Origin of the sequence: Tsukamurella conjunctivitidis (assembly GCF_007858475.1) — a bacterium.
Lineage (GTDB): Bacteria > Actinomycetota > Actinomycetes > Mycobacteriales > Mycobacteriaceae > Tsukamurella > Tsukamurella conjunctivitidis.
This window is the reverse complement of record NZ_VIGX01000006.1, coordinates 222,667-278,070: the sequence shown is the minus strand read 5'-3', so window position 1 is coordinate 278,070 and position 55,404 is coordinate 222,667. Positions and strand designations below refer to the sequence as shown.

At 72.1% G+C, this 55,404-nt stretch carries 55 protein-coding genes (2 of these 55 cut by a window edge); 20 read left to right on the top strand and 35 right to left on the bottom strand.

What is annotated here, in order from left to right; translation table 11 throughout:
• Positions 1-295, bottom strand: the beginning of a protein-coding gene (locus FK530_RS13575; protein ID WP_146487553.1) for a TIGR03619 family F420-dependent LLM class oxidoreductase. Its footprint begins 569 nt before the window's first position; the window shows 295 of its 864 coding nt (coding positions 1-295); the start codon lies at positions 293-295; the stop codon falls past the left edge of the window.
• Positions 296-355: 60 nt separating this feature from the next.
• Here FK530_RS13575 and FK530_RS13570 point away from each other — a divergent pair, with 60 nt between their 5' ends.
• On the top strand, positions 356-766 hold the full coding sequence (locus tag FK530_RS13570) for an MmcQ/YjbR family DNA-binding protein (RefSeq protein ID WP_146487552.1): 411 nt from the start codon (positions 356-358) through the stop codon (positions 764-766).
• A gap of 9 nt (positions 767-775) precedes the next feature.
• On the opposite strand, the gene abmR is transcribed toward FK530_RS13570, so the two are convergent.
• The 10 genes from abmR to FK530_RS13520 form a co-directional block, all read right to left on the bottom strand.
• On the bottom strand, positions 776-1,297 hold the full coding sequence (abmR, locus tag FK530_RS13565; RefSeq protein ID WP_146487551.1) for an ATP-binding transcription factor AbmR: 522 nt from the start codon (positions 1,295-1,297) through the stop codon (positions 776-778).
• A 91-nt stretch (positions 1,298-1,388) separates the two neighbouring features.
• Complete coding sequence (locus tag FK530_RS13560; protein ID WP_146487550.1) at positions 1,389-1,769, bottom strand: hypothetical protein; 381 nt, start codon at positions 1,767-1,769, stop codon at positions 1,389-1,391.
• Positions 1,770-1,795: 26 nt separating this feature from the next.
• Positions 1,796-3,124, bottom strand: a complete 1,329-nt coding sequence (locus FK530_RS13555; protein WP_146487549.1) for an ammonium transporter — start codon at positions 3,122-3,124, stop codon at positions 1,796-1,798.
• A gap of 17 nt (positions 3,125-3,141) precedes the next feature.
• Positions 3,142-4,155 carry a uroporphyrinogen decarboxylase/cobalamine-independent methonine synthase family protein gene (locus FK530_RS13550; protein ID WP_146487548.1) on the bottom strand — a complete coding sequence of 338 codons (1,014 nt, stop codon included), beginning with the start codon at positions 4,153-4,155 and terminating at the stop codon, positions 3,142-3,144.
• Complete coding sequence (gene mnmA, locus FK530_RS13545) at positions 4,148-5,242, bottom strand: tRNA 2-thiouridine(34) synthase MnmA (protein WP_146487547.1); 1,095 nt, start codon at positions 5,240-5,242, stop codon at positions 4,148-4,150. Before mnmA ends, FK530_RS13550 begins: the two co-directional genes overlap by 8 nt.
• Positions 5,242-6,447 carry a cysteine desulfurase family protein gene (locus FK530_RS13540; RefSeq protein WP_146487546.1) on the bottom strand — a complete coding sequence of 402 codons (1,206 nt, stop codon included), beginning with the start codon at positions 6,445-6,447 and terminating at the stop codon, positions 5,242-5,244. Before FK530_RS13540 ends, mnmA begins: the two co-directional genes overlap by 1 nt.
• A 65-nt stretch (positions 6,448-6,512) precedes the next feature.
• Positions 6,513-7,385 (bottom strand): lysophospholipid acyltransferase family protein, encoded by an 873-nt coding sequence (locus FK530_RS13535; RefSeq protein WP_146487545.1) that lies wholly within the window; start codon positions 7,383-7,385, stop codon positions 6,513-6,515.
• A gap of 2 nt (positions 7,386-7,387) precedes the next feature.
• Positions 7,388-8,179, bottom strand: coding sequence for a GNAT family N-acetyltransferase (locus FK530_RS13530; protein ID WP_146487544.1), 792 nt, complete (start codon positions 8,177-8,179; stop codon positions 7,388-7,390).
• A 112-nt stretch (positions 8,180-8,291) separates the two neighbouring features.
• Positions 8,292-9,110 (bottom strand): NUDIX hydrolase, encoded by an 819-nt coding sequence (locus FK530_RS13525; protein ID WP_146487543.1) that lies wholly within the window; start codon positions 9,108-9,110, stop codon positions 8,292-8,294.
• A 66-nt stretch (positions 9,111-9,176) separates the two neighbouring features.
• On the bottom strand, positions 9,177-9,542 hold the full coding sequence (locus FK530_RS13520) for a hypothetical protein (RefSeq protein WP_146487542.1): 366 nt from the start codon (positions 9,540-9,542) through the stop codon (positions 9,177-9,179).
• A gap of 95 nt (positions 9,543-9,637) precedes the next feature.
• Between FK530_RS13520 and FK530_RS13515 the strand changes: the two genes are divergently transcribed.
• Positions 9,638-10,072, top strand: a complete 435-nt coding sequence (locus FK530_RS13515; protein ID WP_158645097.1) for a MarR family winged helix-turn-helix transcriptional regulator — start codon at positions 9,638-9,640, stop codon at positions 10,070-10,072.
• Here FK530_RS13515 and FK530_RS13510 read toward each other — a convergent pair.
• Positions 10,069-10,662, bottom strand: coding sequence for a TetR/AcrR family transcriptional regulator (locus FK530_RS13510; protein WP_146487540.1), 594 nt, complete (start codon positions 10,660-10,662; stop codon positions 10,069-10,071). The two genes, FK530_RS13515 and FK530_RS13510, sit on opposite strands and share 4 nt — an antisense overlap.
• An 80-nt stretch (positions 10,663-10,742) precedes the next feature.
• Here FK530_RS13510 and FK530_RS13505 point away from each other — a divergent pair, with 80 nt between their 5' ends.
• Complete coding sequence (locus FK530_RS13505; protein ID WP_146487539.1) at positions 10,743-12,056, top strand: oxygenase MpaB family protein; 1,314 nt, start codon at positions 10,743-10,745, stop codon at positions 12,054-12,056.
• On the opposite strand, the gene FK530_RS13500 is transcribed toward FK530_RS13505, so the two are convergent.
• Complete coding sequence (locus FK530_RS13500; protein ID WP_205124206.1) at positions 12,041-13,462, bottom strand: MFS transporter; 1,422 nt, start codon at positions 13,460-13,462, stop codon at positions 12,041-12,043. The genes FK530_RS13505 and FK530_RS13500 overlap by 16 nt on opposite strands.
• A gap of 146 nt (positions 13,463-13,608) precedes the next feature.
• A complete protein-coding gene (locus FK530_RS13495) occupies positions 13,609-14,100 on the bottom strand; it encodes an HXXEE domain-containing protein (RefSeq protein WP_146487538.1) in 492 nt (163 codons plus the stop codon).
• 22 nt (positions 14,101-14,122) lie between these two features.
• Between FK530_RS13495 and FK530_RS13490 the strand changes: the two genes are divergently transcribed.
• Entirely contained in the window at positions 14,123-14,698 is a 576-nt protein-coding gene (locus tag FK530_RS13490) for a TetR/AcrR family transcriptional regulator (protein WP_146487537.1), read from the top strand.
• Here the strand turns inward: FK530_RS13490 and FK530_RS13485 are convergent.
• The 3 genes from FK530_RS13485 to FK530_RS13475 form a co-directional block, all read right to left on the bottom strand.
• Positions 14,693-16,150, bottom strand: coding sequence for a catalase (locus FK530_RS13485; protein ID WP_146487536.1), 1,458 nt, complete (start codon positions 16,148-16,150; stop codon positions 14,693-14,695). The genes FK530_RS13490 and FK530_RS13485 overlap by 6 nt on opposite strands.
• Positions 16,151-16,273: 123 nt before the next feature.
• Entirely contained in the window at positions 16,274-17,476 is a 1,203-nt protein-coding gene (locus FK530_RS13480) for a DUF418 domain-containing protein (RefSeq protein ID WP_146487535.1), read from the bottom strand.
• A gap of 65 nt (positions 17,477-17,541) precedes the next feature.
• A complete protein-coding gene (locus FK530_RS13475; RefSeq protein ID WP_146487534.1) occupies positions 17,542-19,167 on the bottom strand; it encodes a multicopper oxidase family protein in 1,626 nt (541 codons plus the stop codon).
• A gap of 160 nt (positions 19,168-19,327) precedes the next feature.
• On the opposite strand from FK530_RS13475, the gene FK530_RS13470 reads away from it, so the two are divergent.
• The gene (locus FK530_RS13470; protein ID WP_158645096.1) at positions 19,328-20,443 is read left to right on the top strand and encodes a sensor histidine kinase; all 1,116 of its coding nucleotides are present in this window, start codon (positions 19,328-19,330) and stop codon (positions 20,441-20,443) included.
• 1 nt (position 20,444) lies between these two features.
• On the opposite strand, the gene FK530_RS13465 is transcribed toward FK530_RS13470, so the two are convergent.
• The 4 genes from FK530_RS13465 to FK530_RS13450 form a co-directional block, all read right to left on the bottom strand.
• The gene (locus tag FK530_RS13465) at positions 20,445-21,086 is read right to left on the bottom strand and encodes a response regulator (RefSeq protein WP_146487532.1); all 642 of its coding nucleotides are present in this window, start codon (positions 21,084-21,086) and stop codon (positions 20,445-20,447) included.
• Between the two features lie 19 nt (positions 21,087-21,105).
• A complete protein-coding gene (locus FK530_RS13460; protein ID WP_146487531.1) occupies positions 21,106-23,301 on the bottom strand; it encodes a M13 family metallopeptidase in 2,196 nt (731 codons plus the stop codon).
• A gap of 152 nt (positions 23,302-23,453) precedes the next feature.
• Entirely contained in the window at positions 23,454-24,410 is a 957-nt protein-coding gene (locus FK530_RS13455) for an electron transfer flavoprotein subunit alpha/FixB family protein (RefSeq protein ID WP_146487530.1), read from the bottom strand.
• Positions 24,411-24,445: 35 nt separating this feature from the next.
• Positions 24,446-25,225, bottom strand: coding sequence for an electron transfer flavoprotein subunit beta/FixA family protein (locus FK530_RS13450; protein ID WP_146487529.1), 780 nt, complete (start codon positions 25,223-25,225; stop codon positions 24,446-24,448).
• A 206-nt stretch (positions 25,226-25,431) separates the two neighbouring features.
• On the opposite strand from FK530_RS13450, the gene FK530_RS13445 reads away from it, so the two are divergent.
• From FK530_RS13445 to FK530_RS13430, 4 genes are all read left to right on the top strand, one after another.
• Positions 25,432-26,172 (top strand): class I SAM-dependent methyltransferase, encoded by a 741-nt coding sequence (locus tag FK530_RS13445; RefSeq protein WP_146487528.1) that lies wholly within the window; start codon positions 25,432-25,434, stop codon positions 26,170-26,172.
• 20 nt (positions 26,173-26,192) lie between these two features.
• Positions 26,193-27,704 carry a 1,4-alpha-glucan branching protein domain-containing protein gene (locus FK530_RS13440; protein ID WP_146487592.1) on the top strand — a complete coding sequence of 504 codons (1,512 nt, stop codon included), beginning with the start codon at positions 26,193-26,195 and terminating at the stop codon, positions 27,702-27,704.
• A gap of 1 nt (position 27,705) precedes the next feature.
• Complete coding sequence (locus FK530_RS13435; protein ID WP_146487527.1) at positions 27,706-29,013, top strand: glycosyltransferase family 4 protein; 1,308 nt, start codon at positions 27,706-27,708, stop codon at positions 29,011-29,013.
• A 116-nt stretch (positions 29,014-29,129) separates the two neighbouring features.
• Complete coding sequence (locus FK530_RS13430; RefSeq protein WP_146487526.1) at positions 29,130-29,657, top strand: GNAT family N-acetyltransferase; 528 nt, start codon at positions 29,130-29,132, stop codon at positions 29,655-29,657.
• A 201-nt stretch (positions 29,658-29,858) separates the two neighbouring features.
• Here the strand turns inward: FK530_RS13430 and FK530_RS13425 are convergent, their stop codons facing one another.
• A complete protein-coding gene (locus FK530_RS13425) occupies positions 29,859-30,614 on the bottom strand; it encodes an acyltransferase (protein ID WP_146487525.1) in 756 nt (251 codons plus the stop codon).
• A 99-nt stretch (positions 30,615-30,713) separates the two neighbouring features.
• Between FK530_RS13425 and FK530_RS13420 the strand changes: the two genes are divergently transcribed.
• On the top strand, positions 30,714-32,045 hold the full coding sequence (locus FK530_RS13420) for a PQQ-binding-like beta-propeller repeat protein (RefSeq protein WP_146487524.1): 1,332 nt from the start codon (positions 30,714-30,716) through the stop codon (positions 32,043-32,045).
• 46 nt (positions 32,046-32,091) lie between these two features.
• Here the strand turns inward: FK530_RS13420 and FK530_RS13415 are convergent, their stop codons facing one another.
• Genes FK530_RS13415 through FK530_RS13405 form a run of 3 tightly spaced genes read right to left on the bottom strand, consistent with a single transcriptional unit; the run spans position 32,092 to position 34,600 of the window.
• Positions 32,092-32,727, bottom strand: coding sequence for a 3-oxoacid CoA-transferase subunit B (locus FK530_RS13415; protein WP_146487523.1), 636 nt, complete (start codon positions 32,725-32,727; stop codon positions 32,092-32,094).
• Positions 32,724-33,419 carry a 3-oxoacid CoA-transferase subunit A gene (locus FK530_RS13410; RefSeq protein ID WP_146487522.1) on the bottom strand — a complete coding sequence of 232 codons (696 nt, stop codon included), beginning with the start codon at positions 33,417-33,419 and terminating at the stop codon, positions 32,724-32,726. Before FK530_RS13410 ends, FK530_RS13415 begins: the two co-directional genes overlap by 4 nt.
• Positions 33,416-34,600, bottom strand: a complete 1,185-nt coding sequence (locus FK530_RS13405; protein WP_146487521.1) for a thiolase family protein — start codon at positions 34,598-34,600, stop codon at positions 33,416-33,418. Before FK530_RS13405 ends, FK530_RS13410 begins: the two co-directional genes overlap by 4 nt.
• A gap of 71 nt (positions 34,601-34,671) precedes the next feature.
• Between FK530_RS13405 and FK530_RS13400 the strand changes: the two genes are divergently transcribed.
• The gene (locus FK530_RS13400) at positions 34,672-35,562 is read left to right on the top strand and encodes a LysR substrate-binding domain-containing protein (protein WP_146487520.1); all 891 of its coding nucleotides are present in this window, start codon (positions 34,672-34,674) and stop codon (positions 35,560-35,562) included.
• Between the two features lie 15 nt (positions 35,563-35,577).
• Here FK530_RS13400 and FK530_RS13395 read toward each other — a convergent pair whose 3' ends face one another.
• A complete protein-coding gene (locus FK530_RS13395; protein ID WP_231706624.1) occupies positions 35,578-36,609 on the bottom strand; it encodes a helix-turn-helix transcriptional regulator in 1,032 nt (343 codons plus the stop codon).
• Positions 36,610-36,800: 191 nt separating this feature from the next.
• On the opposite strand from FK530_RS13395, the gene mhpA reads away from it, so the two are divergent.
• The 7 genes from mhpA to map all read left to right on the top strand — a co-directional run bounded on the left by mhpA (position 36,801) and on the right by map (position 43,601).
• Positions 36,801-38,405 carry a bifunctional 3-(3-hydroxy-phenyl)propionate/3-hydroxycinnamic acid hydroxylase MhpA gene (gene mhpA, locus FK530_RS13390; protein WP_146487519.1) on the top strand — a complete coding sequence of 535 codons (1,605 nt, stop codon included), beginning with the start codon at positions 36,801-36,803 and terminating at the stop codon, positions 38,403-38,405.
• An 8-nt stretch (positions 38,406-38,413) separates the two neighbouring features.
• Positions 38,414-39,457, top strand: a complete 1,044-nt coding sequence (locus FK530_RS13385) for an alpha/beta hydrolase (protein ID WP_231706623.1) — start codon at positions 38,414-38,416, stop codon at positions 39,455-39,457.
• A complete protein-coding gene (locus FK530_RS13380) occupies positions 39,454-40,509 on the top strand; it encodes a maleylacetate reductase (protein WP_146487517.1) in 1,056 nt (351 codons plus the stop codon). The genes FK530_RS13385 and FK530_RS13380 overlap by 4 nt, the downstream gene beginning before the upstream one ends.
• Before the next feature lie 8 nt (positions 40,510-40,517).
• Positions 40,518-41,417 carry a dioxygenase family protein gene (locus tag FK530_RS13375; RefSeq protein WP_146487516.1) on the top strand — a complete coding sequence of 300 codons (900 nt, stop codon included), beginning with the start codon at positions 40,518-40,520 and terminating at the stop codon, positions 41,415-41,417.
• Between the two features lie 150 nt (positions 41,418-41,567).
• Positions 41,568-42,530, top strand: coding sequence for an acyl-CoA thioesterase (locus FK530_RS13370; RefSeq protein WP_146487515.1), 963 nt, complete (start codon positions 41,568-41,570; stop codon positions 42,528-42,530).
• Positions 42,531-42,547: 17 nt separating this feature from the next.
• Positions 42,548-42,814, top strand: coding sequence for a helix-turn-helix domain-containing protein (locus FK530_RS13365; protein WP_146487514.1), 267 nt, complete (start codon positions 42,548-42,550; stop codon positions 42,812-42,814).
• 19 nt (positions 42,815-42,833) lie between these two features.
• A complete protein-coding gene (map, locus tag FK530_RS13360) occupies positions 42,834-43,601 on the top strand; it encodes a type I methionyl aminopeptidase (RefSeq protein WP_146487513.1) in 768 nt (255 codons plus the stop codon).
• 24 nt (positions 43,602-43,625) lie between these two features.
• Here map and FK530_RS13355 read toward each other — a convergent pair whose 3' ends face one another.
• A complete protein-coding gene (locus FK530_RS13355) occupies positions 43,626-44,180 on the bottom strand; it encodes a TetR/AcrR family transcriptional regulator (RefSeq protein WP_146487512.1) in 555 nt (184 codons plus the stop codon).
• Positions 44,181-44,275: 95 nt separating this feature from the next.
• Between FK530_RS13355 and FK530_RS13350 the strand changes: the two genes are divergently transcribed.
• Positions 44,276-45,226: an alpha/beta hydrolase gene (locus tag FK530_RS13350; RefSeq protein ID WP_146487511.1), complete on the top strand. Its 951-nt coding sequence runs from the start codon at positions 44,276-44,278 to the stop codon at positions 45,224-45,226.
• Between the two features lie 64 nt (positions 45,227-45,290).
• On the opposite strand, the gene FK530_RS13345 is transcribed toward FK530_RS13350, so the two are convergent.
• The 4 genes from FK530_RS13345 to FK530_RS13330 form a co-directional block, all read right to left on the bottom strand.
• Positions 45,291-46,400, bottom strand: a complete 1,110-nt coding sequence (locus FK530_RS13345; RefSeq protein WP_068521689.1) for an NDMA-dependent alcohol dehydrogenase — start codon at positions 46,398-46,400, stop codon at positions 45,291-45,293.
• Positions 46,401-46,417: 17 nt separating this feature from the next.
• Complete coding sequence (locus FK530_RS13340; protein WP_068521690.1) at positions 46,418-47,914, bottom strand: aldehyde dehydrogenase family protein; 1,497 nt, start codon at positions 47,912-47,914, stop codon at positions 46,418-46,420.
• Between the two features lie 164 nt (positions 47,915-48,078).
• On the bottom strand, positions 48,079-49,686 hold the full coding sequence (locus tag FK530_RS13335; protein ID WP_146487510.1) for a helix-turn-helix domain-containing protein: 1,608 nt from the start codon (positions 49,684-49,686) through the stop codon (positions 48,079-48,081).
• 35 nt (positions 49,687-49,721) lie between these two features.
• Positions 49,722-50,873 (bottom strand): pyridoxal phosphate-dependent aminotransferase, encoded by a 1,152-nt coding sequence (locus tag FK530_RS13330; protein WP_146487509.1) that lies wholly within the window; start codon positions 50,871-50,873, stop codon positions 49,722-49,724.
• Between the two features lie 150 nt (positions 50,874-51,023).
• Here FK530_RS13330 and FK530_RS13325 point away from each other — a divergent pair, with 150 nt between their 5' ends.
• On the top strand, positions 51,024-51,848 hold the full coding sequence (locus FK530_RS13325) for a DUF1868 domain-containing protein (protein ID WP_146487508.1): 825 nt from the start codon (positions 51,024-51,026) through the stop codon (positions 51,846-51,848).
• A gap of 4 nt (positions 51,849-51,852) precedes the next feature.
• Here the strand turns inward: FK530_RS13325 and FK530_RS13320 are convergent, their stop codons facing one another.
• The 4 genes from FK530_RS13320 to FK530_RS13305 all read right to left on the bottom strand — a co-directional run.
• A complete protein-coding gene (locus FK530_RS13320; protein ID WP_146487507.1) occupies positions 51,853-53,007 on the bottom strand; it encodes a class I SAM-dependent methyltransferase in 1,155 nt (384 codons plus the stop codon).
• Between the two features lie 16 nt (positions 53,008-53,023).
• Positions 53,024-53,986: a class I SAM-dependent methyltransferase gene (locus tag FK530_RS13315; RefSeq protein WP_146487506.1), complete on the bottom strand. Its 963-nt coding sequence runs from the start codon at positions 53,984-53,986 to the stop codon at positions 53,024-53,026.
• A gap of 112 nt (positions 53,987-54,098) precedes the next feature.
• Positions 54,099-54,887, bottom strand: coding sequence for an enoyl-CoA hydratase/isomerase family protein (locus FK530_RS13310; protein WP_146487505.1), 789 nt, complete (start codon positions 54,885-54,887; stop codon positions 54,099-54,101).
• 82 nt (positions 54,888-54,969) lie between these two features.
• Positions 54,970-55,404 carry the 3' portion of an NUDIX hydrolase gene (locus FK530_RS13305; RefSeq protein ID WP_146487504.1) on the bottom strand. The gene runs 276 nt beyond the window's last position, so the window shows 435 of its 711 coding nt (coding positions 277-711); its start codon lies off the right edge, out of view; the stop codon is at positions 54,970-54,972.

Below are 55,404 nucleotides of genomic sequence, written 5' to 3'. Positions count from 1 at the left end.
GATCGGCCTGGACCGGCAGCGCCACCGCAGTCGCGAGCTCGATCCGCTCGGTGACCGCGGCCGCCGCCGCGAGGGTGGTCCAGGGGTCCAGGGTGCGCAGGTACCGCTCGTCGGGGAGCTCCGCCGTGCCGGTCCCGGGGTGCGCCGCGTCCCGGCGGGTGGGGATGTGGCCGTGCTCGGGGACGAAGTACGAGGCGAAGCCCGCCGCCTCGATCAGCGGCGCGAGCCGCTGCGGCGGCAGGCCGCGGTCGGAGGTGAACTGGACGATGCCGGTGCGGGGGCGCTGATCACTCACCCTCGCAGTAGAACATGTTCCATCGACGGCCGTGGGCGATCCGCCCTAAGGTCTGCAGGCATGCCCCATCCGATCATGTTCTCCGACGACGATCCGGTGCTCGCGCGGGTGCGGGAGATCGCGCTGGCCTTCCCCGAGGCCACCGAGAAGATCGCTCACGGCCGGCCGACCTTCCGCTGCGGCAAGATGTTCGCGACCTACGGCGGCGGCACCAAGAAGACGGAAACCAGGCCGCACGAGCAGCGCAACACGAGCGTGCTGTTCATCGTCGACCCCGCCGAGCGCACCGCGCTCGAACAGGACGAGCGGTTCTACCTGCCGGCGTACATGGCCTCCGCCGGCTGGCTCGGGCTCGACCTCACGATCGGCACCGTCGACTGGGACGAGGTGACGGAGCTGCTCGACGCGAGCTACCGGCAGATCGCGCCGAAGCGCGCGATCGCGGCGCTCGACGCGGGCCCGCGGGACTGAGCCGGCAACTCAGAGCCCCGGGCCCTGCTCCCGCAGGTCGTCGACGTCCTTCAGTGCCTGCCGCAACTGCTCGAGCCAGTCGTCGGTGTGCTCGCCGACCAGGCGCACGCACCACGCGAGGGCGTCCGCGCGCGAGCGGGCGACGCCCGCGTCGACCAGCGTGTCCAGGACCAGCCGCTCGGGCTGGCGCAGCCGGGTCATCACCGGGATCGCCTGGTGCGTGTAGAGGATCTGCTCGCCACCCGCGACCACGCCCCACGACACGCGGCGCCGATAACGCTCCTGCGCCTCGTCCGCGATCCGCATCCGCTGCTCCCGGGTCTCCTCCCGGAACCGGGCAGCGCGCCCCTCGCCCTGCGCAGCCGATTCCTCGCCGCCGGACGGCAGCACCCCGACCACCACGATCTCCTCGCGGTCGACCGTCACGGTCGGCGGACCGTCGAACCACCCGTCCGGGAGCCGGCCGGCGAACCAGTCGCTCGCGTCCTTCGCGTCCGGCACCTCGGCGCGCGGACCTCGTCCTGCCATCATGGGAGACCTCCTCGGTCGGTCGTGATTACTTGATTACATGATTACTCCGGACGCGAGGAGATGACGAGGAATATCGCTGAGAGCGGACCGCCTACCGGCGCGTGAGGGTGATCGAGGGCAGCCGCAGCTCGTCGCCCTGCAGGGTCGCGGTCTCGCTCGACCCACGGCGATCCCGGAGCAGCACCTGGTCGCCGTTGACGGTGTACGTGCCGCCGTAGGCGTTGACCTGCCCACGGAGGTCCTCCTCCCAGGTCCCATCGGCAGCGAGCCGCACGACCCAGTCGCCGTTCGCGTACGTGCCGGGCACGTGGGTGGGGATCGCGGCGGCCGACTGCGCGGGCGCCGAGGTGGAGGCGGACGTGGGGGCAGGGGTGGAGGCCGCGTCCGAGCCCGAGTTCGACGAGCAGCCCGCGAGCGCGCCCGCGGCGACCAGTGCGACGACGAGCGAGGAGAAGCGTGAGGATCCGGTCATAGCGGAACAATACCTTTGCCGTCGCATCAGCGGCCGGGTTCGAGCCGCCCGCCCCGCACCACGTGGAAGTCGTACGCGGACTCCGCGTGGAGGCCGTCGTCGAGGCCGTCGGCCTCGTGCTGCGGGTCGGCCCGCAGCCCGATCGTCGCCTTGAGCGCCAGGCCGATGATCAGCGTGACCACCATCGCGTAGCCGAGCACCACGATCACGGCGACGGCCTGACGCCACAGCTGATCGAGCCCGCCGCCGTAGAGCAGGCCGTCGCGCCCGGCAGGAGCGGCGGCGCTGCCGACCAGGCCGATCATCAGCATGCCCACGATGCCGCTGACCAGGTGAACGCCGACCACGTCGAGCGAGTCGTCGTAGCGCCAGCGGTACTTGAGTTCGATCGCGTAGGAACTGATCGCCCCCGCCGCGGCGCCCACAGCGAGCGCGCCGATCGGTGTCACGGCGGAGCACGACGGGGTGATCGCCACCAGGCCCGCGACCACGCCGGAGGCCGCACCGAACGACGTGGGCTTGCCGTGCCGCACCTTCTCGACCACGAGCCAGGAGACCATCGACACCGCGCCGGCGCCCAGCGTGTTCACGACGATCAGCGCGGCGGAGCCGTTGGCGGCCAACGTCGAACCGGCGTTGAAGCCGAACCATCCGAACCAGAGCAGCCCGGCGCCGAGCATCACGAAGGGCAGGTTGTGGGGGCGCATGGGGTCGCGCGGCCAGCCGGCACGGCGACCGAGCAGCAGCGCCATGACGAGGGCCGAGGCGCCGGAGTTGATCTCCACCGCGGTGCCACCGGCGAAGTCGATCGCCCTGAGGTGTTCGACGATCCATCCGCCGTGCTCCGCGGTGAGGCCGGGCACCGAGAACACCCAGTGCGCGACCGGGAAGTAGACGAGCGTCGCCCACAGGCCGGCGAAGACCAGCCACGAGACGAACCGCATGCGGTCGGCGACGGCGCCGGCGATGAGGGCGACCGTGACCATCGCAAAGCCCGCCTGGAAGGCGACGAAGAGCAGCGCCGGCACCTGCCCGACGAGCGGCACCGCGCCCGCATCGGAGCCGTCGGCGCCGAAGGACCCGAGCAGGCCGCGCAGGCCCGCGAAGGTGGTCGGATCTCCCACGACACCGCCGTGGTCGGGGCCGAAGGTCATGGAGTAGCCGAAGGCCACCCACAGCAGCCACACCACGGGGATCGCGGTGAGGCACATCATCATCATGTTGAGCACGCTCTTGCTGCGGACCATGCCGCCGTAGAACAGGGCGAGGCCGGGCGTCATCAACAGCACGAGCGCGAACGCGGCGAGCAGCCAGGCGGTGTCTGCACCATCGACTGCCCCGGTGGTCGGGAACATCGCCGAAGTGTAGCGGGCTAGACCGCTGACACCTCCGTCAAGACCGCACGAATCTCCTTGCAGGCGTCGAGAATCGGGCGAATTCCGGGCGAACCGGGCGAACCGCACACGGGGGTGACGGTGGCGCGCGCGAGAGAGCGGCGCGGCAGCCCCACCTCGTCGTACAGCCGCAGCGCGGGGGCCGCGAGGTCTCCGGCCGAACGGCGGCGCGGCGCCGGAGCCACGGGGGCGAGGCCCAGCCCTACCACGGTGCGCGACTCGGCGAGCTCACCGAAGCCCTCGTAGTCGGCCGCGGTGAGCCGGGTCGCGTCGAGCAGCGCACCGTCGACGGGGACGCGCCGCACGACGTCCCAGTCGACGGGGCCGCAGAGGTGCAGGAGTACCGGGACGCCCGCGTCGTGCAGGGCTTCGACCACCGAGGCGAGCAGTTCGGCGGCCTCCGGCGCCGGGACGGCGCGGATCGGGTCCAGCTTGGTCAGGGCCGGCACGGTGCCGTGGACGACCGACCACAGCGACGGCTCGTCGAGCTGCAGCACGACGTCGGCGCCGAGCCGTCGCCGCAGGTCGGCGACGTGCCGGCGCAGCCCCTCCGCGAGCGAGGCGGCGACGTCACGCATCGCCCCGCGGTCGCGGGCCACACGGTGGCCGGTCGGCAGCTCCAGCCCGGCCGCGAGGGTCAACGGGCCCGCGACCTGCGTCTTGACCAGGCCCGCTCCACGCCGCCGTGCGACCTCGTAGGCCTCCTCGAAGGCGTCGAGGTCCCGCTCCAGGTAGTCGGCGGTGAGCCGCGCGACGCGACCGTCGGGGACCCCGATCCGGTAGCCGGTGGTGGAGACGTCGAGCCCGATGTCGACGAGGAGCCCGGCGCCGCGTCCGATCATGTCGGCGCCGACGCCCCGGCTCGGGAGCTCGGGCAGGAAGGGCACCTCCAGCTCGCCCACCACGGTCGCGGCCGCCTCCCGCGGGTCCGTGCCGGGCACCGAGCCGATCCCCGTCACTCCCCCGACCAGCGGCGCGAGGGGATCAGACATGCGCGGCGTGCGCGGTCGAGCGGATCGTGCCCGAGCCGAGCACCAGGTCGCCGCGCTCGGCGTCCGGCGCGTACAGCACCGCGGCCTGCCCGGGTGCGACGCCGCGGAGCGGCGAGGCGAGGTCCAGCACCAGGCGGTCACCGTCCGAATGCACCGTCACGGGCGCCAGGCCGCCGTGCGCGCGGACCTGCACCATCGCTTCGACGGGGCCGGCGGGCGCGGCACCGGAGGTCCAGACGGCACCGTCGGCGACGATGCGGGTGACGTCGAGGCGCTCGCTGCGACCGACCGTGACCTCGCCGGAGGCCGCGTCGATCGCGGTGACGTAGCGGGGCTCGCCGTCGCGGGCCGGCCCCGGCAGGCCGAGGCCCTTGCGTTGGCCGATCGTGAACTCGTGGACGCCTGCGTGCTCACCGAGCCGCTCGCCGGTCTCGCCGTCGACGACGGCGCCGGGACGCACGCCGATCCGGGCGCCGAGGAAGGCCTGGGTGTCGCCGGACGGGATGAAGCAGATGTCGTGGCTGTCGGGCTTGTCGGCGAGGGCGAGGCCGCGGCGGGCGGCCTCCTCGCGGATCTGCGGCTTGGGAGTGTCGCCCACGGGGAACAACGCCCGGGAGAGCTGCTCGGCGGTGAGCACGGCGAGCACGTAGGACTGGTCCTTGTCGGCGTCGACGGCGCGGCGCAGCTCGCCGCCGTCCAGGCGCGCGTAGTGACCGGTGGCGACCGCGTCGAAGCCCAGCGCGTAGGCGCGCTCGGCGAGCGCGGAGAACTTGATCTTCTCGTTGCAGCGCAGGCACGGGTTCGGGGTCTCCCCCGCCGCGTACGCGGCGACGAAGTCGTCGATCACGTCCTCGCGGAAGCGGTCGGCGAAGTCCCAGACGTAGAACGGGATGCCGAGCACGTCGGCCGCGCGGCGGGCGTCGCCGGCATCCTCCTTGGAGCAGCAGCCGCGCGAGCCCGTGCGCAGGGTGCCGGGGGCCTCGGACAGCGCGAGGTGCACGCCGACCACGTCGTGTCCGGCCTCGACGGCTCGCGCCGCGGCGACCGCGGAATCCACGCCGCCGCTCATCGCGGCCAGGACGCGCATCAGCCCGCCGCCGTGAAGCTGAGGCCCGCCGCGCGGGCGCGGTCGACGACCTGGCCGAGTGCGTCGAGCACCGCGTCGACATCGGCCTCGGTGGTCTCGGGGCCGAAGGAGAATCGCAGCGAGCCGCGCGCGACAGCGGGGTCGGCGCCCATGGCCTCGAGCACGTGACTGACCCGCGCGACGCCGGCGCTGCACGCGGAACCGGTAGCGCACTCGATGCCGCGGGCGTCGAGCAGCATGAGGAGGGAGTCCCCCTCGCACCCGGCGAAGGAGACGTGGGCGATGCCCGGCAGCGCGGGGACGCCGTGCGCGGCGCCGCCGTTGATCACCGCGCCCTCGAAGCCGCGAACGCCCGCGATGAGGCGGTCCCGCAGCGCGGCCCGGCGCGGCGACTCCTCGTCCATCCGGTCGATCGCGACCGTCAGCGCAGCCGCCATACCGGCGGCGCCGGCGACGTTGGGTGTGCCGGAGCGCAGGTCGCGCTCGTGCCCGCCACCGTGTGCGAGCGGCACCAGGGCGACGTTCCGGCCGATGAGCATGGCGCCCACGCCCTGCGGCCCGCCGAACTTGTGCGCGGCGTTGGTGAGTACCGCGAGGCCGCTGGCGTCGAAGTCGATGGGCACGTGCCCCGTGGCCTGGGTCGCGTCGGAGTGCATCGGCACGCCGTCCCGTGCGCACTCCGCGGCCAGTTCGGCGATCGGCTGCAGCGTGCCGACCTCGTTGTTGGCCCACATCACGCTGACCAGCGCGACGGTGCCGGATGCCTCGTCGAGCGCGGTGCGCAGGTCGGCGGGGTCGACCAGGCCGCGATGGTCGACGGGCAGCAGCCGCACGACCGCCCCCTCGTGCTCGCCGAGCCACTGGCACGCGTCGAGCACGGCGTGGTGCTCGATCGCGGAGGCGATCACGGTGACGGCGGCGGGGTTCTCGGCGCGGCGAGCCCAGTACAGGCCCTTCACGGCGAGGTTCACGGCTTCCGTGCCGCCGCCGGTGAAGACGACCTCGGAGGGACGGGCGCCCAGCTCACGGGCGATGGACTCGCGCGACTCCTCGAGGATGCGGCGGGCCCGCCGGCCCGAGCCGTGCTGCGAGGAGGCGTTGCCCGGCCGCGCCGACGCCTGCGCCATCGCCGCCAGCGCTTCGGGCACCATCGGGGTGTCCGCGGCGTGGTCGAGGTAGACGGGGTTCTCGCGGTCGGGAGTCATCGCGTCCCAAGAATACGCGCGACGGCACGCATCGCCGATATCGGAGGTGCCGCTCGGGTGCGCGGTCAGGCCGCGAGCGGGACGGAGGCAGCGGGGTCGAGGAACGCCGCATCGGCGAAGACCGCCGCCTCGGCCCGTGCGGCCAGCGCGCCGCGGCCCGCCGTCACCCACTGGCCGGCGTCGAGCACCTCGGTGGCGTGGACGCGCACCGCCACGCCCCGCGCCGCGATCACGCGGGCGAGCGTGCTGATCTCGGTGTCGGATCCGACGTACGCGGCGACGGTGCTCTGCCGCGCGCCGCGCGCCGGGCCGGGCAGGCGCACCGAGTAGCGCAGCGAGACGGGCACGACGTCCGCGCGGGCGTCGATCGCGGCCTGGAAGAAGGCGGGCCGGAAGTCGCCCCGGTGGACGCCGCAGTAGGTGGTGCCCTCGGGGAAGAGCGCGACGGTGCGTCCTCGCCGGAGCAGGTCCGCGACGTGGTCGACGGTGACGGGGAGCTCGCTCAGGCGCTCGCGGCGCAACGGGATCGCGCCGAAGGTGCGCATCAGCACGGCGATCGGGCGGACGTCGAAGATGTCGGCCTTGGCGACGAAGGCGGAGGGCGCGATCGAGGCGATGGCGACGATGTCGAGGAGCGACTGGTGATTCGCCACCACGAGGGAGCGCAGTGGCACGTTGCCCACCGGTTCGACGCGCATGCCGACCGAGAACAGCATCGCCCGCGCGCCGCCGCGGATGACGATGCGGCGGGCGGTCGCGCCGCACGGATAGGCGACGGCGAGTGCCAGCAGCCCCGTCAGCAGCACCGTGACCAGCGCGGCCCAGCGAACAGCGCGGAGCCACGCCGCGGTCTCCTGCGGCTCGTCGGCGGAACAGGCCCCGTCGCACGGGGAGACCTGCTGCCAGGGGTGCCGGGCCAGTTCCGCGACGGGGATCATGACTAGAGGCTTCCCGCCGCCTGCTGCAGCCGTTCGAGGTAGCGCACGTTGAACCTGGTGCGGTCGATGATCATCGGGAAGTCCGCGACGTCGAAGACCGGGTCGAAGCTCGGCGCGCCCAGGATCTCCGCGTTCATCCGGAGGTAGCCGGTGACGAGCGGCGGGAAGGTCCGGCGCGACGCGGGCTCCGCCGTGATCTCCTCGACGGCGTTGCGCGGCGTCACGATCCACTGCGCGCGGTGCTTGGCGTCGACCAGTTCGCGGACGGCGCGGACCGTCGCGCCGCGGCCGTAGCCGTCGTACTGCATCGGGACGCTGACGGCGCCCATGGCGTAGCGGATGCCGCGGAGATCGCTGTAGGCGAGGAGACCCGCCCACATGAGGCAGAGGACGCCGCCGGTCCGGTGATCGGCGCGCACGCACGCGCGGCCCATCTCCAGCGTCTCCGGGCGGATGTGGTCAAGGGCGCCGAGCTCGAACTCGGTCGCGAGGTACAGGCCGCCGGCGGCGATCGCGCCCGGGGGCGGGAGGATCCGGTAACAGCCGACGATCGCGTCGCTGGGCTTGTGCCGGATCACGAGGTGGTCGCAGAACTCGTCGAAGCGGTCGGCGTCGCGGCCGTCGACGACATCCGCCATCGACGCCTCGAAGCCCGGCTCCGAGCCGAAGACCTCGTAGCGCAACCTCTGGACCGTGTCGATGTCGTCCGTGCGGGTGGTGAGCACGACCTCGTACTCGGCTCCGTCGATCAGCGTCTCTGCGGCCGGGCTCCGGCCGGTGACCAGTGTTGCCATGCGCTCACAGTGGGCGCGCCAGGCGACGGGTCGGTGAACCACGACCGCGCGGGTCGGTGAACCCTTGCCGAACGAGGGTGAATAGCGGGCTACACCCGGGTGCCGGGCGGCGTCAGAGCGTGGGGCGCGGGATGTTCGGCGGCATCGAGGCGACGTACTCCGCGGCCTCGGCGAACCGCAGCGAGTCGATCGCGCCGCCGAGCGGCAGCTCGGGCTCAACGGGTTCGATCGCCCGCTCGGCCGACAACAGCTCGGCGACGGTGCCGTGGCCGGCCACGGCGCGCAGCTGGGACCAGGTGGGCGGCAGGAGGAAGCAGCGTCCCGCCGACCAGTCCGCGAGCGCCTGCGCGGCGGTCCGCCATCCGGCCTCCTCGACCTCGCTGGTGCGGTCGTCGGCCTGCTGCCCCTCCGGCAACGCCGCGAGGAAGAAGCGGGTGTCGTAGCGCCGCTTCTCGTTCTTCGGGGTGATCCAGTGTGCGAGCGGACGCAGCAGGTCGGCGCGCAGCACGAGACGCTCCTCGCGGAGGAACTGGGCGAGCGACAGTTCCTTGGCCTCGAGCCGGGCACGCGCGGGCGCGAGGGACGCCACATCGGGTGCGCCGCCGTCGGCCGCGGAGACGAGGAGGACGCCGCACTCCTCGAAGGTCTCGCGCACCGCGGCGCAGACGAGTTGGCGCGCGTCGCGCTCGCCGGCCCCGAACCGCTCCGCCCACCAGGTCGCCTCGGGTCCCTGCCACGCGAGGTCCGCCTCGCCGTCGCGGGGGTCGACCCCGCCGCCCGGGAAGACGGTCATGCCGCCGGCGAAGGCCATCTGCTGCACCCGGCGCTGCAGGAAGACCTCGATCCCGTCCGCGCCGTCGCGGACCAGCACGACGGTGGCAGCGTCCTTGGGTACCGGCGGCGCCACGGGAGTTTCGGTGTTCGAAGACATTCGCTCACCGTATCCGAACGATCCTCGCCGATGTCCGGTTCGGGGAGCCCCACGCTCCCCCGCCGGTCAGCCGAGCCCCAGCGCCCTGCTCACGGCGATCGCACCGTCGTCGACCGCGCGCACCAGGGCGGCGATCTCGGCCCGCGCCGCCTCGTCCGGCGAGGCGCCGGCGGCCGCGCTCGCGAGCCGCCGCACGGCGCGCCGGAACGGACGCTCGAAGCCGCCGCCGTAGGCGTCCAGCGGCGCCGCGCCGTCGAGAGGCGGCTGCCCCGCGCCGAGGGCCGCACCCAGGGCCGACGCGCGGGCGGTCAGCTGGTCGGTCAGGTCGCCGACGGTGCGGTCGCCCACGGGTGTCGCCAGGTCCGCCTCCGCCGCCTCCGAGAGCACGGCCGCGTACTCCCCCGCGGCGCGATCCAGGTCCGATGTGTCCATGAAGCCCCCAGTAGGTTCGAAGAATCGATGATGGCGTCCACCGTGCACCATCGTAGACGATATTGATGCACCGCGGTAGATTATCTGGAGGGATCATGCCCACCGAGGACTTCCCGGCCGAGCCGGACCTGGCAGAAGCGCTCGGCGTCCTGGGACGCCGGCTGCTGACACTGGAGGAGCCGATCCTCCGCGACGCCGGGGTGTCGATGTGGGAGTACGCGATCCTCACCACGCTGCTGCGCGGCGGAGCCGTCTCGCAGGTCGAGCTGTCGCGGCGGACCGGGCGCGACACCACCCGCCTCGGCAAGCACCTGGCGGAGTTGGAGTCCCGCGGCCTCATCGCACGGGAGCAGGCCGACGACGCGCGGCGCCGCATCGTCGCCGCCACCGCCGACGGCGCGGACGTCCAACAGCGTGCGAAGCAGGAGATCCGCGCCGCCGAGGACGCCCTCCTCGCCGCGCGCCTGTCGGACGAGGAGGCGGCGACGCTGCGCCGGCTGCTCGCGCGCCTTCTACCGGATCAGCCCTAGGGATCGCGCGGCGCGGACCCCTCGGGGGGCGGAGCGAAGGTACGCAGGCGACGGATGAGCCCGGTGAGCCGCTCGACCGTCGCGTTCTCCGGGTCCGTCAGGCGCAGGCACAGCAGTTCCCGCGCGGTGGCGTGCACGACGCGCGCGAGGTACTCGGGATCCTCGACTCCCGGGAAGGTGGTGCGCAGACTGAGCTCCATGAACGCCACGACCGCATCCCGCGATTCGGCGAGGCGCTCGTGCAGCGCCGGCGGCGCCCCCTCGGGCGGGATCAGGAAGAGCCGCCAGCCCGCCGGATTCTCATCGATCGCGCGCACCGCCCCCTCGAAGGCCGAGACGAACGGATCGTTGCCGGAATCCGGCGCCACCTCCGCCACCGCGCGCAGGTACTGCTCGCCGATGCGATCGGCCTCGCGGTCGATGAGGGCCACGAACAACCCTGCCAGGTCGCCGAACTGCTGATAGAGCACCGTCCGGGTGACGCCGGCGGTGTCGGCGATGCGCTTGGGCGTCGCCCCGTGGAAGCCCTCGGCGGCCACGATCCCGTGCGCCACGTCGAGGATCTGTGCGCGCCGTTCGGTGGCGCTCATGCGAGTTCTCGTCATTCCCTTGACAGCGTAACTTACACCCTGTCATCGTCGTACTTACAGGATGAAAGTCAGGCGTGTCCATGGCGCAGCACTACCCACTCCTCGCCGAGCGCGTGCGATCACAGGCCGACCTGCAGCCCGACCTGTACGGCGGCGTCGACTTCGACCGCGCGCCGTACCGGCACACCGCCGATCCCACTGTCGAGTCCACGCTGCGCCCGCGCGTCGGACGGCGCTCGGCCACCCTCGACGACGAGCGCATCGTGGAACTGATCGCGACCACAACCCTCCTCGGCGACGTCGTGGCCGATCCCTACGCCGCGCTGGAGCCGCGCTTCGGCACGAAGACACTGGTCGCGATGCTGCGCACGGCCTGCCGCGAGGGCGTCGACGCCGTGCCGGACGCGCCGGACGAATTGCGCGCCTTCCTCGCCGCGATGGAGGAGACCCCCACCTGGGTCGACAGGGAGCTCGTCGAGGAGGGCGCCCGGCTCGCGCGGGTCGGGTCGGCACTGACCTCACCGTTCATCACCCGCGGGGTGTTCCTCGCGACCTTCCTCAACACCTACGCCGCCCTGCCCATGGCCCTCACCGGCGCCCTCTCCGGCACACGCGCCGCGCGGCGGATCAACGAGACCGCGCACTTCTTCGCGGTGACCACGCTTCCCGGCGCACTCGGGCGCTTCCGCGAGGGCTTCGAGGCCGCCGCGATGGTGCGCCTCATGCACTCGATGGTCCGGTTCCACGCGCTGACACGCCCCGGCGCCTGGGACCGCGAGACCTACGGCATCCCCATCCCCCAGGTCGACCAGATGCCGGCCGGCACCATCGGCAGCTACCTCCTGGCGGTCCGCGCGCGGAAGGAGAAGCGCGACTTCGACGCCCATGAGCGCGCGATCGTCGAATTCAACCGCTACCGCTGTTTCCTCCTCGGCCTTCCCGAGGAGCTGTTGCCGACCACGCCGAAGGGCATCGTCCAGGTCTTCCACGGCCGGGCCGCCCTGCTCCGCGACGACTTCGACGACGAGACCTGCGGAGCCCTCGTCCGCTCGTCCATGGAGGCCTACCTGCGGCCGGACCGCCGCCCCGTCGACGAGGCGGCCAGCCGGGTCGAGAAGGCCTGGAGCAAGACCTCGTTCGCGGTCGCCTTCTGCGACGGCCGGCCGTCGAAGGCCGCCCGGATGGGAGTGGACTTCACCCCCGTCGACGTCGCACTCGTCGCCCTCACCGCGCCGTTCATCGGTGGCCGCACGGTCGCCGCCGAGATCGGGGTGCGGATCCCGTTCGTGCGCGACGGCGTCGATCTGTACCTGACGAGACTCATCCGCAGGCGCCTCGTCTCCTACGGGCACCCCGAGTTCGTCTCCGACGGTGCCGACTACGCGAGGGCCTGACCGGCACCGGGCGGATTCCGCACGGTGGCGAAGGCGACCGCACCACCGATCGCGCACAGCGCGGCGGAGACGAGCATCGCCCGGCCGAAGCCGTCCTCGAGCGACGGCCCGCTCGGGTCCGCGATCCCCACGGCGAGCGGAAGGACGGCGACGGCGAGCAGGCTCGCGAATCGGGAGATCGCGTTGTTCGCACCCGACGCGGCGCCGACGTACTCCGCCGGCACCGCGGCGAGCACCGTCGCGGTGAGCGGCGCGACCGTCATCGCCATGCCGAGCCCGAAGACGAGGATCCCCGGGAGGACCCCGCCCCAGTAGGTCACGCCGGGCACGACCCGGACCAGGAGCGCGAGGCCGGCCCCGGCCACCAGGGGCCCCGCCGTCATCAGCGCCCGGGGCCCGGTCCGCTGCGCCAGAGCGCCCATCCGGCCGGAGAGGACGAGCATGACGGCCGTGAACGGCACGAAGGCCATCCCGGCCTGCAGGGCGCTGTAGCCCAGGTTCGCCTGCAGGTGCAGCGACAGCAGGAACAGTGCCCCACCGAGCCCGGTGTACACGGCGAGGGTCACGACGTTCGTCCCGCTGAACCGGGCCGACCGGAACAGTCGCAACGGAACGAGCGGATCGGCGGCGCGGTGCTCGATGAAGGGGAACGCCACGACGGCGAGCACCCCGACGACGAGCGCCCCCACGACGGTGGGTGTCCAGCCCCGCACCGGACCTTCGATCAGCGCGAAGGTGACCCCGCCGAGGCCGATCGTCACCCCGGCGGCGCCGGCCACGTCGAGCGGCCCGCGCACGCGCGCGTCCCGGATCCGCGGGACGTGGCGGACGGTGAGGAGCAACGCGACCGCCGCCAGTGGGACGTTGATCAAGAAGACCCACCGCCAGGAGGCGGCATCGACCAGCCAGCCCCCGACGAACGGCCCGATCGCGGAGGACACGCCGCTGAGCCCCGCCCACAGCCCGATCGCCCGCCCACGATCCTCCACCGCGATGACCGTCTCGATCATCGCCAGGCTGCTCGGCACGAGCAGCGCACCACCGATGCCCTGCACCACCCGCGCCAGGATCAACACCTCGCCGGTGGGGGCGAGGCCGCATCCGATGGAGGCGACGGTGAAGACCACGAGGCCGACCAGGAAGACGAGCCGGCGGTCGTACCGATCTCCGAGCGCGCCACCGAGCAGGAGCAGGGCACTCAGGGTGAGAAGGTATCCGTCGAGCACCCACTGCAGCACCGACAGCCCGCCGCCGAGGTCCCTGCCGATCGCGGGGAGGGCGACGGTGACGACCGATCCGTCGAGGAAGGCGACACCCGACCCCAGCGCGGCGGCGGCGATCAGCCACCGACCCGAGGCCGACGCCAGCGACAGGCGCGGATCCGCCCTGCCGTCGCCGGTCGTCACCGCGCACCCGGCGTCGGCGGTTCACGATGCCCGGCGGCGATCATCTGCGCTCCTCGAGGGTCGACCGCGACCGTCTGCCCACGGTTGCGTCCATCGTAGGTCCGGGCGCGGTCCCGAGCGGCGCCGAGCGGCGACGGGCCCGGGGGTCAGGTCGCGCGGCCCTGCACGCCGCGCCGCACCAGCGCGGCCACACCGTAGGACCCGGCGACCCCTCCGACGAACAGCGCGGCGGCGCCGGGCAGCAGCCCGGCGGCGGGCCGGCGCACGCCGGCGTGCGCGAGCCGCGTCGACGCCCACCACCAGAAGGGGAGCACCGCGATCGGCGTCGTGGCGACACCGGGGGCGTAGCCACCGAACCGAGCCGCGAGTGCGAGGTGCGAGAAGCCGTGGAGCCCGTAGGCGAGAAGCGCGGTCTGGTAGACCGCGGACCGGCCTCCGGTGCGTGCTCCGTCGAGCGCCGCAACCCCGACGACGGCGCCCATGACGGTGATCGCGGTGCGCGCCAGCGCGTCCGAGACCGGGAGGCCGCGGGCCCGCGCCCACGGGCCGATCGTGCACCACTCCTCCGCGTCGTGCGCCGCCCATGCGAAGAGCAGACCCGCCGTCGCCGCCACCGGCACTCCATTACGTTCCGTCATGTAACGAAACTATACTGTCCGCATGCCGACGTCCAGCCCCGGAAGGCCGCGCAGTGCCGCCGCCGAACGCGCCATCGTCGATGCCGTCCTGGCCGAGCTCGAAGCCGTCGGCTACCAGGGCCTCACGATCGAATCCGTCGCCCGGCGCGCGGGAGTCGGCCGGCCCACCGTCTACCGGCGGTGGCCGGACCGGGACGCGCTGGTGGTCGGCGCCCTGACCGCGACGGTGCCGCCGCTGACCGCACCGTCGACCGGCGACCCCGTCGCCGACCTGCGCGCTCTGGTGACCCGGTTCGTCGACGGGATCGCGCGCTCCCCCGCCGCCCGGACCGTGTTGGCGGTCCACGCGGCGGGGGCGCACCGTCCCGAGCTGCGGGCCGCACTGCACGAGCACTACCTCGCGCCGCGCGCCGACGCGCTCGCCGAGACGATCGAGCGCGCCCGCGGCGCCGGGGCGATCCGCGCAGGCGTGACCGAGGAACAGGTGCGGGACCTGCTCATCGGCCCGGCGGTCTACCGGTGGCTCGTCGTCGGTGAGGTTCCCGATCCCACCGAGCTCGACGGTCTGCTCGACCTCGCGCTCACCGCTCTGTCATGACGCCTGTGCGTCTCGGACGGCACGTTCGATGCGCTCACCGATCCCCGCGTCGATCCGCTTCCAGTAGTCGAAGGCACGCTCCAGCACGGGCTCGCTGACCCCGTCGAGGAGATGGCCGGAGACGTTCGACACCAGGCGATCCCGCTGCGCGTCGTCGAGGACCTCGCGCACGAGCGTTCCCGGCTGCGACCAGTCGTCGTCCTCGCGGTGCGCCACGTATGCGGCGCGCACGATCTCGCCCTGCGCCGCCCACTGCGGCTCCGGCTGCCCCGGGTAGTCGGCGGCCGGGCCGCCCTTCGAGTTGGGCGCGTAGACGGGGTCACGGACCGGATCGATCCGCATCGCCCCGTCCTTGGAGTAGCTGCGCACCTCGTTGCGCGGGCGGTTCACGGGGATCTGCTTGTAGTTCGCACCGAGCCGTGCGCGGTGCGCGTCCGCGTAGGCGAAGACGCGGCCGAGCAGCATCCGATCCGGACTCAGGCCGATGCCCGGTACCAGGTTGCTGGGCTCGAAGGCGGCCTGCTCGATCTGCGAGTGGTTGTCGGTCGGGTTGGTGTGCAGCGTCATCCGCCCCACCTCGCGCAGCGGGTAGTCGGCGTGGGGCCAGACCTTGGTGAGGTCGAACGGATTGAACCGGTAGTCGGCCGCCTCGTCGAAGGGCATCAACTGCACCTTCAGCGTCCAGCTCGGGTGTTCGTCGCGCGCGATCGCATCGAAGAGGTCGCGCACGTGGAAGTCACCGTCCGCACCGGCGAGCCGGTCCGCCTCGTCCTGTGTCAGCGTCTCGACGCCCTGGTCGGAGAGGAAGTGGTACTTCACCCAGTGCTTGACGCCGTCCGAGTTCACCCACAGGTAGGTGTGCGAGCCGTAGCCGTTCATGTGCCGCCACGACTTCGGGATCCCGCGGTCGCCCATGAGCCAGGTCACCTGATGCGCCGACTCGGGCGACAGCGTCCAGAAGTCCCACTGCATGTCGTGATCGCGGAGGTTGTTGTCGGCGCGCCGCTTCTGCGAGCGGATGAAGTGCTGGAACTTGAGCGGGTCCTTGATGAAGAACACCGGGGTGTTGTTCCCGACGAGGTCGTACACCCCCTCGGTGGTGTAGAACTTCAGCGCGAAGCCGCGGGGATCGCGCCACGTGTCGGGGCTCCCACGCTCCCCCGCCACCGTCGAGAAGCGCGCCACCATCTCCGTTTTCGTCTCCGGGGCGAAGACGGCCGCGCAGGTGAACTCCGAGACGTCGGCCGTGGTCTCGAAGGTCCCGAAGGCACCGCTGCCCTTGGCGTGGGGCTGGCGCTCGGGGATCCGTTCGCGGTTGAACTGCGCCATCTGCTCGATGAGGTAGTGATCGTGCAGGACGATGGGCCCGGCGTCACCGACGGTCAGCGAGTGCTCGTCGCTGCCGGCCGGTGCACCGGAGTCGGACGTGGTGTAGTTCGGGTTCTCGGACAAGGTTCGACACCTCCGCGTATTTGATTGTCGTTCAGGGCTGTTCACACCCGTCGGGCTGAACGACGGGCGGAAACGCGGTGCGGTTCCCACCGTACCCGCGTTCCGCCGGCGGCGCCGGGCCCGTCAGGACCTGGCCTCGAGGCGGCCCGGGAGGCGCCGCATGACCTCCTCCAACGGACCCGTCGGGCGATGGCGGAACCACGCCGTTGCGAAGCCGAAGGCGCCCACCGTGAACGCGAGCCACATCGCGGTGCCGCGCCAGTCCGTCTCGAGCCACGCCTGCTGGCGCGAGTCCTGCACCGTGTGCAGCAGCACGAAGACCGCGACGATGTGAAGGCAGTACAGCGACAGCGACATCCGGCCGACTCGTGCCACCGGGGCGAGCAGGCGCGGAGCACGTGCACCCAGAAGCAGGCATGCCCCGATCAGCGCGAGCGCGAATCCGATGTTGCCGATGACCTCGAACTGCGTACCGGAGTGCGGCTGCGCACCGACGAACCGGTAGGCATCGCTCCACACCCAGTGCCAGGCGTCGCGCTCGGCATCTCCTGCGGCGGGCATCCCACCCGCGCTGATCACGCCGCCGAAGCCGTCGAAGACCGTTCCGGTGGCGGACGAGAGGACCCATGCCGTCGGGTACGCGAGGAGCATCGCGGCACCGAGGCCGATCAAGCGGGTCGCGGTCGCGCGACGGTCGAGCGCGAGCCGTCCCACCGCGATGCCGGCGACGAGATAGGCGATCCAGATCAGCACCGGGTAGTTCCCGGTGGCGAGGAGCTTCGCGAACTCGGTGCCGGGGTCCCCGAACCGGGTGATCAGTGCCACCACAACGGCGTTCACGAGCGGTCCGAGCAGCGCAGCGGCCGCAGCGGTCCGGAGCAGGGCCCGGTCGCTCAGGGAGAACAGCGGGAGCGCGAGCCAGAACAGCACGGCGTAGGTCGCCAGGATGATCGAGATGTGCACGCCGAGGGTGACGAGCACGCCGCCGACGAAGAACAGGAAGACGCCGCGGTAGACGATCTCCCGGCGTCGGGTGGCCAGGGCATCACCCGCGCGGCCGCGGGTCATCAAGCCGAGGCCGAGGCCGGAGAGCAGGACGAAGAGCGCGGAGGAGCGCCCGACGACGATGCCGTCCCAGGTGGACGGTGCGAGGAGGACGAACTCCTGCTTGCGTCCGACGTGGGCGTAGAACATGCCGATCACGGCGAGCGCGCGGGCGAGGTCGAGGCCGATCATCCGCGGCGCGGGCCCGCGCCGGGCCGGAGTTCGCCCGGCAGCGGCGGTCTCCGCCGCGCCGCGGGTCGAGGCGGTCGTGCTGGTGGTCATGGTGTGTCACTTCCTGCGGGTGCGTGCGGCGCCCGCTCGGGGAACTGTCGAGGGAGAGGAGGACGTCAGTGGCCGCGGTGGGCCGGCGCGGACGCGGGGGCCGACGAGGGGGCGGAGGAATCGTCGCCAGAGGGTGTACCGGGCATCGCCATCCCGGGCATACCGGCCATGTCGAGGCGGGTGGGCGCGGTCTGCCCTCTGCCCGCGACGACGAACTGGCCCATCATGCCGCGGTCCTCGTGGTAGAGCAGGTGGCAGTGGTACATGTACGGCATCGTCAGGTCGGTGTGGTCCGTGAATCGCATGGCCAGCGAGCAGGCCTGGCCGGGCGCGAGGTAGACGGTGTCCTTCCACCCGCGCAGGTGCGCGGGCGGGGTCCGACCGTCCAGTGCGACCACCTGGAACTGCACGTCGTGGACGTGGAAGTTGTGGGGCCAGTTGTCCTTGTTGCGCACCGCCCACACCTCGGTGGTGTCGACCACGGGCGCGAAATCGATGCGGCTCATGTCCATCCGCTCGCCGTTGATCATGTACCACTGCAGGTCGAAGGACCGCGACGGCGCGGTCGCAGCTGCGGCGAGCGGCGTGATCGCCCCGAGGTCCCGCGGCACGGCGCCGGCACCGGCGTCCAGCGCCTCGGCGCCGACCAGTTCGAGGACGTCGAGGGTGTCCTCCTGCCCGTACTCGCGCGCCGTCTCGCCGGAGATCCTGCCGCGCTGCGTGACCGGGTACGAGCGCAGCATCGTGCGCTCGCCGGCTGCGACGCGCACGACGATCTCGGCGCGCTCACCCGGACTGAGCAGCAGGCGATCGACGGACAGGGGCGCGGCGAGAAGACCACCGTCGGAGGCGATCATCTCGAATCGGCGGCCGTCGGCGAAGCCGAACTCGAAGCAGCGCGCGGAGGCGCCGTTGAGCAGCCGCAGGCGCATCCGGTCGCGGCGCGCGAGGAGGCTCGCCCCGGCGATGCCGTTGGTGATCACGGTGGGGCCGATCAGGCCGGTCTCGCCCTCCCCGCTCTCGTCGAGCGCACCATCGGGCAGGAACTTCCGGTCCTGCACCACGACGGGGACGTCGTCGACGCCGTACTCGGACGGCAGGCCGAAAGCGTCCTGCGCGTCGTCGTCGAGGAGGAAGAAGCCGTCGAGCCCGCGGTAGACGTGCTTCTCGGTCACCCCGTGCGGATGCGGGTGGTACCAGAGCGTCGCGGCCCGCTGCCGCACCGTCCATTCCGCCGTCCAGGTGCCGCCCGGCTCGACCATCTGGTGCGGGCCTCCGTCGGCGCGGGCGGGGACGTGCATGCCGTGCCAGTGCACGCTGGTCGCCTCGGTGAGCCCGTTGCGCACCCTCACCGCGACCTTCTCCCCGTCGCGGGCACGCAACGTGGGGCCGAGCACGTCGCCGTTGTAGCCCCAGGTCGCGCTGCGGCGACCCGCGACGATCTCGGACGATCCCGCCGTGGCCGCGAGGTCGAACCGGCGGACCCCGTCGGCGCCGACGACGGACCGGGCGAGCGGCGGGATCGGCAGCGCACGACGGCCGCCCGGAAGCGCGGGGGCCGATGCGGGCGCGCCGGGGCGGCACCCGGTGAGGGCGGCCCCGGCGAACGGGGCGGCGGCGAGGACGGTCAGGAAGGTGCGGCGCGTGGTACCGGCGACGGCGCGCGGCCGCTCGGCGATGTCGGTGATCATGTCCTCAACCCTCGTCGGCGGCACGCCCCGAGAACTCCGCCCTTCGGACCGGGTTTCGGCGATCCGGACTAGCCGGGAGGGGGTTGACAATCCCCTATGCAACCGCTATGTGCGCAGGTCACGGCTGTCGGGGCGCCCGTCGGTGCCGTACGGTGCTGCCATGTCACGCACCAGCTGGACCGTCGGCGTGCGGGTCGCTCCCCTCGTGGTGGTGCCCGTCCTGCTCGCCGTGAGCGTGTATCCCGGGCGCTTCCACGCATCGCCCGGGTACATCGCCGGATCGATGCTCGCCGCGCTGCTCTTCGCCCTCGGCGGTCGCGCGCCGTTCGCCGTCTCGATCGCACTGTCGGTGCTCTGCGGGTGGTTGCTGTCGGTGGAGGCCTGGGGGCCCGCGGGCCTGGTCCCCTACCTCGCAGCGCTCGCCCTCGCCGAACTCGCGGCGTCACAGCGCCCGCGCTGGCAGGTCGCCTCGGCGACCGTGGTGTGGGCGGCGTGCTACATCACGGGATCGGTGCTCGACAACGAGCAGCACACCCTGATCCGCGTGCTGGCCGAGACCATCAGCTTCGTCGGATTGCCGGTGGTCGGTGGGCTGTACATGCGCGAGCGGTTCGCCCAGGCGGAACGGGAGCGGCGCGAGCTGGAACGCGACGCGCTGCACGCCCGGCGGGACGAGCGCGCGGCGCTGGCGCGGGAACTGCACGACCTGATGGCGCACCACATGTCGGCCATCTCGCTGCGCGTGGGTGTGGCCCGTACCGTCTACGCGGGCATCGATCCCGGCCTCGACGAGGTCCTCTCGGACATCCACGAGACGGCGACGGACTCCCTCGCCGACATCCGGCGTCTGCTCGCCGCGATGCGCGAGCGGGACCCGGTGCAGGACCGGACGATCGACGACGCCGAGAGCGAGATCCGGCGCGCGGTGGAGCGCACCGTCGACGCCGGCTTCGCGGTGGACGCGCGGATCGACCTGGGCGGCGCACCGCCGGCCGCGATCGATGCGCTGACCCTTGTACGAGTGGTCCAGGAGGCCCTCACCAACGTCATGAAGCACGCGCCCCGGGGCTCCGCGGTCACCGTGGACGTGCGCCGAGCCGACGGGGCATGGGAGGCAACGGTGTCCAGCCCGCTCCCCGCGCACGCCGCACGCGGGCACGGCTACGGTCTCACCGGGATGGCCGAACGCGCCGAACTCGCGGGCGGCCGGATCGCGGCGGGCCCGCAGGGCGACCGGTGGGTCGTCGCGCTGTCGGTACCGACGCGGGACGAGTAGCTCAGTCGCGAGCGGCGAAGCGCGCCAACTCGACCCTCGAACCGGCGCCGGTCTTCTGCCGCAGGTTCGCGATGTGCGCCTTCACGGTGGACTCCGCGACGTGCAACCGGCCCGCTATGGCCGCGTTGCTCAGCCCCTCGGCGACGAGGGTGAGTACGTCGTTCTCCCGCTCGGTGAACGGCACGGCGGGCTCCTGCACCGACGGGGACGACGCCGTCGTCCGGGCGCGCAGGGCCTCGCCCAGGACCCGGCGCGCCGGCCCCGGCGACATCGGTACCTCCCCGTCGAGCGCCCGGCGCAGGTTGTCCAGCAGTGCCTCGGGAGCGATGTCCTTGACCAGGAAGCCGACGGCGCCGGCTGCGAGGGCGGGGTACATGTGCTCGTCGTCGTCGAAGGTGGTGAGCACGACGATGCGGGCCGCCGGATCCGCGGCGATGATCTGCTCGATGCCGCGGACCCCGTCGACCCCGGGCATCCGCAGGTCCATGAGCACGACGTCGGGCGTGAGCTCGCGGTACGCGCGCGCCGCCTCCTCGCCGTTCGTGGCCTCGCCCGCGACGGTGAAGTCGGGTGCGGCGGTGAGCAACATGCGCAGTCCGTCGCGGATGAGACGCTGGTCGTCGACGATCAACACGCTGCTCACGGCACCGATCCTAGACGGCCTACCAGAGCGTGACGCGCTCCTCGGGGGCGAGCCACTCGCCGTCGCCCGGGCGCACACCGAACGCGGCCACGAAGGCGTCGAGGTTCTTCACCACCTGGGTGACCCGGAGCTCCTCGGGGGCGTGGGGGTCGGTGGCGAGCATCTCCTTCGCGGTCTCGGGCCGGGTTTTGCTCTGCCAGCTCCGGGAGTAGCTGAGGAACAGCGGTACCAGCACGGCGTCCGAGGTGGAGGCCGCCGCGGCCGACGACGATGCCGCCGCGGCGCCGTCCCGGTCCGCGAACTCCGTGCCCTCGTCGCGGTTCGCGACGGCGATGCGGAAGGCCTTGATCGCGACCGACAGCCCGCCGAGATCGGCCAGGTTCTCCCCCACGGTCAGCTCGCCGTTGACGGTGTCGCCGGGCCCCAGCCCGGTCGGTACCAGGACGTCGTACTGCGCGATCACCGCCTTCGCGCGCTTGTCGAACTCCGCCCGGTCCTGCGGCGCCCACCAGTCCCGCAGGTTGCCGTCACCGTCGTACCGCGAGCCCGAATCGTCGAAGGCGTGCCCGATCTCGTGCCCGATGACGGCGCCGATCGCGCCGTAGTTGACCGCTGCGGTGCTGTCCGGCGAGTAGAAGGGCTTCTGCAGGATCGCCGCGGGGAAACAGATCTCGTTCCTGGTGGGGTCGTACTGCGCGTTCACCGTCTGCGGCACCATGCTCCACTTCGACCGGTCCACCGGCTTGCTCAGCTCGTCCAGGCTCCGTTCGTTCGCGAACATCGCCAGGGCCCGCAGGTTCCCCACGGCGGATGCGGGGTCCGTCGTGAGTTTCGTGTAGTCCTCCCACTTGTCCGGATAGCCGATCTTGGTGGAGATCTTGTCCAGCTTGACGATCGCGGCGCTGCGCGTGGGCGGCGTCATCCACGGCGACTGTTCGAAGCTGGTCCGGAAGGCGCTCTTGATGTTCGTGACGAGCCGCTCCGCCTGGTGCTTGGCGTCGCCGGCGAAGTGCTTGTCCACGTACAGCCGGCCGAGCGCCTCGCCCAGCCCGCCGTTGAGCAGGCCTATCGCGTCCTTCCAGCGTTCCGGCTGCCGTTCGACGCCCTGGAGCACCTTGGCGAGCTGGAAGTCGGCGTCGCGGAAGGCCGCGGGGAGAACCGAGGAGTAGTTCTGGACGATGGTCATGCGCGCGCGGTCCTTGAGCGTCTCCAGATCCGTCTCCGCCCAGATCCGGGCGGCGGCGGTGAGGAAGCCGGGCTGCACGAGCACGACGTCCTGGGAGACGTCCGCGCGAATCCCCTGGAGGTCGCGCCACCGGATCCAGTCGTATCCGGGGGCGAGATCGGCGAGCTGCTCCCACTTGTACGGGTTGTACGTCGCGGTGGGGTCGCGGTACTTCTCCGGAGCCCAGGTCTCGGCGGCCAGGCGGCTCTCGAGGTCGAAGATCCGCGTCGCCGTGGCCTCCGGGTCGGGGAGGGCCGCCAGCCGGGCCGTCGTACGCAGATACGTCCGATAGGCGGCCCGGATGTTCTCGGACTGCGGATCGGTGTACTGGTCCTTCTGCAGCGCACCACCGGTGGGCGCCAGGGTCACGACGGTGCGCGTCGAGTCCTTCCCGTCGGGACCGATCGCGCTCGCGACGATGCCCCATCCGTTGTCGGACCGCTCCTGCGCGGCCATGACCTCGAACAGGGCCGCGCGGTCCGCGGCACCGTCGATCGCCGCGAGCATCGGACGGATCGGACCCGTGCCCGCCGCCTCGATCGCCGCCGTGTCCAGATAGGTCCTGTAGACGTCGCGGATCTTGGCCTCATCGCTCCCCGCGCGGGGATCGCGGATCGACTCGACGATCTCCTTGAGCTGCTGCTCCACCTCGTCGCCCATGATCTCCATCGCGCCCGTCGAGACCTTGTCGGCGGGCATCGTGTAGCCGTCGTACCAGGCGCCGTTGACGTGCCGGAACAGGTCGTCCTGCGCGCGCACGCCCGGCGCGGCCCCCGACATGTCGGGGCCCGCGAGCGTGTTGTAGGGACGCCGCGCGGCCGACGACGGGCCGCCGGCCGGGTCCGAGACGCCGCACGCCGCAAGGGCACCCGCGCCGGCCGCCAGTCCGAGGCCCACCAGGAAGCCACGCCGGTCGATGCCGGGGCGGCGCAGCACGGCCTCGTCGCTCCGCACCTGCGTTCCGTCGTTCCCACGCTGACGTGCACCCATCCCGACCTCCTGTGCGACGCGATCGTCGAATCTTCCGCAACTCTAGGTGTCGCGGTTTCGAGATCACGACGATTCGGGGAGAAGATCGGTGCGGACACGAACGAGCCCCGCCCGGAGGGTTCCGGACGGGGCTCGTCGAGCGGTACTGCGGATCAGCCCTTGTGCGCCTTGACGGCCTCGGTGAGCTGCGGGGCGACGTCGAACAGGTCGCCCACGATGCCGTAGTCGGCGATCTCGAAGATCGGGGCCTCTTCGTCCTTGTTGACGGCCACGATGGTCTTCGAGGTCTGCATGCCGGCGCGGTGCTGGATGGCGCCCGAGATGCCCAGGGCGATGTACAGCTGCGGCGACACGGTCTTGCCGGTCTGGCCGACCTGGAACTGGCCCGGGTAGTAGCCCGAGTCGACGGCGGCGCGCGAGGCGCCGACGGCGGCACCGAGCGAGTCGGCGAGCTCCTCGACGACCGAGAACTTGTCCGCCGAGCCCACGCCGCGGCCACCGGAGACGACGATGCTCGCCTCGGTGAGCTCCGGGCGGTTGCCGCCCTGGATCGGCTGCTTCGAGGTGATCTTCACCGCGTTCTCGGCCTCGGCCGGAACCGCGACGTCGACGATCTCACCGGCACCGGCGACACCGTCGGCCTCGACGGCACCCGGGCGCAGCGAGGCGACCGGGGTGTCGCCACCGGCGGTGGCCTCGACGGTGAAGGCGCCACCGAAGATCGAGTGGGTGGCGGTGCCACCGGGACCGAAGGCGATCACGTCGGCGACCAGTCCGGAACCGAGGCGCGCGGCGACGCGGCCGGCCACCTCCTTGCCCTCGAACGTGGCGGCGGTCAGGACCGCGGCGGCGCCCTGGTTCTCGGCGAGTTCGGCGAGCACGCCGACCTTCGGCGTGACCAGGTACTCTCCGGCCTCGGCGGACTCGGCGCGGTAGATCTTGGCGGCGCCGGCGGCCTTGAGCTGATCGGCGATCGCGTCGGTGGTGCCGGGGGCACCCACGACGACGGCGGCCGGCTCACCCAGGGCCTTGGCGGCGGTCAGCAGCTCGGCCGTGACCTTCTTGAGCTTCCCGTCGACCTGCTCGACGAGGACGAGTACGTCTGCCATAACGGCTTCTCTCCTTATGAGTGGATTCGAGGGTCTCAGATGATCTTCTGGCCGATGAGGAACTGCGCCACCTTGGTGCCGCCGTCGCCCTCGTCCACGACCTTCTCGCCCGCCTGCTTGGGCGGCTTCGGGGTCACGCCCGTGACGGTGGTGCCGGCGTTCGCGCCGCCGACCTCGTCGAGCTCGACGCCGATCTCCGCGAGGGAGAGCACGGTGATCTCCTTCTTCTTCGCGGCCATGATGCCCTTGAAGGACGGGAAGCGCGGCTCGTTGATCTTCTCGTTCACGGAGACGATCGCGGGCAGCGAGGCCTCGAGGGCGAAGACGCCCTCGTCGGTCTCGCGCTCACCGGTGAGCGAGTCGCCGTCGACGTTGAGCGTGCGCATGTGGGTCAGCTGCGGCAGACCCAGGTACTCCGCCAGGATGGCCGGAACGGCGCCGACGCGGCCGTCGGTGGCCTCGTTACCGGCGATGACCAACTCGACACCCTCGATGGTGCCCAGCGCGCGAGCGATGACCCACGCCGTCTGAATGGCATCGGAGCCGTGCATGGCGTCGTCCTGGACGTGGACCGCCTTGTCGGCGCCCATCGACAGGGCCTTGCGGATCGCGTCGGTGGCGCTCGCGGGGCCGACGGTCAGCACGGTGACCTCGCCGCCGTGGGCCTCCTTGATCTGGAGGGCGGCCTCGACCGCGCGCTCGTTGATCTCCTCGAGCCACGGATCAATCGACCTGTCGACCGTGAAGTCATCGGACAGCTTGCGTTCGGACCCGGGGTCGGGAGCCTGCTTGATCAGTACGACTACGTTCGTCATTGGTCTTCGTCGACCTCCATCGATGATCGGATACTCGTAGGCACATTCTCACACTGCGGCGAGGTACGGATAATCCTCCCCCGCCTGAGCTTCAGCGAGTAGAAGGTAGCACCGCCTCACAACACTGTTTAACGCCAGAGTAAGTTACCGATTGGTAACTGTCCATGTGGGATGGCCCACGCCCCGCGACGACTAGGCTGAGAAGAATGTGTGACCCGCTTCCCCTGACCGGCGAGCGAACCGTTCCCGGAATTCCCGAGGAGAACTACTGGTTCCGCCGGCACGAGATCGCCTATCTCGCGATCGTCGATCGCTACGCCGGGAAGTCGGTCTTCGAGGCCGGCAGCGGCGAGGGCTACGGCGCCGCGATGCTCGCCGACGGCGGCGCGACGGTGACCGCACTCGACTACGACGAGTCGGCCGTCGCGCACGTGCGCGCCGCGTACCCGGCGGTGACGATGCTGCACGGCAACCTCGCCGAGCTCCCCCTCGAGGACGCCTCGGTGGACGCCGTCGTGAACTTCCAGGTGATCGAGCACCTCTGGGATCAGCCGCAGTTCCTCCGCGAGGTGGCACGCATCCTGCGCCCGGGTGGCGAGCTCGCCATCTCGACGCCCAACCGGGTCACGTTCTCCCCCGGCCGCGACACCCCGCTCAACCCCTTCCACACCCGCGAACTCAACTCGGACGAACTCGCGGAACTGCTGGAGGAGGCTGGCCTCGAGGTGACCGAGAAACTGGGGGTCTACCACGGCGCGCGCCTCGCCGAGCTGGACCGTCGCCACGGCGGCAGCTTCATCGACGCCCAGATCGAGCGGTCGCTGGCGGGCGAGCCCTGGCCCGAGGAGCTCTCGAACGACGTGGCCGCCGTCGCGGCCGAGGACTTCGACCTGAGGGCCGACGCCGCGGACAGCCTCGACCTGTTCTTCTACGCGAGGAAGCCGTGACCTCCGGGCGCGAGCCCGGGATGATCGCCTTCGTCCTGCACTCCCACCTGCCGTGGCTCGCGCACCACGGCGCGTGGCCCGTCGGCGAGGAATGGCTGTACCAGTCGTGGGCCGCCTCGTACCTGCCCGTGACGGAAATGCTCGACCGGCTCGCCGCCGAGGGCCGCACCGATCAGCTCACGCTCGGCGTGACGCCGGTACTCGCCGCGCAGCTCGACGACCCGTACTGCCTCGAGGCGATGCACCACTACCTCGGCAACTGGCAGCTGCGCGCGCACGAGGCGGCCCTGTCGGGTCGCCCTGCCGCGGCCGAACTCGGCGCGCGCGAACACCGCAACTCCGCGCACGCGCTCGATCTGTTCGAGACGCGCTGGCGTCACGGCGGGACTCCGGTCCTGCGCCGCCTCGCCGACGCCGGCACGGTCGAACTGCTGGGCGGCCCGCTGGCGCACCCGTTCCAGCCCCTGCTGCACCCCCGCCTGCGCGAGCTCGCGCTGCGCGAGGGCCTCGCCTACGGCACCGCCCGTCTGGGATCGCCCGCCCGCACCGGCATCTGGGCGCCCGAGTGCGCCTACAAGCCCGGCATGGAACTCGGCTACGAGGCCGCGGGCGTCACGCACTTCATGGTCGACGGCCCCACCCTCGGGGGCGACACGGCGCTCGCGCACCCCGTCGGCGAGTCCTCCGTCCTCGCTTTCGGCCGCGACCTGCCGGTGAGCTACCGCGTCTGGTCGCCCAAGTCCGGCTATCCCGGGCACGCCTCCTACCGCGACTTCTACGCACACGATCACGCCACCGGTCTCAAGCCGAGCCGGGTGACGGGCAAGAACGTCGCCGAGGCGGACAAGGCGCCCTACGACCCCGCCCGGGCCGACGCCGCCATCGACAAGCACGTCGCCGACTTCGTGGACACCGTCGTCGCTCGCGTTCGCGCGGAGAGCGCGCGCATCGGTCGCGACGCGCTGGTCGTCGCCGCCTTCGACACCGAACTGTTCGGGCACTGGTGGTACGAGGGCCCGATCTGGCTGGAGCGCGTACTGCGCGCGCTCCCCGAGGCCGGCGTGCGCGTCGGCACGCTGCGCTCCGCCGCGGAGGCCGGGTACGTGGGCGAGGCGCGGGAGATCCCCGCCAGCTCGTGGGGGTCGGGCAAGGACTGGCACGTCTGGGACGGCCCTCTGGTCCGCGAGTTCGTCGAGCTGAACGAGGACATCACCGCCACGACACTGCGCGTGCTGGACAAGCGCGCCGCGGAGCAGCACGGCATGCGCGACGTGGTCGGCGACCAGGTGCTGCAGGAGGCGCTGATGTGCCTGCAGTCCGATTGGCCCTTCATGGTCTCGAAGGACACCGCCGCCGGGTACGCCCGCGACCGCGCCTACAAACACGCGCACGCCCTGCGCGAGATCGCCGAGGCGGCCGAGCGCGGCGACGAGGACCGCGCGGTCGCACTGGCGCGCGGGTGGCGGCACGCCGACGATCCGTTCCCCGGCCTCGACGCCCGGCGCCTCCCGGCGCCACTGGGAGGGTTCTGACATGCGCGTCCTGCTCGTCTCCTGGGAGTACCCGCCGGTGGTCGTGGGCGGCCTCGGCCGGCACGTCCATCATCTGGCGCTGCAGCTGCGCGACCAGGGGCACGAGGTGGTCGTGGTCTCGCGCCGGCCCACCGGCACCGACCCGCGCAGCCATCCCACCACCGACGCGACGGTCGACGGGATCCGCGTCATCATGGCGGCGGAGGACCCCCTCGCACTCGATTTCGGCACCGACATGATGCCGTGGGTGCTGTCCATGGGGCACTCCATGCTGCGCGCGGGCCTGCGGCTGGCCGGGTACAACCCGACCGCCGGCGAGGACGCGCTGCACGGCGCCGGCACCGTCGGCCGCCCCTGGGTGCCCGACGTGGTGCACGCCCACGACTGGCTGGCGGCGCACGCCGCCGTCGGGCTCGCGGAGGCCTTCGACGCGCCCCTGGTCGCGACCATCCACGCCACCGAGGCCGGACGGCACAGCGGCTGGGTCTCGGGGCCGGTGAACCGCCAGGTGCACTCCACCGAGTGGTGGCTCGCGAACGAGGCGGACGCGGTGATCACCTGCTCCCGTTCCATGTCCGACGAGGTGAACCGCCTCTTCGGTCCCGGCCTCGCGCAGTTGCACACCATCGCGAACGGCATCGACGCCACCGCCTGGCCGTACCGGGATCGCTCCCGCACCGCGGCGCGGCGCGGCGCACCCCGCCTCCTGTACGTCGGCCGGCTCGAGTACGAGAAGGGCGTGCAGGATCTGATCGCCGCGCTCGCCCGGGTGCGCCGCACGCACCCGGGAACCACGCTGACGGTGGCCGGCGACGGCACGCAGGCCGCGTGGCTGCGCGAGGTCGCGCGGGAGCACCGGGTCCTGCGGGCCGTCGAGTTCACGGGCGCGCTGGACCACGAGGAGCTCGTCGCCCAGCTGCACTCGGCCGATGCCCTCGTGATCCCGTCGCGCTACGAGCCCTTCGGCATCGTCGCGCTCGAGGGCGCCGCGACGGGCATTCCCGTCATCGCCACCACGGCCGGCGGCCTCGCCGACTTCATCCGCACCGGCGAGACCGGCCTGTCGGTCGAGCCGGCCGACGTGCCGGGCCTGACGGCGGCGATCCGGGCCCTGCTCGACGACCCCGCGTCGTCGTACCGCTGGGCCGCCGCGGCGCGCGCCGAGGTGGAGGAGCTCAGTTGGGAGGCCGTGGCCCACGAGACGGCGCAGGTGTACCTGGCCGCGAAACGTCGCCCACGCACCCCGCTCGGGCGCCGCGTCATCGATGAGCGGCCGCTCCCCGAGCGGGACCCCACCAACCCGGTCTGAACGCGCCCGGCCCCACGACCTGCGCGATGTGCATGATCGTGAATCCTGTGGCACCGTCGATTCATGACCGCAAGCCCGTTGCACGCCCTTCCCGCCGACCTCGCGGAGCGCCGGGCGTGCTGATCCGGAACGAGACGCCGGCGGATCACGCCGCGGTCGCCGATGTGCACCGGAGCGCGTTCGCCCCGATGACGCCGCCCGGACGCACGGAACCGCTCGAGGTCGTCCTGGTCGAGGCGCTGCGCCTGAGCGGGTCGTGGATCGACGAGCTCTCCTTCGTCGCGGAGGACGACGACGGCACCGTGATCGGCCACGTCTGCCTCACCCGCGCCACCGTCGGCGACACCCCGGTGCTCGCGGCGGGCCCCCTCGGGGTGCGGTCCGAGCAGCAGGCCAAGGGCACCGGCTCGGCGCTGATCCTCGCCGCCCTCGGCGCCGCCGACGCCCTCGGCGAGCGGCTCGTGGCGCTGCTCGGCCACAAGGACTTCTACCCGCGCTTCGGCTTCGTCCCCGGCTCCGAGGTCGGCGTCGTGCCCGACGTCGCGGAATGGTCGGGCGACTCGTTCATGGTGCGCACGCTCGGCGCGTACACGCCGGATCTGCGCGGCGAGTTCCACTACGCCCGTCCGTTCTACGTGCTCTAGCGCCACGGGCTCCAGGCACACCTAGCGGATGTCGAACTCCGCTCGGCGGTCGCGCGCCCAGTCGGCGAAGGGCCGCGCCCCGCCCTGTGCGCGCGGCGATCACCTTCCTGCAGCGCCCCGCCGACTGCCGGCACCACTTCGTGGACGACTCCCTCGAGTGCGCGACTTCCGTGCGGGGCTCCTCGCCGACCTCGTGCGGCGTCAGCCGTTCCCCGGTAGGCCGCGGGCGTCGGCCTTCTTGCGCTCGATGTCGGCGAGGGCCCGCTCGAGCTCGGCGCGCTCGGCGATGTTCGCGTCCCACATGTCCTTGCGGTTCTTGACCACCTTCGCGGGCGAGCCGACGGCGATCGAGTAGGGCGGGATCTCGCCCCGCACCACCGCGTGCGCGCCGAGCACGGTGCCGTGCCCGATGATGGTGTTGCGGGTGACCGTGACCTTGGTGCCCACCCAGGTGTCGCCGCCGATGCGGACGGGGCCCTTGACGATGCCCTGGTCCTTGATGGGGATGTGGATGTCGTCCATCTTGTGGTCGAAGTCGCAGATGTAGCACCAGTCGGCGACGAGGGACGCCGGCCCGAACTCGATGTCGAGGTAGCAGTTGACCACGTTGTCGCGGCCGAAGACCGACTTGTCGCCGATGCGCAGCGAGCCCTCGTGGCAGCGGATCTTGTTCGAATCACCGATGTGCACCCAGCGGCCGATCTCCATGCGGCCGAGGCCGGGCGTCGCGTGGATCTCGACGTTCTTGCCGAGGAAGACCATGCCCTTGAGCACGATGTGCGGATTCGCCAGCCGGAACTTCAGGAGGCGGAGGTACCGCACCAGGTACCAGGGCGTGTAGGCCTTGTTCTTGAGGATCCAGCGCAGCGACGCGGGCGTCAGGAATCGCGCCTGCTGATCGGCCTGCCGCGCGTGCCGCCACCGCGATCGGTACGGGGCGTTCCACATGCTCGTCATGCAGGGGAGCCTATCCGGCGGGTGCGCCCCGCCGGTCCGGTACGGTCGCCGCGCTAGTCTGTGGGGCGATCGTCGGTAGTGAAGAGTCGAGGGAGACACATGCGGTTGGGTAGGCGCGCGCTCACACTGGGCGCGACCGTGGCCGCCGCCGCGGTGCTGGTCTCGTGCACGCCGGACGACACCTGGGTGTACGCCGACGACTCCGCCGCCTGGCCCGGCATGTACGGCGACTCCCGCAACAACTCGTACGCGGAGAAGGACGCCGCCCCCTCCCTCGTCCCGGCCTGGAACCGCGACCTCGTCGGACCGAACACCGTGGCGCCCGCGATCTCCAACCGCGGTGTCGTCTCGGTGACCGCTCGTACCGAGACCGGCTGCAGCACCTTCAACCTCGAGCTCACCGTGGGCCGCAAGACCTACTGCCGGCGCGACGCCGCGGGCGCCGACCTGCAGGCCCCCCTGGTGGACCAGTTCGACTACACGTACCTCGGCATCCCCGGTTGGCTGTACAGCTTCAACGCCGACAACCAGGTGCGCTGGCGCTACCCCACCGCGGGCACGCCGCTGTGGATCAAACTCGCCGGGGACAACACCGTGCTCGGCGTGACGCACCTCGGCCAGATGGTGCTCGTGGACACGCACGACGGGGTCGCCGCGGGCGCCGCGATCGGGCTGTTCCCGCAGGTCTCGGCGAACGCCAACGGCGCCGGCCTCGAGGACTGCGCGACGAACGGCCCCGGCTGCCCCGTCTCCGGCCCGCCCGCCGTCGACACGGAGGCCGAGCGCGCCTTCGTGGTCGTCGGGTCGAAGGGCGCACCGTCGAAGGTGATGGCGGTCGACTACGACAAGAACGGCGGCAGCCGGCACGACCTGCGGTACGCCTGGGAGCGCACGGACCTCCCGGACGGCGCGATCGGCTCTCCCGCGCTGTCGTCGGACCGCTCCACCCTGTACGTGAACCTGCGGGGCGAGAAGCTGGCCGCGCTCGACGCGAAGACCGGCGCCACCAAGTGGACGCACGATCTCGGGTACCAGAGCACGCTGCCCCCGTCGGTCTCGCCCGACGGGACGATCATCCCCGCCGCGCCCGGCCTGCACCGCGCCTCGTTCATCGCGCTCAAGGACGAGGGCTCGAGCGTGCGGGAGGTCTTCAAGCGGACGGACGTCGCGATGGTCTCCCCCGTGACGCAGATCCGCGGCGGTGTCGGCTACGCGGTGATCCGGTCGTGGGCGGCGGTGCAGTCGCAGCTCATCGAGTTCCGCACGGACACCGGCACCACGCTGCGCACCTTCGACCTGCCGGACTCGGTCACGTCCGCCTCGGGCGTCTCGATCGGGCCCGACGGCGAGCTGGTCACGGTCGGGAACGACGGCACGGTCTTCGCCTTCACGTCCGGCCGCCGCACCGGCGACAGCGTCGCCAAGAACTGACGCGCCGGGCACCGTTCGAGGACGGACGATGCCCGGGCGCGCGGCGTCACCGCAGGGCGACGGGCAGGAGATCCCGGAGCTCGTCGGTCCCGATGCCGAAGGTCTCGAGCACCCGGACCCCGTCGGGCCCGGTCTCGAAGACCGCCACGTCGGTGTAGACCCGGTTCACGCAGCCGAGCCCGGTGAGCGGATAGGTGCAGGCCGGCACGAGCTTGGGCTCACCGGACTTGTTCAGCAGCGACATCATCACGTACACCTGCTTCGCACCGATGGCGAGGTCCATCGCGCCGCCGACGGCGGGGATGTCGCCCTCGCGCCCGGTGTGCCAGTTGGCGAGGTCCCCGTGCTCGGAGACCTGGTAGGCGCCGAGCACGCAGACGTCGATGTGGCCGCCGCGCATCATCGCGAAGGAGTCGGCGTGGTGGAAGTACGCGGCCCCCGGGAGCTCCGTGACGGGGACCTTGCCGGCGTTCGTGAGGTCCGGGTCGACGAGGTCCCCGGTGGCGGTGGGCCCCATACCCAGCATCCCGTTCTCGGTGTGGAGCACGACCTCCCGCTCCGGTGGAAGGTGGTCCGCGACCTTCGTCGGCTGCCCGATCCCGAGGTTGACGTAGGCGCCCTTCGGGATGTCGCGGGCGATGCGGGCCGCAAGTTCCTCCATCGTCAGGCGTTGCGCGCTCATCGTGCTCCCTCCACGGTGTAGTGCCGGGCGTCGACGGCGACGATCCGGTCGACGAAGATCGACGGCGTCACGACCGCCTCCGGGTCCATCGCGCCGAGCGGCACGACCTCGTCGACCTGGACGATCGTGGTCGCCGCGGCCGTCGCCATGACCGGCCCGAAGTTGCGGGCGGTCTTGCGGTAGACGAGATTGCCCCAGGGATCGGAGCGATGCGCCGCGATCAGCGCGTAGTCGCCGCGGATCGGGTACTCGAGCAGGTACGTCCGGCCGTCGATCTCGCGCGACTCCTTGCCCTCGGCGAGGAGCGTACCGACGGCCGTCGGGCAGTAGAAGCCGCCGATGCCCGCGCCCGCGGCGCGCATGCGTTCGGCGAGGTTGCCCTGGGGAACGACCTCGAGGTCGATCTTCCCCGCACGGTAGAGCCCGTCGAAGACGTACGAGTCGCTCTGCCGGGGGAAGGAGCACACCACCTTGCGGACGCGGCCCGCCGCGAGCAGGGCGGCGACACCGACGTCGCCGTTGCCCGCGTTGTTGGACACCACAGTGAGGTCGGTGGCGCCCTGCCGGATGAGGGCGTCGATGAGGTCGAAGGGCATGCCCGCCAACCCGAAGCCGCCGATCAGGACCGTCGATCCGTCCTCGATGCCGGCGACCGCGTCGTCGACGCCCTCGTGCACCACTGCCCTGCTCATGCCCCGACCTCCGTGTTCTCCAGGACGACGGCGAGGCCCTGCCCCACGCCGATGCAGATCGCCGCGACGCCGTACCGCTCGCGACGCCGCCGCAGGGCCTTCGCGAGGGTGCCGAGCAGGCGCCCGCCGGACGCTCCGAGCGGGTGTCCGAGCGCGATGGCGCCGCCGTACGGGTTGACGATCGCGGAGTCGATCCCCCAGGCGTCGATGCACACCAGGGACTGCACCGCGAAGGCCTCGTTGAGTTCGACGACCCCGACGTCGCCCCAGCTGATCCCGGCGCGGGCGAGAGCCCGGTTCGCCGCATCGACCGGCGCGTAGCCGAACAGCTGCGGCTCCAGGGCCGCTGCGCCGCGGCCCGCGATCCGCGCGAGGGGGTCGCGCCCGATCGTCGCCGCGGCGCGGTCCGATCCCAGCAGCACCGCGGCGGCGCCGTCGCTGAGCGGGCTGGCGTTGCCGGCGGTGATCGTCCCGTCGGGCCGGAACGCGGGCCTCAGCTCGCTCAGCTTCTCGGCGGTCGATCCGGGCCGGACGTTCTCGTCGCGCTCGAGCCCGTCGACGGGGACCACGAGGTCGTCGTAAAAGCCCTCCTCCCACGCCGTGTGGGCCCGACGGTGCGAGAGCGCCGCGAACTCGTCCTGCCGCGCGCGGGAGACGGAGAACTTCTCGCCGAGTTGTTCGTTGGCCTCACCGAGGCTGACGGTCCACTCGACGGGCATGGCGGGGTTGACCAGCCGCCAGCCGAGGGTCGTCGAGACCGCAGTGACGTCGCCGGCGGGAAAGGGCTTGGTGTTCTTCGGCAGGACCCACGGCGCTCGGGTCATGGACTCGACGCCGCCGCTGAGCACCACCTCGGCATCGCCGGTCTCGATCGCGCGGCTGCCCATCATCGCCGCGTCGAGTCCGGAGCCGCACAGGCGGTTGACCGTGGTCGCGGGGACGCTGACCGGAATCCCCGCGAGAAGTCCCGCCATCCGGCCGACGTTGCGGTTGTCCTCGCCGGCCCCGTTGGCGTTCCCCCACACGACCTCGTCGACGGCCGTGCCCGCACCGAGCGCGGGAGTGCGGTCGAGGACGGCGCGGATCGCGGTGGCGGCCAGGTCGTCGGGCCGGACGCCGGCGAGCGCACCCGAGAAGCGCCCGAACGGCGTGCGTGCGGCGGAGTAGACGTATGCATCCATACGAACGACGGTAGGGCGAACAATCCAGATACTGAAGTACCTGAATAATGCCCAATTGATATTCTAGCAATATGAATCTTCGCCAGCTGCGGTACTTCGTCGCGGTCGCCGAGGAACGGCACTTCGGCCGCGCGGCGCAGCGGCTGCACATGGCGCAGCCGCCGCTGTCCCAACAGATCCGCCAACTCGAAGACGATCTGGGGGTCCAACTGCTGCACCGCACCACCCGCCGGGTCGAGCTGACCGACGCCGGGCGGGCCTACCTGGAGCGGGCGCGCACCATTCTCGCCGCGGTCGACGACGCCGCCGAGCACGCGCGACGTGTCGCGGCGGGCGCGACGGGGCACCTGACCATCGGCTGCGTCGGCACGGCGACGTACAGCCTGTTGCCGCCGCTGGCCCGCCGGCTCGAGGACGAGTTGCCCGGCATCGACTTCGCCTTCCGTGGCGAGATGCTCGTGCCGGACCAGGTCGAGGCGCTGCGCAGGGGCGCCATCGACATCGCGCTGCTGCGCCCGCCGGTCGCCGACCCGTCGCTGACGGTACGGGTGCTGCGCCGCGAGCCGTGGGTCGTCGCCCTGCCGACCGATCATCCCCTGGCTCGCCGGGACCGGCTGCGGGTCGCGGACCTCGCCGGGGCGCCGTTCATCGTCCACAGCGCGGGCCGGCGTTCGGCGATGTACGACCGGGTCGTGGCGCTGCTCCGCGAGGGCGGCGTGGCGCCGATGATCCGCCACGAGGTCGGCGAGACATCGACGCTCGCGACGCTCGTCGCCGCCGGGCTGGGCATCGCGGTGGCGCCCGAACCGATCACGGCGCTGCGGCTCGACGGCCTGACCTACCGGCCGCTCGGCGGAGCCGGCGGCGGCGTCGAGCTGGCTGTCGCGCACGTGACGGACCGGACCGATCGCCACCTCGAGCGCGTCACGGAGGTCATCGCCGACCTCACCGCCGCGACCTGAGCCCGGCCCGGCCGGTCACCGACCGGCGGCGCGGGCCCGGCTCTGCGAGGGCGTCTCACCGAACCGGCGCCGGTACAGGGAGGAGAACCGCGAGGGGTGGGTGAACCCCCAGTCGAAGGCCGTATCCGTCACGGTGCGCGCGGAATCCGGCGCCAGTAGTTCCGCGCGAACCCGGTCGAGCCGCTCCCCCAGGATGTACGCGCTGGGCGAGGTCTCGAGCCGGTCCTGGAAGGCGCGTTGTAGGGAACGCACGCTGATGCCGACGTGGGCGGCCACGTCTGGCACCGACAGCGGGCCGCGCAGCCGCGCCTCGATGTGGTCGAGCGCGCGCTGGAAGGTCCGCGGATGCACCCGGTCCTCGTCGCGCTCGTGCACCAGTGCCGAGTGGTTGTGCCGGTGGGAAACGAGCAGACCGGTGATGAGCAGGTCCCGCCAGTGCCGCGCCATCGCGGGATCGGCCGCGAGCCCGGCCTCGTCGTCGAGATCGCGCAGCAACGAGCGCAGCGCGCCCGACCAGCTGCGGAGCCCCGGCGCGGCGAGGTCCATCCCCACGTCGAAGACCACGGGGCCGCCGACGGGCCGGCCGACGAGGGCCTCCATGCGCTCGTGTACGGCGGCGCGTTCGAGCCGCAGATGCAACTGGCGGTAGGCGCCGTCCATCCGCATCCGGGCCCGCATCGCGGGCGAGAGGACGGCGGCGACTCCGCCCTCGATCACCGCGCCTCCGCCCGCTCCGACGAGTTCGAGGCGATTGGACCCGGCCACGGCGATCATCAGGTCGTAGTAGTCGATCCGGTCGAGGATGTCGACGTCGATCGGCGCGCCTTGCTCCAGGTAGACCACGCCGAGGTCGGCGACCGTCGCGGAGCGGACCGCACCGTCGAACAGGGTGGTGGCGCCGCGGGGCACCGCGATCGAGTGCGTGCTGAGCAGACCGCCGGCGGCGCTGCGGAAGGCGTCGACGTCGGCGGTGCGGAGGCTGTCGAACCGGCCGAGCGGCGCAGGCGTCGCCCCGCCACCGGGCTCTATCCCACCCCACATCGGCATCGCCTCCACACTCGCCGGACCGCCTCGAAAGCGCTCCCACCTGCAGGTTACACCGCAGCTGCGGCGGAACTGCGATCCATGTCACCACTTCCCGGCGGGAATCGGATAGCGCTGTCGCCGCGCGGATAGTGGCACCGATCACAGCTTCGTAGCGTGCATGCATCGCCCCAGTCCCGCGATGAAGGAGAGCCGTGAACACCGAATCGACAACCACTGACTACGACGTCGCCGTCGTCGGCTACGGCCCGACGGGCCTCGTCCTCTCGTCCATGCTGGCGCGCGCCGGGCACCGCGTGGTGGTGATCGAACGCTGGCCGAGCCTCTACGGCATGCCGCGGCTCACCCACATCGACGGCGAGACCGCACGCATCATCCAGGCCGCGGGCGACGTCGACGAGGCGCTGCGCGATGCCGCTCCCGCCGCCGTCTACGAATGGCGCAACCACGCCGAGGACCTGCTGATCGCCGTCGACTGGTCGGGCGAGTCCAGCGGCTTCGCGGCCCACTACTCGATGTACCAGCCGCACATCGAGTGCTCGATCGACGATCGCAACCGCACGCGCCCCGACCTCGACGTGCATCAGGGCACCATCCTGGTCGGCATGGAGCAGTCGGACGACCACGTCGAGCTGACGGTGCGCCCTTGGTCGCGCGACCGGGACGCGCAATGGGCCGATGCCCCCGAGCGCACGCTGACCGCGAAGTACGTCGTCGGCGCCGACGGCGCGGGCAGCATGGTCCGCCACATCCTCGGGATCGGCCGCACCGATCTGCACGTCGACGACCGCTGGCTCAACATCGACACGGAATGCACTCGCCCCCTGGGTGATCGATTCGACACCGCCCGGCAGTTCTGCGATCCGCACCAGCCCCACATGTTCATGCCTATCGGGCGGAGCCGCCAGCGGTTCGAGGTCGCCGTCCGCCCCGAGGACGACGCCGACGAGATGGCCACCGAGGAGTTCGCCTGGCGCTGGCTCCGGTCGCAGCACGACCTGGGTCCCGAGGACCTGACGATCCTGCGCCACATCGTCTACACGTTCTCCGCGTGCATCGCCGACACCTGGCGCGCGGGCCGGGTGTTCCTGGCCGGCGACGCCGCGCACACGATGCCGCCGTACATGGGGCAGGGCGCGTGTTCGGGTATGCGCGACGGGATCACGCTCGCCTGGAAGCTCGACCTGGTGCTGTCCGGCAGGGCCGGCGACGCGCTGCTGGACACCTACGAGGCCGAGCGCCGGCCGCACGTCGAGGTCATCCAGGCCTGCGCCGTGGAGCTGGGGCGCGTGGCGAACCTCAAGGATCCGGTGGCCGCCGCGGCGCGCGACGCCGCCTTCCAGCGCGGCGAGGTGCCGCCCCTGCCCCCGTTTCCGACGATCGCCGCCGGCGTGATCGACACCGACGAGTCGGGGGTCCCAAGGGGCTTCGCCGGCACGCTGGCGCCGCAGGGCGTGGTGCGCCGGGGCGAGCGCTCGGGACGGTTCGACGACCTGCACCCGTGGGGCTTCACCCTGGTCTCCACCGGCGACGCGACGGAGATCCTGGGGCCGGATCGCCTGGCGTTCCTGGCCGAGCTCGGCGGCACCGTCGTCACCCTGGAGCCGGGGCATCCGCACTCGATCGTCGACGAGGACGGCACCTACGCCGCGTATTTCGCGGCCACCGGCACCGAGGCCTTCCTCGCCCGTCCCGACTTCCACCTGTACGGCGCCGGCGGCCTCGCCGACCTGCCGCGGCTGGTGGACAACCTCCGGGTGAAGCTGAGCGCCGCACCGGCCGTGGCGGTCGCCCGATGAGCGCCGACGTGACCGCAGCCAACGACGCCCACTGGCGGGCGATGGGCGTGACGCGCCTGCTCGACGCCGGGATGCGCTACGACGACGTCCTCGCGCTGCGGGCGGGCACCGACGCCGGCCGGGCGTGGGACGAGGTCGCCGAGGAGCTCGGCGCGGCCCGGACGGCCGAGGCCGAGGCCGCCGCCGACGCGGGCCGGACGGCCACCGCGTACGAGAGCCACCGCGCGGCCGCGGCCTGCTTCCTGTTCGCGCAGATGGCCTTCAACTTCGACACCGACCGCAAGCGCGCGCTCTACGCGCGGTTCGACGGGGCCGTGGCGGGCGCCGCCGCGCACTCGCCGGTCCCGATGCGCCGCGTGGAGCCGGCCTTCGGCGCGGGCGCCCTGACCGGCTGGCACCTGCGGCCGACCTCGCCGCGCGGCACCGTCGTAGTCTTCGGCGGCCAGAGCGGCTGGGGCGCCACCTACCTGCGCTACGCCGATGCGCTGCTCGCCCGCGGGCTCGCCGTGATCCTCGCGGAGGGCCCCGGGCAGGGCGACGCGCGGCTGGTCCACGGCGTGCACCTCGACGTGGACGTCGCCGCCGCGTTCGGCGCCTTCGTCGATCTCGCGACGCCGGACGGGCCGGTCGGCGTGTGGGGCAACAGCGTCGGGGGCCTGTTCGCCGCGCTCACCGCTGCCCGGCGTCCCGGCGTCGCCGCGTGCTGCGTCAACGGCGCCTTCGCCGCGCCGCGCCTGCTCGACTTCCGGACCTTCGCCGAACAGGCCAAGGCCATGCTGGGATCGACCGACGACGCCGCCGTCACCGCGAACTTCGCGCGCCTGCGCTTCGACCCGGCGACGGAAACCATCCCGTGCCCGCTGCTCGTCCTGCATGGCGGCGCCGACCCGCTGGTGGACCTGGCCGATCAACAGCCCTTCCTCGACGCCGCCGACGATGCGACACTGCGGATCTGGGACGACGGAGAACACACCATCTACAACCACGCCGACGAACGGAACGCGGTGGCCGCGGACTGGTTCGCCGAACGACTCGGAGGGGTCCGCGCATGAACTTCACCCACGACAGCCTCACCCAGACGGTCCGATTCGGGTCGGGGGCGGCCCGCACCGCGCTCGCCGATGTCACCGCCGGCGCCGAGCGGATCATGCTGATCTGCACGCCGCGCGAGGCGGACCGGGCCGCGCGGATCACCGCGGACCTCCCCGTCGCGCTCCGCCACCACGACGTGGCGATGCACGTGCCCGTCGAGGTCGCCGAGCGCGGCCGCGCGGCCGCGGCGGAGGCGCGCGCCGATCTGCTGCTGTGCTTCGGTGGCGGCTCGGCGATCGGTCTCGCGAAGGCGATCGCCCTCACCACCTCGATCCCGATCGTCGCCGTCCCGACCACGTACTCCGGATCCGAGGCGACGTCGATGTGGGGGCTGACCGAGAACGGCGTCAAGACCACGGGCGTCGACCCGCGGGTCGCGCCCCGCGCGATCCTCTACGACGCCGACCTCACCCTGGGCCTGCCCCCGGACATCGGCATCGCCTCGGCGCTGAACGCGCTCGCGCACAGTGTCGACGCGATGTGGGGCCCGCGGGCCGATCCGATCGACCGAGTGCTCGCGGCGGAATCCGCCCGGGCGCTGCGCGTGGGACTGCCGGCCGTCGCCGCGGACCCGTCGGATCTCGCCGGGCGCGAGCAGGTGCTCTACGCCGCCTACCTCGCCGCGACCGCCTTCTCCTCCGCCGGATCGGGCCTGCACCACAAGATCTGCCACGTCCTCGGCGGCGCCTTCGACCTTCCGCACGCGCAGACGCACACCGCGGTGCTCCCCCACGTCCTCGCCTTCAACGCGCCCGCCGCACCGGAGGCGGAGGCCCGGCTGGCGACGGCCTTCGACGCCGCCACCGCCGTCGCGGGCCTGAACTCGCTGTACGACGAGGTGCGCGCACCCCGGTCCCTGCGCGACCTCGGCATGACCGAGGCCGACATCGCCCCCGCCGTCGAGGCGATCCTGCCGCTGGTCCCGGCCGGCAACCCCCGCCCGGTGACCGCGGCCGACCTCGACCGCATCCTGTCCGACGCGTGGTCCGGTGCCACGCCCGAGCCCGCCTAGGAGCCCCTGTGCACGAGACAACGACGACCGACCAGGCCGCCGCGGAAGAGGCCCTGGTCGAGAGGGTCCTGCAATCCTTCGCCCGCACCGAGGACCCGCGCCTGAAGACGGTGCTGGAATCGCTGGTGCGGCACCTGCACTCGTTCATCCGCGAGGTCCGCCTCACCGAGGAGGAATGGTCCGCGGCGATCGACTTCCTCACCGCGTGCGGCCACATCACCGACGACCGCCGGCACGAGTTCATCCTGCTCTCCGACGTGCTCGGCGCGTCCATGCAGACGGTCACCGTCAACAACGAGCTCGACGGCGACGCCACCGAGGCCACGGTCTTCGGCCCCTTCTTCGTCGACGACGCCCCGTCGATCCCGTTCGGCGGCGACATCGCCGGCGGCGCGGCGGGCGAGCCCTGCTGGGTCGAGGGAACCGTCACCGGGACCGACGGTGCGCCGGTCCCCGGCGCCCGCATCGAGGTCTGGGAGGCGGACGAAGACGGCTTCTACGACGTGCAGTACGACGACGAGCGCACCGCCGCGCGGGCCCGGCTCGCGGCGCGCGAGGACGGCTCCTACGGCTTCTGGGGGCTGACGCCCACGCCCTACCCCATCCCCGCGGACGGTCCGGTCGGCCGGATGCTCGCGGCGACCGGACGCTCTCCCATGCGCGCCGCGCACCTGCACTTCATGGTCTCCGCCCCCGGGTACCGCACCCTCGTGACCCACATCTTCGTCGAGGGCGACGAACAGCTGGTGGTCGGCGACAGCGTCTTCGGCGTCAAGGACTCCCTGATCAAGCGCTTCGAGCCGCAGCCCGAGGGCGCACCGGTGCCTGCCGCGCACGACCTCGGAGGCCGACCGTGGTCGCGCGCCCGGTTCGACGTCGTCCTGGCGCGGACCGCTCCGACCGCCTGACCCGCACCGCCGGCGGTGTTACGCACGGACACCCGGCCCGGTTACCGCCCGATCACCGATTCCTCATCGCCCTCCCCCGGCGCCGAGTGCGTTCGCGGGCCCGCCCACGATGGGGCGATCCGTTCACCGCTCGCGAAGGAGCCCAGCCCGATGCCCATCACCGATCGCCGGATCACGCTGCGGTTCCTCGCCGCCCCCACCGACGTCGCGACGCTCGGCGGCGGCGTGCGCGGCGGCCGCATCCTGGAGTGGATCGACAAGGCGGCGTACGCCTGCGCGGCCGCCTGGTCGGGCGGCTACTCCGTGACCGCCTACGTCGGCAACATCGGCTTCGGCCGCGACATCGCGTCCGGCGACGTCGTCGAGGTCCGCGCGACGCTCGTCCTCACCGGCCGCAGCAGCATGCACATCCGGTGCGAGGTCGCCTCCGCCGATCCGCGGGTGGGCACCTTCACCGTCGCCAGCACGTGTCTCCTGGTGTTCGTCGCCGTCGACGAGGCCGGGAAGCCGACGCCCGTACGGCAGTGGCAGCCCGTCCTCGCGGAGGACGTGCGCGCCGCCGAGGAGGCCGAGGCCCGCGCCGACGTGCGGCAACGGATCGCGGCGGCGATGGGCGGGGCGGACTACACCCGGCCGACCGAGGCGGAGCGGCGCACCACCCGCTTCCTCGCGGCCCCCACCGACATCAACTGGGGCGGTAAGGCGCACGGCGGCCGCGTCATGGGGTGGATGGACGACGCCGCCTATCTCTGCGCTGCGGGCTGGAGCGGCGGCGAGGCCGTCACCGTCTACGTGGGCGGAGTGCGGTTCTACCGCCCGGTGCAGATCGGCCAGGTCATCGAGGTCTCCGCCCGGCTCCTGCACACCGGCAGGCAGACGATGCACGTCTCGGTGCACCTCGCCACGTGCTGGCCGCACGAGCGCGATCCGCAGCCCGCGGCGCACGCCCTGCACGTGCTGGCGGCGCTCGACGCCGACGGCGACGCCACGGCGGTGCGACCGTGGATGCCGCGCCTGCCCGGCGACGTGGCGCTCGATGCGCACGCCCGCGAGCTCATCGCGATCCGGGGCCGGCGCAGCGCGTCGGCCGCGACCCGGATGGTGGCGATCTGACCGGCTAAGCTGGACGCATGGTCCGGCAGCCCCTCACCCCCGAACAGATCGCCGCAGGGCGGCGTCTGGGGGCGCGGCTGCGCACGGCCCGGGGGGATCGCCGGCCCGACGAGGTGGCCCGCGCGGCCGGGATCTCCCCGGAGACGCTGCGCAAGATCGAGACCGGCCGGATGGCGACGCCCGCGTTCGGCACCGTCGTCGCGCTGGCGGCGGTCCTGGACGAACCCCTCGACGCCCTGGCTGCGCAGTACCTCGACGCGGAGCGTCTGCGCCGCACCGGCTAGTGCGTGGTATTTTAATACCATGATGGAGCTCAAGACCCCCGCCGAGATCGCGAAGATGCGCACGACCGGCATCTTCATCGCCGAGCTCCTCGAGGAGCTCACCACGATGGCCGAGCCCGGGATGAACCTCATGGAGCTCGAGTACCGCGCGCGGACGATGATCGAGGACCGGGGCGCCGTGTCCTGCTACTGGGACTACGCGCCGTCCTTCGGCAGCGGCCCGTTCCGCAACGTGACCTGCCTGTCGGTCAACGACGCCTGCCTGCACGGCCTCCCGCACGACTACGTCTTCACGGACGGCGATCTGCTGACCGTGGACATCGCGGTGTCGATCGACGGCTGGGTGGCCGACGCCGCGCGGAGCGTCAGCGTCGGCACCGCGCGCGAGGAGGACTCGCGCCTCATCGAGTGCACCCGCGTCGCGCTCGACGCGGCGATCGACGAGATGCGGCCCGGGAACAAGCTCGGCACCGTGTCGTCCGTGATCGGCGAGACGGCCAAGCGGTACGGCTACCCGGTGAACACCCAGTTCGGCGGGCACGGTCTGGGCCGGACGATGCACGAGGACCCGCACGTGCCGAACACCGGCAAGGCCCGCAAGGGCATGCTGCTGCGCACCGGGACGACCCTCGCGCTGGAGCCCTGGTTCTGTGCCACGACCGACCAGATCACCTTCGACCCCGACGGCTGGACGCTGCGCTCCGCCGACGGTTCCCGTGCGGCACACAGCGAGCACACGGTCGCCATCACGGAGGACGGTCCGCTGGTCCTCACCGCGCCGGCGTAGGCGGGAGCTCGGACGACGGCAGACTCAGCGCTGGGCGTTCATCAGCACGCGCGCGGCCTGTCGGGCGCCGTCGACGACGCCGTCGGGACCGAGGATGGCGGCGGTGGTGAGCGCCCCCTCGGTGAGGAGGCCGATCTGGATCGCGACGCGCTCCGGCAGCCCGGCCTCGGCGACGAGCGACGTCAGCTCGTCCTGATAGCAGGACTTGTTGTGCTGCGCGGCCTCCGCGACCGTCGGTGACGTGGCGCCGAGCTCGCCATAGCTGTTGATGAACGAACAGCCGCGGAAGTCGTTCTCGGCGAACATCTCGTCCAGCCAGTCGAAGACGGCGAGCACCTTCCCCTCGGAACTCTCCGCCCGGTCGACGTACTTGTGCAGCCCCTCGGTCCAGCGGCGGTCGCGGATCGTCAACACCTCGGCGACGAGGGCGTCCTTCGACGGGAAGAGCTTGTAGATCGCCTTGAGCGAGACACCGGCGGAAGTCCGGATCTCGTCCATGCCCACGGCCTGGATCCCCTTGCCGTAGAACAGCTTCTCCGCCGCCGCCAGCACGGCGGCGCGCTGCCGATCCGCATCCATCTTCTACAACCCCTTGACGAGAGAACGATCGTTCCCCTACTCTAGCACTCAGCGCGAGAACGAACGTTCTCCGCGAAGTCGACAAGGAGCAGATCATGAGCAAGACCATCCTCGAGCCCGCCGCCCAGGCCTTCTCCGACGCCACAGCCAACCCGCCCTACCTGTTCGACCTGGGCCCCGTCGAGGGCCGGAAGACCGTCGACGAGGTGCAGTCCGGCGAGGGCGTCACGTTCCCCGAGGTCGACGAGGAGTGGATCACCGTGCCCGGCGGCCCCACCGGCGAGGTCCGCACCCGCATCGTCCGCCCGAAGGGCGCCACCGGCGTCCTGCCCGTGATCCTCTACATCCACGGCGCCGGCTGGGTCTTCGGCAACGCCCACACACACGACCGCCTGGTCCGCGAGTTCGCCGTCGGCACCGGCGCGGCCGTCGTCTTCCCCGAGTACGACCTCTCCCCCGAGGCGCGCTACCCGATCGCGATCGAACAGAATTACGCCGTCGCGCAGTGGGTCGTGAACTCCGGTGCCGAGAAGAACCTCGACGGCACCCGCGTCGCCGTCTCCGGCGACTCCGTCGGCGGCGACATGGCGGCCGTGCTCGCCCTCCAGGCCAAGGCACGTGGCGACGTGACGCTGGCCGCCCAGGTCCTGCTGTACCCGGTGGTGGACACCGACTTCGACACCACCTCGTACCGCGAGTTCGCCGAGGGCTACTTCCTGCGCCGCGACGCCATGCAGTGGTTCTGGGACCAGTACACGACCGACGCGGCGCAGCGCGCCGAGATCTTCGCCTCACCGCTGAACGCCACCGTCGAGCAGCTCGCGGGCCTGCCGCCCGCCACCGTCATCACCGCGGAGGCCGACGTGCTGCGCGACGCCGGCGAGGCCTACGCCACCAAGCTCCGCGAGGCCGGCAACGAGGTGACCGCCGTCCGGATCGGCGGGGTCATCCACGACTTCATGATGCTCAACGCGCTGCGCGAGACCCACGGCGCCCAGGCCGGTTTCGACCTCGCCATCGCCGCCTTCCGCCGCGCGCTGGCCTGAGCCCAACCCCGTGCACACCGCGACGGCCCCGGGCATCCGCCCGGGGCCGTCGTCCGCGTTCCGATCAGTCGTGGATGATCACGCCGCGGATGTTCTTGCCCTCCCGCAGGTCCGCGTAGCCCTGGTTCACGTCCTCGAGCGAGTACCGGGTCGTGATCAGCTCGTCGAGCTTGAGCTCCCCCGCGTCGTAGAGGCGCAGCAGCCGGACGATGTCGTACTGCGGGTTCATCGATCCGAACAGCGTGCCCATGATCGTCTTCTGGTTCAACGTGAGATCGGTGCCGGAGACGTGCACGGTGAGCTTCTCCGGATCGGCGAGGCCCGTGATCACGACCTTGCCGCCCTTGCCGATCGCCGCCGTCGCGTCCTGGACCACCTTCTCGTCGACGGTGCCCACGAGGATCAGGGCGGCATCCGCGCCCTGGCCCCAGGTCAGCTCGGTGACCTTCTCCTGCGCCTCCTCGGCGGTCGCGAAGGCGTGGGTCGCACCGAACTTCAGCGCAGTGTCCCGCTTGAGCGCCACCGGGTCGACGACCACCACGTACTTGCAGCCCGCCGACACGGCGCCCTGCACGGCGTTGATGCCGAGGCCGCCGATGCCGTAGATCACCGCGGTGTCGCCGGGGCGCAGGCCGCCGGCCGACACCGCGGTCCCCCAGCCCGACGGGACGCCGCAGCCCACCAGGACGGCCGTCTCCAGCGGGAGCCAGTCGTCGATCTTGACCACCGAGTGCTGGCTGATCGTCGCGCGCTCGGCGAAGGTGCCGAGCATGCACATGGCGCCGAAATCCTGTCCGCCGCCATGGAACCGGAAGGTCCCGTCGGGCATGGATCCCTCGAGAATGGTGGCGCCGAGGTCGCAGAGGTTCTGGCGGCCCGTGGAGCAGTACCGGCAGGTGCCGCAGTTCGGGATGAAGCTGCACACCACGTGGTCGCCGGGCTTGACCTTGGTGACGCCGGGGCCGACCTCCTCGATGATCCCGGAGCCCTCGTGGCCGCCGACGATGGGATAGCGCGGCGGGAGGTCGCCGTCGGTCAGATGCAGGTCGGAGTGGCACAGGCCGGCGGCGGTGTACTTGATGAGCACCTCGCCGGGCCCGGGACCGTCGAGCTCGAGTTCCATGATCTCGAAGGGCTTCCCGGCCTCGAGCAGCACGGCGGCTTTGGTCTTCATGATGGTTCCCTTCCGCGTCAGAGCGCGATGTTGACGGACTTGGTCTGGGTGTAGAGGTCGATCGCGGAGTCGCCGAGCTCGCGGCCCCAGCCGGACTGCTTGAAGCCGCCGAAGGGCAGCGCGGTGTCGAAGCCGTTGTACTGGTTGACCCACACGGAACCGGCCTTGACGGCGGCCGCGGTGCGGTGCGCCTTGGAGACGTCCTTGGTCCAAATGCCCGCGGCGAGACCGTAGATCGAGTCGTTGGCGGCGCGCACCACGTCGTCCTCGTCGTCGAAGGGCAGGGCCGCGACGACGGGGCCGAAGATCTCCTCCTCGACGATGGAGAAGCCCGGCTCGACGTCCACGAACACGGTGGGCTCGATGAAGTAGCCCTCGTCGCCCCAGCGCTTGCCGCCCGTCAGCGCCCGGGCACCGTCGGCCAGCCCCTGCTGGATGTAGCCGTTGACGCGGTCGAACTGCTCCTGCGAGACGAGCGGGCCGAGCTCGGTGGTGGGGTCCAGTCCGGGGCCGATCTTGGCGGCGGCCGCGGCATCGGCGACGGCCTGCGTGAACTCGTCGAAGATGGACCGCTGCACGAACATGCGGGTGCCGGCGACGCAGCACTGGCCGTGGTTGAAGGTCCACGCGGCGACCGAGCCGGCGACGGCGGCCTCCAGATCGGCGTCAGCGAAGACGATGTTGGGGCTCTTGCCGCCCAGCTCCAGCGAGACCTTCTTGAGGTTGCCGGTGGCGGCGGAGACGATCTTCTTGCCCACCTCGGTCGAACCGGTGAAGGCCACCTTGTCGACGTCGGGGTGGCCCGACAGCGCGGCACCGGCGTCGCCGAAGCCGGGGACGATGTTCACCACGCCCGGCGGGAAGCCCGCCTCCTCGAAGACCTCGCCCAGCAGGAGCGCCGTGAGCGGCGTCTGCTCGGCGGGCTTGAGCACCACGGTGTTCCCGGCGGCGAGGGCGGGCGCCAGCTTCCACGTGGCCATCAGGATGGGGAAGTTCCACGGCACGATCTGTCCGCACACGCCGAGCGACTCGCGTCGCGTGTAGGCGTGGAACTGGCCGTCGGGGGCGAAGGGCATCGACGGGGTGACCGCCGCGCCACGGATCTTGGTGACCAGGCCCGCGTTGTAACGCCAGACGTCGGCCGACCAGCCCACGTCGACGCCGGTGGCGATGGCGACCGACTTGCCGTTGTCGAGGGCCTCGAGCTGTCCGAAGATCTCCGCGCGCTCGGAGAGGATGTCGCCGACCTTCCAGATCAGGCGCTCCCGCTCGTTCGGCTTCATCCGCGACCACGGGCCCTCGTACGCGGCGCGGGCGGCGGCGACGGCGCGGTCGACGTCGGGGGCCTCGCCGTGCGCGACCCGGGTGATCACCTGCCCGGTCGCCGGGTCGTGGGTGTCGAAGGTGCGGCCGGACAGGGCGTCGACCCACTGCCCGCCGATGAGCATCCTCCGATCCCGGGAGACGAAATCGGCGACGGCGGGAAGCAGATCGGGCACGGCGATGGTGGTCATCGGATTCTCCTTGCGAACCGAGGGTGTGATGCACGCCACGTGGCGTCACCTTCAGTTCTCGCACGGAGCGAGCGACCGGCCGTGTTCGGAAACTGGACACTCCGGGTGGACGGTCACCGCACGTGGCCGGCCGCGAACCCCGGCCGACCTGCGGGAACGGCCCGTCAGCCCCGGATGCCGAGCGCCCGGATGCGGGCGTACAGGGTGGTGCGGCTGATGCCGAGCGCAGTGGCCGCACGGCTCTTGTTGCCGTCGGCGGCCGCGAGGGCCGCGAGGATCGCCTGGCGCTCCGCCTGCTCCATCCCTCGCAGCCGGGCGGCGCGGGTCGAGCCACGGTACTCGGCCGGCAGGTCCGCGGCGGCGACGGTGCGCCCGCCCCGCGCGAGGACGGCGCCCGCCGCCTCGGTGAGCACCATCGACAGCTCGGAGAGGTTGCCCGGCCACTCCTGCGAGAGCAGGGCGTCCGCGGCGTCGGCGCCGAGCTCCAGGCGCGGGTCCACCGCAGCGACGATGCCGTGCCCGAGCGACGCGATCTCCGTGGCCCGCTCCCGCAGCGGCGGGAGCACGATCCGTCGCCGGCAGCATGCGACCAGCGCGCCGACCGCGGGCGACAGCGACTCCGCAGGTCCGGTCACGACCACGACGGACACCCCGGGGCCCGCCGGCGCGGCGACGGCGGCGTGCAGCAGCCGCGCGGAGCGCTCGTCGAGGAGGTCCGCCCCGTCGACGACGAGGCCCCTGCCCGCCTCGCAGCACGCGCGGAGCAGCGCGGGAACGTCGGGCTCGCGGCCCGCGAGGATCGCGCCCGCGACGTCGAGGACGGTGTGCGCGTCCTCGGCGACGCAGGTCAGGGCGCGGGTGCTCCGGCCGGTGCCGGGCTCACCGCTCACGGCGACGGTCGGCGCCGTCGCGGGCCGCGGGGCGATGACCGGCGCGGACGGCCCGTCGGGGCGCGGATGGAGCCGGAAGACCGCGGCGTGCGGCGCGCCGTCGGGCCTGCTGACCGCGACGTCGGCGACGACGCCCGAGACGAGCGTGAGCACGGCCGTGCGCGGCGCGCCGTCGGCGAGCAACAGGCGGAGCGTGCCGAAGTCGCCGGGGGCCAGCAGCTGCGCGGCGGCGGCGTTGGTGAGCTGGAGGTCGTCGCCGATCGCGGCGACGGCGACGTCCCGGCGGCGCGCCGCGCGCTGGTAGGCGGAGATGACCGCGCGGTGCGAAGCGTGGGAGCGGTCGAGCAACCGCCCCGAGATGTCGTCGACGAGGCCGCGGACCAGCGGGATCGAGAGCGGGTTGATGCGGTCCGCGATCTCCGCCATGCAGATGACGCCGGCGAGGCGTCGCGTCGCGGGGTGGATGATCGGGCGTCCGAAGCAGCTCAGCGTGCGGAACTGCTCGAGGTAGTGCTCGGCGCCGTTGATCGCCACGTCGCCGCGCACCTCGAGCGGCGTGCCGAGCGCCGTGGTGCCCATCTCCCCCTCACCGAACGCCGCGCCGGCGATGGCGCCCAGGCCCTCGAGGCGACGTTCCAGCGTCAGGTCGGCCGTCACGCGGGAGACCAGACGGGAGCGGTGATCCACGAGGAGCAGCGCCGTATTGGATCCGCTGAGCGCGGTGGCGGCCCGGGCGAGGACCGGACGCGCGGCGTCGAGCAGCGTGTCCGCTGCCTCGATGGCGCCGATCTCGGGGTCCGGGTGCGCATCGGGGCGCAGGCCCGCGCGGTCCGAGCGCAGCCACGAAGCCGCAATCACCGGGCGGTGCGGGGAGGTCTCCACCCCCACAGTGTGACATGGATCACCGGATATGACACTCAGTGTCGGAACACGGGCTGCAGGCGGTGCAACGCCTCCTCGATCTCGGCGGTCGCACCGGCGAAGCTGAGCCGGATGGTCCGCCGGCCGCGCACGGTGTCGAAGTCCAAGCCCGGGGTGATCGCGACGCCCGTCTCGTCGAGGACGCGCGCGCACCAGGCGAGCGAGTCGTCGGCGAGGTGGCCGATGTCGGCATAGGCGTAGAAGGCCCCGTCGGGCGGCGCGACCTCGGTGACGCCCAGTTCCCGCAGGCCAGCGAGAACCACTTCGCGGTTGCGTGCGTACCCGGCGACGTGCGCGTCCAGCTCCACCCGCGCCTCGTCGGAGAATGCGGCGACCGCCGCGTACTGGCTGATGGCCGGCGGGCAGATCGTCATGTTCGCGGTGAGCCGCTCGACGGGGCGTCGCAGGTACTCCGGCAACAGCATCCAGCCGAGCCGCCAGCCGGTCATGGCGAAGTACTTCGACACCGAGCCCATCACCACCTGCTCGCGCGAGGTCTCCCACGCGCACGACGTGGGCCGGCCGTAGCTCACTCCGTGATAGATCTCGTCGGAGATGAGCAGCGTGCCGTGCGCCTCGCACCAGCGCGCCAGGGCCGCGAGCTCCGATGGTGCCAGGATCGTCCCGGTCGGGTTCGCCGGGCTCGCGACGATGAGCCCCTTCGGCGGGGTGTCGAGCGCCTCCAGCATCGCGACGGTCGGCTGGAAGCGGGTGTCGGCGCCGCAGTCGAGCTCCGCGACCTCGCAGCCCAACGCCTTCAGCGTGTTCCGGTACGCGGGGTAGCCGGGCCGCGCCATGACCACGGTGTCTCCCGCGTCGAAAGCGGCGAGGAAGACGAGAGTGAAGGCACCCGACGAGCCGGTGGTCACGGCCACGGCCTCCGGCGGGACGTCCAGTCCGTAGGCCCTGCCGTAGTGCGCCGCGATCGTCTCGCGCAGCGGCGCGATGCCCATCGACTCGGTGTAGCCGAGCGGCCCGGCGTCCAGCGCCGCGTGCGCGGCGGCGAGCACCGGCTTCGGCGCCCCCGCACTGGGCTGGCCCGCGGCCAGCGAGATCACGTCGCCGTGGGTCTCCCGGCGCCGCGCCGCCGCAGCCAGCACGTCCATGACGTGGAACATCTCGACATCGGACCGGCGCGATTCCTGCATGGGCCCATCGTGTCACGGGCCGTGGACGCACAGGCCCGCGATGACGCGCGTGTGACGCCCGCGCGGGTCGGCGTGCGCGGGTCGGCGCACCGCCGAGATTTCACGCAACGGCCGTCGAGTGTTCGCCGCCGCACCGTAGTGTGCGATCGCATGAACGCATCGGGCAGTAGAGGGATCGACCGTCGCGCGGCACTGGCCGGACTGCTCGTCGTGGGCACCGGCGCCGCGCTCGCAGGCTGCGGCAGCCGGGATTCCACCGCCGCCGAGACATCCACCGCGCCCTACCCCGTCGACGGACGCACCCCGCTCGCCGCGGGCCCCGGCAAGAAGTGGGACATCGAGGGCAACGCCCAGCGGTTCACCGGCAACACCTTCGTCAGTCCCATCCCGCAGGACTCGGCCTTCTTCCGCGCCGAGAATCGGGCCCAGCGGCTGGTCCGCCAGTCCCGCTTCCGCGACCACTTCGCCCTGCTGCCGCACAACAGCATGCACATGACGGTGTTCGAGGGCGTGAACCAGAGCCAGATCGGCACGCCCGACTGGCCGGTGTGGTTGGCGGGCAAGGACATGCAGGCCGCGCATCTGGCAGTCCTCGATGCCGTGACCCGTGCGACCATCGCCGCGCCCCGCTCGGTCACGATGCGCGTCGACGGCCTCGTGCAGCCCCTGTCGAAGGGGCTCGGCGTGAAACTCGCGAGCGTCGACGCGGCCACGGAACGCTCCCTCCGCGACTTCCGGCAGCGCATGCAGGATCTCCTGCAGATGTCGCCGAAGGGGTTCGAGACGTACACCTTCCACTCGACGCTCGGCTACCGGCTGGTGGAGCAGGCGGCCGACGAGAACGACGCCTCGGAGGCGCTGGAGAAGCAGATCCTCGGCCTGTTCACCGGCGACGCCGCCACCGTGACCGTGGACCCCGTGGCGATGAACATCTTCGACGACATGCTCGCATTCCCGCAGCTGCGCGTCCTCTGACGCGCTAGCGCGTCGGTCGGGTGAGGAAGGCGACGACCTCGCGGCCGATCCGCGTGATCACGACGGTCATCGGCTGGGAGCCCTGCAGTTTCAGCTTCCTGCGCAGCACGTCGGGGTCGACTCCCGCGCCGCGGGTGAGGATCTCGACGGAACCGACGTCGCGCACGCGCAGCTCGGCGCGCAACGTCTTCTCCGAGAACTTCGCGGAATCGAGGATCTCGAAGCCCCGCTCTCCGGTCGGCACCGCGTCCCCGGTGAGGTAGGCGATGCGCGGATCGAGCTGCCACAGTCCGTGCCGCGCCGCGTAGTGCCGGACGAGACCCGCGCGGATGACGGCACCGTCGGGCTCGACGAGGTACTTGCCGGCCGGCTCCGGGTCGACGTCGTGCGGGTCGGTCGAGAAGACCTCGTACCCCCGCGCACCGGAGCCGCGCAGCACCGTCGCCCGGGTGAGACCGGGGACGGCGACGGGGCCGGACCACAGGCAGGCCTCGCGGACGCCGCCGTCGAGGGAGACGATCTCGACCTCGCCGTCGAAGCCCTTGCGGCGCAGGCCGTCGTAATCGATGCCGGGCGCCGTCTTCACCGCGAGGGAGCGCCCCGCGTACGCGGCACGCAGGGACGAGAGCGCGGGCGAGCACTGCTCGGGATCGACGATACGCCGGCCACCGGTCCGGCGCGCGGGATCGGCGATCACGACGTCCGCGGTGGATGTCGGGGTCAGCGCATCGGCGACGTGGACCATCGCGCGCGGCACGTTGTGCGCGGCCATGCGCGCCCGCAGTGGGTCGAGGTCGCTGCCGACCACGCGCGGGCACACCTGCACCAGGGCACGCAGTTCCGCACCGATCGAGCAGGTCACGTCGTGCACGGACAGCCACGCGAGCCGGCGGGCACGGTGCTCCGCGACCGCCGACGGGGTCGCCTGCTGCACCGCCTCGTCGGTGAGCAGCCAACCCTCGACGTCGCCCAGCTTGGCGACCGCACGCCGGCGGGCCCGCACCTGTTCGATCACCGCGGGCGCATGAGCGCCGGCGATACCGCGCACCGCACCGACGTCCGCGAGGAGCGAGGCGTCCGTGAGCGCAAGACGGTCCGCCGCGGCCACGGCTGCGGCGCCGTCGGCCGTGCGGAGATAGGCGAGATCCGCCCCGTCCAAACCCGCCCCGCCCGGACTACTCGGGCTTGATGCCCGTGATGGCCAGGTTGTAGAAGAACTTGCGCGGCACGACACGACGCAGCACGTTCTCGTCGAGCGCCGAGAGCTTCTTCCAACCGCCGAACGCGAATCCGGCCCAGCCGAAGCCCAGCTTCTCGGGCGGCACGGCCGCCTCGAAGGTGCGCACGGGCCAGCCGAGGAAGGCGGCGGTGAACTCGTCGGTCGTGGCCTCGACCTCCACGGCACCGGCGCGGGCGGCCATCGCCTCCATCTCGTCCGGGTCGAACGTGTGGATGTCGACCACGGCCTCGAGCGCCGCGGCGCGCGAGGACTCGTCCAACTCGGCCTGCGGGCGGCGCCAGTCCGCGAGGAAGGGGAGCTTCGTCGCGTTGGTGGTGATACCCCAGGTGATCCGCCCCAGCCAGCGTGCGTAGAAATCGCCGATCGTGGTGGGCTCGCCCGCGAAGACGAACCGGCCACCCGGCTTGAGCACGCGCAGCACCTCGCGCAGCGACTGCTCCACATCGGGGATGTGGTGCAGCACGGCGTGACCGACGACCAGGTCGAAGGTGTTGTCCTCGTACGGGATGGTCTCCGCGTCGGCGACGCGCCCGTCGACGGTGTGTCCGAGCGCCTCACCGTTGCGCAGCGCGACCTTCACCATGCCGGGCGAGAGGTCCGTGACCGAGCCGGTCTCCGCGACCCCCGCCGACATGAGGTTGAGCAGGAAGAAACCGGTGCCGCAGCCCAGCTCCAGGGCGCGCCCGTAGGGCTTCTCGTTCTGCCCGCCGGTGGCGGCCTCGAAGCGGTCGCGGGCGTAGTCGATGCACCGCTCGTCGAAGCTGATGTGCCACTTCTCGTCGTACGTCTCGGCCTCCCAGTCGTGGTAGAGCACCTGGGCGAGCTTCGTGTCGGAGAATGCGGCCTCAACCTCGTCCGCCGTGGCGTGCGGGTTGGGGGCCGGCTGCTGGTCGGTCATGAAGGCCTTTCGAGAAGATTGTTCCCGTCAGGTTACCGCCCGGTCAGATCACCGCCAACCCGCGTGATGAGAACAGGTTCTGCCGCCTCCGGCCGCCGCGGACCCCGCCGGGCTACTTACCGACGAACTTCGCCTTGCCGGGGCCGTTCTCGACGAACGAGGTCATGCCGATGGTGCGGTCCTCGGTGGCGAACAGCCCGGCGAAGAGGTGCCGCTCGATGGCGAGGCCCGTGTTCAGGTCGGTGTCGAGGCCCTGGTCGATCGCCTGCTTGGCGGCGCGCAGCGCCTGCGAGGCGGCGCCCGTGAACTGCTTCGCCCACGTCAGGGCGGCGTTGTAGACCTCGTCGGGGGCGACGACCTCGTCGACGAGGCCGATCTGCAGGGCCTCCTCGGCGCCGACGAAGCGGCCGGTGAAGACCATGTCCTTCGCCTTGGCCGGGCCCACGAGGCGCGCGAGGCGCTGGGTGCCGCCGCCGCCGGGGATCACGCCGAGCAGGATCTCCGGGACCCCCACCTTGGCGTTGTCGCCGACGATGCGGCGATCGGCACCGAGTGCCACCTCGAGACCGCCGCCGAGGGCGTAGCCGGTGACGGCGGCGACGGTCGGCTTGGTGATCGACGCGATCGCCGAGAGGCCGCTCTGAAGGAGGGCGATGGCCTCGCTCATGTCCGTGTAGCCCATCGCCTGCATCTCCTTGATGTCGGCGCCGGCCGCGAAGACCTTCGGTCCGCCGTAGACGACGACGGCCTTGATGTCGTCGCGGCGGTTCACCTCGGCCGCGAGCTCGAGGAGCTCGTTCTGCACCTGCGAGTTGATCGCGTTCATCGGCGGCCGGTTCAGGCGGATCGTGCCGATACCGGGGTGCTCGTCGGAGGTCTCGAGGGTCACGAATTCAGTCATGACCCCAGAGGCTACCGGGTGCCGGAAAATTTAGTTGGACGTCCACGTAAATCCACGCTGCACGGCTTCGGGCCGTGCCCGGTCAGTAGATCGTCGAGCCCGCGGCGTACTCGGCCCAGCCCGGGAACCGTCGCTCCTCGCGCGTCATGCCGTCGACGATCGCGACCGGCGTGAGGTCCGCGGCCTCCGCGGCCCATCCCAGCACGTCCTCGACGGTGTCGAAGGGCAGCAGCTGGAACAGCTGGGAGTAGGTGGGTGCCATGAGCTTGCTGCGGCCGGCGAGCCAGGCGTCGATCACCGCCTGCGGCCGGTACCAGCCCGCCGAGACCGCCTCGGTGGTCACGCACGTCGCCTCCTGCCCAGCGGGCAGCGGCGCCAGGTAGAACATCGTGTCGTAACGGCGCGGCCGGCCGGGCGGGGTCACCCAGCGCGAGAGCGGTACGAGGTCGTCGGGGTCCACGCGGACGCCGCACTCCTCGTGCGTCTCCCGCGACGCGGTGACGCGCAGGTCGTCGCC

Excerpts from the sequence above, each read along its gene's own strand:
- FK530_RS13570 (WP_146487552.1), top strand. The coding sequence starts at position 356 with ATGCCCCATCCGATCATGTTCTCCGACGACGATCCGGTGCTCGCGCGG.
- abmR (WP_146487551.1), bottom strand. The coding sequence starts at position 1,297 with ATGATGGCAGGACGAGGTCCGCGCGCCGAGGTGCCGGACGCGAAGGAC.
- FK530_RS13560 (WP_146487550.1), bottom strand. The coding sequence starts at position 1,769 with ATGACCGGATCCTCACGCTTCTCCTCGCTCGTCGTCGCACTGGTCGCC.
- FK530_RS13555 (WP_146487549.1), bottom strand. The coding sequence starts at position 3,124 with ATGTTCCCGACCACCGGGGCAGTCGATGGTGCAGACACCGCCTGGCTG.
- FK530_RS13550 (WP_146487548.1), bottom strand. The coding sequence starts at position 4,155 with ATGTCTGATCCCCTCGCGCCGCTGGTCGGGGGAGTGACGGGGATCGGC.
- mnmA (WP_146487547.1), bottom strand. The coding sequence starts at position 5,242 with ATGCGCGTCCTGGCCGCGATGAGCGGCGGCGTGGATTCCGCGGTCGCC.
- FK530_RS13540 (WP_146487546.1), bottom strand. The coding sequence starts at position 6,447 with ATGACTCCCGACCGCGAGAACCCCGTCTACCTCGACCACGCCGCGGAC.
- FK530_RS13535 (WP_146487545.1), bottom strand. The coding sequence starts at position 7,385 with ATGATCCCCGTCGCGGAACTGGCCCGGCACCCCTGGCAGCAGGTCTCC.
- FK530_RS13530 (WP_146487544.1), bottom strand. The coding sequence starts at position 8,179 with ATGGCAACACTGGTCACCGGCCGGAGCCCGGCCGCAGAGACGCTGATC.
- FK530_RS13525 (WP_146487543.1), bottom strand. The coding sequence starts at position 9,110 with ATGTCTTCGAACACCGAAACTCCCGTGGCGCCGCCGGTACCCAAGGAC.
- FK530_RS13520 (WP_146487542.1), bottom strand. The coding sequence starts at position 9,542 with ATGGACACATCGGACCTGGATCGCGCCGCGGGGGAGTACGCGGCCGTG.
- FK530_RS13515 (WP_158645097.1), top strand. The coding sequence starts at position 9,638 with ATGCCCACCGAGGACTTCCCGGCCGAGCCGGACCTGGCAGAAGCGCTC.
- FK530_RS13510 (WP_146487540.1), bottom strand. The coding sequence starts at position 10,662 with ATGAGCGCCACCGAACGGCGCGCACAGATCCTCGACGTGGCGCACGGG.
- FK530_RS13505 (WP_146487539.1), top strand. The coding sequence starts at position 10,743 with ATGGCGCAGCACTACCCACTCCTCGCCGAGCGCGTGCGATCACAGGCC.
- FK530_RS13495 (WP_146487538.1), bottom strand. The coding sequence starts at position 14,100 with ATGACGGAACGTAATGGAGTGCCGGTGGCGGCGACGGCGGGTCTGCTC.
- FK530_RS13490 (WP_146487537.1), top strand. The coding sequence starts at position 14,123 with ATGCCGACGTCCAGCCCCGGAAGGCCGCGCAGTGCCGCCGCCGAACGC.
- FK530_RS13480 (WP_146487535.1), bottom strand. The coding sequence starts at position 17,476 with ATGACCACCAGCACGACCGCCTCGACCCGCGGCGCGGCGGAGACCGCC.
- FK530_RS13475 (WP_146487534.1), bottom strand. The coding sequence starts at position 19,167 with ATGATCACCGACATCGCCGAGCGGCCGCGCGCCGTCGCCGGTACCACG.
- FK530_RS13470 (WP_158645096.1), top strand. The coding sequence starts at position 19,328 with ATGTCACGCACCAGCTGGACCGTCGGCGTGCGGGTCGCTCCCCTCGTG.
- FK530_RS13460 (WP_146487531.1), bottom strand. The coding sequence starts at position 23,301 with ATGGGTGCACGTCAGCGTGGGAACGACGGAACGCAGGTGCGGAGCGAC.
- FK530_RS13455 (WP_146487530.1), bottom strand. The coding sequence starts at position 24,410 with ATGGCAGACGTACTCGTCCTCGTCGAGCAGGTCGACGGGAAGCTCAAG.
- FK530_RS13450 (WP_146487529.1), bottom strand. The coding sequence starts at position 25,225 with ATGACGAACGTAGTCGTACTGATCAAGCAGGCTCCCGACCCCGGGTCC.
- FK530_RS13445 (WP_146487528.1), top strand. The coding sequence starts at position 25,432 with ATGTGTGACCCGCTTCCCCTGACCGGCGAGCGAACCGTTCCCGGAATT.
- FK530_RS13440 (WP_146487592.1), top strand. The coding sequence starts at position 26,193 with ATGATCGCCTTCGTCCTGCACTCCCACCTGCCGTGGCTCGCGCACCAC.
- FK530_RS13435 (WP_146487527.1), top strand. The coding sequence starts at position 27,706 with ATGCGCGTCCTGCTCGTCTCCTGGGAGTACCCGCCGGTGGTCGTGGGC.
- FK530_RS13425 (WP_146487525.1), bottom strand. The coding sequence starts at position 30,614 with ATGACGAGCATGTGGAACGCCCCGTACCGATCGCGGTGGCGGCACGCG.
- FK530_RS13420 (WP_146487524.1), top strand. The coding sequence starts at position 30,714 with ATGCGGTTGGGTAGGCGCGCGCTCACACTGGGCGCGACCGTGGCCGCC.
- FK530_RS13415 (WP_146487523.1), bottom strand. The coding sequence starts at position 32,727 with ATGAGCGCGCAACGCCTGACGATGGAGGAACTTGCGGCCCGCATCGCC.
- FK530_RS13410 (WP_146487522.1), bottom strand. The coding sequence starts at position 33,419 with ATGAGCAGGGCAGTGGTGCACGAGGGCGTCGACGACGCGGTCGCCGGC.
- FK530_RS13405 (WP_146487521.1), bottom strand. The coding sequence starts at position 34,600 with ATGGATGCATACGTCTACTCCGCCGCACGCACGCCGTTCGGGCGCTTC.
- FK530_RS13400 (WP_146487520.1), top strand. The coding sequence starts at position 34,672 with ATGAATCTTCGCCAGCTGCGGTACTTCGTCGCGGTCGCCGAGGAACGG.
- FK530_RS13395 (WP_231706624.1), bottom strand. The coding sequence starts at position 36,609 with ATGCCGATGTGGGGTGGGATAGAGCCCGGTGGCGGGGCGACGCCTGCG.
- FK530_RS13380 (WP_146487517.1), top strand. The coding sequence starts at position 39,454 with ATGAACTTCACCCACGACAGCCTCACCCAGACGGTCCGATTCGGGTCG.
- FK530_RS13370 (WP_146487515.1), top strand. The coding sequence starts at position 41,568 with ATGCCCATCACCGATCGCCGGATCACGCTGCGGTTCCTCGCCGCCCCC.
- FK530_RS13365 (WP_146487514.1), top strand. The coding sequence starts at position 42,548 with ATGGTCCGGCAGCCCCTCACCCCCGAACAGATCGCCGCAGGGCGGCGT.
- map (WP_146487513.1), top strand. The coding sequence starts at position 42,834 with ATGATGGAGCTCAAGACCCCCGCCGAGATCGCGAAGATGCGCACGACC.
- FK530_RS13355 (WP_146487512.1), bottom strand. The coding sequence starts at position 44,180 with ATGGATGCGGATCGGCAGCGCGCCGCCGTGCTGGCGGCGGCGGAGAAG.
- FK530_RS13350 (WP_146487511.1), top strand. The coding sequence starts at position 44,276 with ATGAGCAAGACCATCCTCGAGCCCGCCGCCCAGGCCTTCTCCGACGCC.
- FK530_RS13345 (WP_068521689.1), bottom strand. The coding sequence starts at position 46,400 with ATGAAGACCAAAGCCGCCGTGCTGCTCGAGGCCGGGAAGCCCTTCGAG.
- FK530_RS13340 (WP_068521690.1), bottom strand. The coding sequence starts at position 47,914 with ATGACCACCATCGCCGTGCCCGATCTGCTTCCCGCCGTCGCCGATTTC.
- FK530_RS13330 (WP_146487509.1), bottom strand. The coding sequence starts at position 50,873 with ATGCAGGAATCGCGCCGGTCCGATGTCGAGATGTTCCACGTCATGGAC.
- FK530_RS13325 (WP_146487508.1), top strand. The coding sequence starts at position 51,024 with ATGAACGCATCGGGCAGTAGAGGGATCGACCGTCGCGCGGCACTGGCC.
- FK530_RS13315 (WP_146487506.1), bottom strand. The coding sequence starts at position 53,986 with ATGACCGACCAGCAGCCGGCCCCCAACCCGCACGCCACGGCGGACGAG.
- FK530_RS13310 (WP_146487505.1), bottom strand. The coding sequence starts at position 54,887 with ATGACTGAATTCGTGACCCTCGAGACCTCCGACGAGCACCCCGGTATC.